The sequence below is a fragment of the Sphingobacterium sp. HSC-15S19 genome (genome assembly GCF_050433745.1).
Classification (GTDB): Bacteria; Bacteroidota; Bacteroidia; order Sphingobacteriales; family Sphingobacteriaceae; genus Sphingobacterium; species Sphingobacterium siyangense.
The window spans coordinates 1-57,671 of the sequence record NZ_JBNPWQ010000021.1; the positions used below are offsets into that span (position 1 = coordinate 1).

The following is a 57,671-nucleotide window of genomic DNA, read 5'->3' on the forward strand; positions in this document are numbered from 1 at the left end:
CAGATTGAAAAATAGGGGTCAATATCGAAATGATGAAAAAAGCTATGCTTGTACCACAGAAATCCAATCCTAAAATTTATTTAGGACACATATGAAGACAATCGATTACGGATTCTATTTATTGCAATTTTTTTAAGATTATGTGTCTGCAAAACAACCTATTTACAATGACCCTATTGGACTTAACTATATAGGCAGCATTTCAATAAACATCTTGAAGGAACGTATAGCAATAAAAAAAGGGCATCCAATAGATCGGATACCCTGATGGCATCATTAGTCGATGTTGATTTTGTAAATAGCTTCTGCTTCTTTGTCATCAAATTGGCGCATTTGTGTGATCAGTTTCTTTTTCATCAGTTTGACGACGCTTTGATAGGCAGGATCCTTGTAAACATTATGGAGTTCATTGGGGTCCTTTTGGAGGTCAAAGAGTTCCCAATTTTCAATTCGTTTATAATAGCGGATCAATTTATAACGGTCATTACGAACACCAAAATGGGGGCTCACGGCATGTTCTCCATTTTCAAAATAATGATAGAAAAGATCTTTTCGATGTTCCTCTTTGTTATTTTTCAGGACATGTACAAAAGATTCACCTTGCATGTCTTTCGGTTTTTTGATAGCAGCTAACTCCAATAGCGTGGGAGCTATATCAGCGTTGACAATTTTGGCGTTTATGGTTGATTTTGAGCGTAATAGGGCTGGGTACCGCATGACCATTGGGGTACGAAAAGATTCCTCATACATCCAACGTTTGTCGAACCAACCATGCTCACCCATATAAAAACCTTGGTCTGAAAGATAGATTACAATTGTATTTTCACTGAGTGGTTTTTGATCCAGATAATCTAGTACTTTCCCTATATTGCGGTCCATAGATTGGGCAGTATTGAGATAATCAATCATATAACGTCTGAACTTCCATTCTGCAAGTTGCTTGCCCGTCAAATTACCTTGCTTTAGTTGTTCATAAATGGGCCGGTAATAGGCGATATAGCTATCCTTTTGAGCTTGGTTCATCCGCTTGAAGTTACCGTCGGCCATCATGTCTTCGAACGAATTGAACATTTTGAGATCGTAGCCCATTTTCATGTCCTTGTCAATGGACATTTCCTGCAATGCTGCTGCCGACCTACTTTGGTAATTGTCGTAGAAAGTAGCGGGTAAGGTGAAATTTACAGTATCGTAGGTGCCGAAGTCCTTTGGATCTGGCATCCAGGTACGGTGTGTGGCTTTATGACCGATGACTAGACAAAATGGCTTATCAGCGTCTACCGTATCGAGCCAATTAATAGCTTTTTCGGTTACGATATCAGATACATACCCTTCAGCGCGTTTGCGGCCCTCTTTGCTGATAAAATCTGGATTAAAATAGGTTCCCTGCCCAACAAGAATGTCATAATAGTTGAAACCCTGCAGTTTGTCTCCTAAGTGAATTTTACCCACCCAAGCGGTATTGTAACCTACGTTTTGCAGCTGTTTCACAAAAAGATCCTGACTAAAGTCGAATTCAGAAGTTTCATTGTCTTTGAATCCATTTTTATGGCTGTATTTACCCGTTAATAATGTCGCTCTGGATGGTCCGCAGATGGAATTGTTGACGAAGGCATTTTTAAATAGTGCACCCTGATCAGCGATGCGGTCTATTTGTGGTGTTTTCCCGTATTTCGAACCATAGGCACCGATTGCTTGATAGGCATGATCATCGGAAATAATGATGATGATATTAGGCATTTTTTGTGCAGAAGCATTTTTATAGAGAAGTGTTGCGATTACGGCAAATAAAAAGATGCTGAGTTTCATTGTGTTTTTTGGTTTAAATTGAATGTATCAAGCTTTTTTAAGCTATGCTATTTGAAAATAGTGTAAATTTCACGATGGTGATAACGCTGACTAAGATAAGGATTATTATGTATTACATAAAATAATTGAGTGATTGAATTTACTTTTTCATATCATTGTCTCTATGTATTTTTGATGCAGATTAAAATAAAAACAAAGGATAGATCAGATCTTTTTTTATACTACAATTATGGGATTTAAGTTGTTATTTAAGGGTATACTTTTGAGGGCTTTAGTAGGCGCTTGGAGTCTAAAAGGGTTGTGTCAAGAGGCAAAACCACCAATAATGGGTTGGAGCAGCTGGAATAGCTTTCGGATCCATATTGATGAAAAGTTGATTCGGGAACAGGCAGATGCCATGGTCGCGACTGGCTTGCACGATGCGGGATACAGTTATGTCAATGTGGATGACGGGTATTTCGGGGGGCGTGACCAAGCGGGAAAACTTTACGAAGACCGTTCAAAATTTCCCGGTGGAATGCGGGCCCTATCCGATTATATTCATTCTAAGGGATTAAAAGCGGGATTGTATTCGGAAGGTGGAAAAAATACCTGTGGTTCTATCTGGGACAAAGACCCAAAAGGCATCGGGGTAGGGATGTATGGACATGAAGACCAAGACGCGCAGTTATTTTTTAAAGAGTGGAATTTTGATTTCATCAAAGTGGATTGGTGTGGTGGATTGGAAATGAAGCTAGATGATCGCGAACAATATACAAAAATAATAACGGCAGTGAAGGCTGTTCGCCTAGATGTAGGCTTTAATCTTTGCCGCTGGCAATTCCCGGGTGACTGGGCAATTAAACAAGTGGATTCCTGGCGTATCTCGCAAGATATACAACCAAATTTTGCTTCAGTGTTGCATATTATTGATCTCAATCGTAATCTTTATCCCTATAGCTCTCCGGGGCATTATAATGATATGGATATGCTTCAAGTGGGTAATGGAATGACTCATGAAGAGGATAAAACGCATTTCTCGATGTGGTGTATGTTGAATTCACCTTTGATGGCTGGAAACGACCTTCGGAAAATCTCGAAACAGACACTTTCTATATTGACTAACAAAGAGCTCATAGCTCTGAATCAGGATAAGGCTTTTAAACAAGCACAAGTCGTTCATAAAGCGGGTGAGGTAGAAGTCTGGAAAAAAGATCTGGCAGATCCAAAGCATAAAGCATTTGCAATTCTTAATCGGTCGGACAAAGAAACGATGTTTAAACTGGATATTAAAGCGCTGAATTTGTCTCCAAAAAATCGCGTCAGAGATTTATGGCTTCATCGCGATGAAGGAAACCTTGGTCAGAATACAAAATTCATTCTTCCTCCGCATGGAATCATTGTACTGTTGCTGTCTGAATAACAAAGTGTCAAATTGTACGATAACCAAGTAAAAGGATTAAGTGGAGATGCTTTAAAGAAAAAGCCCAATCATATGATTGGGCTTTTTTATAGTGTTGTAAATCAATCATGTTAAACAGATTATCCAATAGATTTCTTATATAAAAAGAGTCGCTGATAATGATTGTCAAGATGCTTGCGCATGGCATTTCGAAAAACCTCGGCATTGCCGACCTTCAATATATCAACTAGGCCTCGGTGTGAAATAAAGCTTTTCGATGAACTGGGACTAGTCAGTAAGCCGCTGCTATGGACATATTGAAAAACAGGTAACAGCATGTTCTGGAAATCTTTGAGAATCGTATTTCCAGTGATTTCATAAAGCTTACCGTGAAAGGCTACTTCAGTTTCAATGTCGAAAATTGTATTATCTGCATTTATAGGTTCCTTGGCAACGATCGCTTCCAGCTCCTCAATGTCTTTTTCCTGTATATGTTCAAAAAGAATATCCGCCATACCCACCTCCAGCACCATGCGCATTTCAAAAAGATCCTGTAAGGTCTTGTTTTCCATAATGGTTGGGTAAAGTGATTTGCGTAGCGGTTTTATGAGATCTGGACTTGTTAGAACGGCCCCACGATGTTTTTTTGATTCGATCAATCCGACCATACGTAACCGCAACATAGCTTCGCGAACTACTGTACGACTTACACCAAGGGTTTCGGCCAATTCAATTTCCTTAGGTAAAGCATCTCCAACCTTTAAGCCTTGGTTGACAAAAAGATTGATGATTTCTTTTTCAGCACGGTCTACTAGTGAAGAGGTATCAATTGTATTAAGATGTTCTATCAGCGAAGAATTCGGTTCCATATATATTACATATCGCGCATTAGGCGCATTAAGACAAAGATAATTAATAAAAGTGATTAATATGTTATACATAATTTGATTTAAATTTGTTTTTTACATTTAGTAATTTATATATTTGTATATATGTAATACTTAATACAAACCAATATGTATTCAAACCTAAAATTACGAACCCTTCTCACGCTGTCTGTTTTGATGGGCAATTTGCTTTTAGCCCAGGCACAAGACCATGCGGTGCGGGGAAAAATTACCGATGCAAAGACAGGGGAGTTGCTCGGCAACGTGACTGTAAAAGTCAAAGGATCCAACCAATCTTTGCAGACAAATGCTGATGGGACTTTCTCAATCAGTACCAATCCCAATACTATTTTAGTCATCACGTCTACGGGGTATAGACCATATGAAGTAAAAGTTGGACAATTAAATCAATTGGATATCAAACTCGAGTCCAAGGTTGAGCAAATGGATGAAGTTGTGGTGGTTGGATATGGAAAAATGAAAAAGGCGAATTTAACGGGGTCTGTTAGCAGCTTGGATAAAAAAGTGCTTGAAACTGGAGTTCGTTCGAACCCAGCTTCTGCTTTGGCGGGTACAATACCGGGTATTCGGGTCCAGCAAACTTCAGGAAGACCGGGAGCTGTACCCACAGTTGTGCTTCGTGGCGGAACTACCTATGGCGGCGGTGGTACCCCATTGGTCATTGTTGATGGGTTGATTAGAAATGGATTTAATGACATTAATCAAAATGATATCGAATCAATAGATGTCTTAAAAGATGCTTCTGCTACAGCTATTTATGGTGCTAGAGCTGCAAACGGTGTAATATTGATAACCACAAAAAGGGGAAAAGAAGGTGTTTCCAATATTACATTGTCGTCTAAAGTTGGTGTCAATAAATTGAACAACCCTTTTGATTTCCTGAGTGCCAAAGATTACTTAAACTGGAGTAGAAAAGGTGTTCAGGTATCGGGGCAATATCAACCGTCCCAGTTGAATCAATTGACGAGTGTGGGGCCCTTTGGTACGGGGAATAAATATAAGGATGATAAGGGAAATATCTTAGATGGCAATCTTACGAGCAATGCAGTGTGGAGTACCATGTTGCTCGATGATACCAATCGTGAATTGTTGCAACAGGGATGGCAGACTATGATTGATCCTGTAACAGGAAAAGAATTAATTTTTAAGGATTTTGACTATGCTAAATACGCACTTCGTGATGCTAGTTTGACGCAAGATTACAATATCGCATTGCAAGGTGGGAACGATAAAGGTAAATATTATGGAAGCGTGGGGAAATATAATGAGAAAGGGATGCCAATCAATACTTTTTATGATCGTACAACTTTTGTATTGAATGGTGAATATAAAGTTAAGCCTTGGCTACATTCATTATCAGGTGTGAATTTCGCGTATACAAAATGGCGTGACGCTATTAACGGAGAAGGAAACTATATGACGCGGGCATTGGGGGCTCCTCCAACAATGCGTGGTACGAACGCCAATGGTGATCTACTCGTTGGTCGAGATTATCAAGATGGGAATCCTGTGGTAAATGACGATAAGTTCATTCGTAAAAACCTAAATCAGAAGCTTACGCTTACCCAAGCTTTTACAATTAATTTTTTAGAGAACCTTAGCTTACGTGTAAGTGGTAACTGGTTTTTCAACCAATCTACTTCGGAGTCCTTTAATAGAGACTATCTAGCCAGCCCAGGAAATTATGTTCGCACAAGAAATTCCTCGGCTTCCTATGATAAAATATATAATCAAACCTATAATGCCGTTTTAAATTACAGAACTGAAATCGCGAGTTCGCATCATATCGACGCTATGTTGGGTTCTGAATTTTTTGATACTTATAACAATGGATTTACAGCGGCTGGAAGTGGGGCTCCCACAGACGACTTTATGGATCTTGGATTAACGAGTCCAGATGCCAATAAAAGAAGTATCGATTCATACCATGATCGACAACGTATCATGTCCTATTTTGGACGCGTAAACTATGACTATAAAGAAAAATACCTTTTGACATTGACTGCACGTAGAGATGGTTATTCGACATTGCTAAATAATCGATGGGGAACCTTTCCTGGAGTTTCAATCGGTTGGGCACTACATCATGAAGATTTCTTGAAGGATTATTTAGGGACTGATAAAATCGTAAATACGTTAAAATTACGCGCTAGTTATGGGGGAAATGGTAATGTCAGTGGAATCGGATCTTATACACTTCAAGGTTCATATGGCACAAACAAGTATGATGGGCAAGTGGGGTACACAATGTCTACGCTTTCAATTCCAAACCTCAAATGGGAAAGTCTGATTACAAAAGAAGTAGGACTTGAATCCAGAATCTTAAATAAGATTGATTTGAGTCTTGCCTATTATCATCGAACAACTAAAGATAAGATCGCAAGCCTATCATTACCATCTTCAGCCGGTTTTACCACAATTACGACCAACAATGGCGATATGCAGAATCAGGGAGTCGAGATTGGGGTGAATTATCAAATTCTACGGAGAAAAGACTGGGATTTGAGCTTTAACTGGAATACGGCCTACAATAAAAACAAAATCTTAAAACTACCATTTAATGGTGTTGAAAATAACAGGCAAGGCGGTTTACAGGTTTATGATCCAAAATCCAAAGAACTCGTTTGGGTAGGGGGGAATCAGGAGGGACAAGACCCGAATGTTGCTTATGCTTATGAAGCCATCGGGATCATTCGGACAAAAGAACAGTTGGATAGCTATGCCTTGCAATTGAAGGATCTGATCGGTGCGCGTACATTGGTACATCCTGATGTCTATAATGCGATGTCCAGCAGTGAGAAGAATTTATACTATCCATTAGCTTTAGGCGATGTTATGTGGAAGGATGTAAATGGGGATGGTATAATCAATTCTTATGATAGGGTGTATATGGGAAATACAGTACCGAGATGGACGGGCGGTTTTGGGGCTGCTTTACGCTGGAAGAATATTAGTTTGAGTACCCGTTTTGATTATGCATTGGGATATGTTGCTTATGATGGACCGAGAGCTTGGTTTCTTGGAATGATGCAGGGAACATTCAATACGACAACAAGTGTATTTGATACATGGACACCTGAAAATCCAAACGCAAAATATCCGACTTATTATTGGGCTGATCAATTATTTAAAAATAATACCAGTCGGGAAAGTAGTATGTTTTATAATAAGGGGAATTATCTGGCATTTAGAGAGATCAATGTGTCTTATCGATTGCCAAAATCCATTGCTAACCGATTAAAAATGGAAGATTTAAGCATCTCCGCGACAGGCCAAAACTTACACTATTGGTCAAAAAATACGTTGTTCTCCCCTGAAAGTGGAAGTGTTGGGCAAAATGGCGGTGGGTACCCTCTTCCTAAAACATTTATACTTGGGCTTCAATTAACATTTTAATTCCAAATTATGAAAAAGATATTTATATATATAGGTCTTGTAGTTTTTCTGTTTTCTTCTTGTAAAGAAATTGACCTAGACCTTAGTCCCGAGGATTACTTTGCCAGTGGGAGTTTCTGGAAAAGCAATGAGCAGGTCGCTGGAGCCATGCTGGGGCTTCATACTCAATTGCGTGGCCAACAGCAAAACCTATGGAATTTGGGTGAACTGCGTGGGGGAACCTTAAGAGATGGTACCAGTTTTACAGGAACAGCATCATTGAACTCAGCAGGGATAATTACACAGGATATTCGTGAAAGTTCTCCTGGCATATCGGGCTGGGCTGGATTGTACGCGCCAATTTTTCAGGTTAATAATTTTATTTATCAGGTAGAGAAAGCTGATTATTTGACAGATGTGCAAAAGGGCTATTATTTGGGGCAAGCCTACGGACTGCGTGCTTTTTATTATTTCTATCTGTTTAGAACCTATGGCCGGGTGCCTTTGGTGACAGAACCACAAGCCGCAATTAATACCCCGACCTCAGCGGAAGAGGCATACAAAGCGCGAACAGAAACGGAAAAAGAAACCTTAGACTTTATCAAATCGGAAGTTGATAAATCGGAAAAATCGTTTTCAGGAAATTATGAGACTAAAAATCAAAAAGCACAATGGTCTTTGGCAGCAACAAAAATGTTGAAAACAGAGGTGTACTTATGGTCGGCCAAAGTTGATATGGATGGAAAGGCCCCAGAGAATAGTCTTGCGGAATTAAAACTCGCGAAAGCCGCGATAGAAGAAGTAATTCCTAAATATACGCTCGTCAGCAATTTTGCAGAAGCCTTTAAATCTGCCAGTGTACCAGCGATGAAAGGTAATTCTGAGATGATCTTTGTACTTCGTTACCTAAATGGAGAAGCAACTTCATTTTTCAGTAATTTCATTTATGCAGCAAGTGATGATATTACTGGTTATGTAGATGATAATGGACTGGCAATTCCAAAAGATCCTCTTCAGACCGGGGCTACAGGTTTGATCCGTTATGAGTATAAAATGGATCTCTATAGATTGTATGAAAAAGCTGATACAAGGGCAAATGCAACATTTCTGAATTTTAATAAAGGAAATACATCTGCAGTAGTATTTAGAAAATTCTTGGGAACTTTGATAGACGGTGTTCGTAACTATACCGATGATTATCCTGTTTATCGCTTATCCGAAGCTTATCTATTGTTGGCGGAAATTAAGAATAAATTGGGCGAGGATCCAACTGCTGAAATCATGGCTGTGCGTAACCGCGCCTATGCTGGAAAAGCGCCTTTGTTTATAAATGGCAGTTTTGAGGCAAACGAATTAGCGATCTTCTATGAACGTACGAAAGAATTTGTGTCCGAGGGCAAGCGATGGTTCGATTTGCGACGCATGCAGGATGTCACTGGAAAGCCTTTGTTATTTCGTAAAGATTTAAACTTAGTCGGCGTATTGAACAACATTGATGGTCAGAAGCATAAAATCTTATGGCCAATAGACTTGGGGACACTTACTGCAGATCCTAAATTAAATGATCAGCAAAATCCGGGTTACAAGGGAACCTAAAAACGAATAGCCTGTCTCAACGCTATGCGAGGATCTGAGGCAGGATATTGTTAACTATTTATATAAAATACCATATGCTAGACCAAAAAATCTCAGGATTAATTGCAGCGCCATTTACTCCTTTCGATGAAAACGGAGAATTGAATCTTGAGCTGATTCCGCAATACTATGCGATGTTAAAGCGCAATCGGGTAACGGGTGCCTTTATTTGTGGCTCTACCGGAGAAGGGGTGTCGTTGACTTTTGAGGAAAAAGTTGCGGTCATGACTGCTTGGGCCAGATTAACGAAAGAGGATAATGCATTTACACTCATGATGCTTCTTGGCGGAACGAATATCAAAGAATGCCAACAATTGGCTAGGCTGGCCGAGCAAGCAGGGGTAGATGTTGTTTCATTTACTTCACCATCTTATTTCAAACCTGCTAATGTGGAACAATTGGCAAAATGTTGTGTCGAAATTGCTAGTGCAGCCCCGAATACGGCTTTCTATTATTATCATATCCCGGTATTGACCGGTGGAAACTTCCAGATGATCGACCTGTTGAAGAAAATTGATGGCGTAATACCAAATTTTAAGGGAATCAAATATACGCACGAAGATTTTATGGATTTTCTAAGCTGTCTGAATTATGCAGATCGGAAGTATGATATGTTATGGGGAAGAGATGAGAATATGCTGTCCGCTTTGGTATTGGGTAACAAAGGAGCTGTCGGAAGTACCTATAACTACGCTGCACCTTTATATCTTGAGCTTATAGAGGCTTATGACCGGGGAGATCTTGAAAAAGCTAATGCTTTGCAGCAGCAATCTATCGATATGATCACATTGTTAGGAAAGTATGGTGGTATTTCAGTAGGAAAATCGTATATGAAATTGATTGGCCTTGACTGCGGAGCATTTAGACTACCCGTAAAGAATATTTCTGCGGAGCAATTTGAACTCTTTGAGAGTGATGTGAACAAACTTAATTTTCAGACGTTTTGTGCACAGTAAAATAGATCTCCCTCTCGAGATGGGTATCATGAGTGCTTACATCGAGAGGGAAATTACAGGCTGAACTGTAGGTTCAAGAATAAATAGATATGACAAAACAACATTGGATGGGAGTTATTGTGGGAATACTGTTTACAGGTGCTGTTCATGCACAGGGTGGTCGATTGGAATGGCATAAAGGCATTACATTGCCAGCTATGCAAGATGGAAAGGGGCATATTGGTATGGCAGGACCAATAGCTGGTGTCACAGGCGATTGTCTCCTGGTTGCTGGTGGGGCGAATTTCCCGCATTTACCCCCTTGGGAAGGTGGGGCGAAAGAGATCCAAAAAGATGTTTTTATTTACGGAAAAAAAGGGGGACGACTGAGCTTAATAGCCCAGGACAGTCTTCCTATAGCGGTTGCTTATGGTGCCAGCCTAAGTCTACCCGATGGATTGCTGGTTATCGGTGGAGAGACTCCTGATGGAAAAACAGCCGCCTGTAGAATGATTAAATATGATGGCTCTACCAAGAAAATTACGGTGTCAGACTTTCCGAACCTCCCATTTCCATTGGCTAATATGGGAGCGGTAGTTCATGGAAATAAACTTTTTATTGCCGGTGGTGAAAGGCCTGATGCTGTATCGGATCAAGTGTTAAAATTGGATTTAGCACATCTTGAAAAAGGATGGGTCTGTGTGGGGAAATTACCCTATGCAGTCTCCCATTTGCAATTGTTGTCTGATAGTCAAAATGGCCTTTATCTGCTTGGTGGAAGAAAGGCTCATCCAGAGAGCCCTTCAACATTATACCATGAACTGTGGTGCTCAACCGATGGTGGTAGTACTTGGTCCAAACGGACCGACATTCCTTTCCCTGCTGCAGCAGGAACAGCTTGTGTATTGCCCGACCAAGGAATATGGTTGTTGAGTGCAGATCGGGGCAATACCTTTCATCAGGTGGAAGCGCTGATCTTTGATGCTAAAAAGGAAACAAATCCATCACGGCGACAGAAATTGATTGATGCCAAGAATAAATTGCAAATCAATCATCCCGGTTTTGGCAGAGCAGTATGGCGTTATGATCTGAAATCGGCGGAATGGAAGCGGATGGGGGATTTGCCGTCGGATGGACCTGTAACCACGACAGCTGTTGTTTGGGGCGACATGATCATCTTGCCCAGTGGCGAAATTAAGGCAGGCGTTCGTACTCCGGAGATTTTAGTAGCCACATTTTCTAAGAAATAGGATTGAAAAAATAAGATATAAAGAACTCAATATAAACCTGATAAACTTGAAATGATCTCTTCTTTACGACATAAATCTTTTTACCCATGGCTCGTTGTAGCCCTCCTTTGGGGGGTAGCTCTGCTGAATTATATGGATCGGCAGATGCTATCAACTATGCGTGAAGCCATGCAGGTCGATATTCCACAGCTGCAGCGTGCCGAGACTTTTGGTGTATTGATGGCCGTTTTTCTTTACATCTATGGTATCATGAGTCCTATAGCCGGTATCGTTGCCGATCGCAGTAATAGAAAATGGCTGATCGTAGGCAGTCTTTTTGTGTGGTCGGCCGTAACGTATGGCATGGGGATGGCGCACGATTATGCAATGCTATTGGTTTTACGGGCGATTATGGGATTTAGTGAAGCATTGTATATCCCCACAGCTCTTTCGCTGATCGCGGATTACCATACCGGAAAAAATCGATCGTTAGCGATTGGCTTACATATGACCGGACTCTATACAGGTCAGGCCTTGGGTGGTTTTGGTGCTACATTGGCCGCTTCAAAAGGATGGCATACCGCTTTTCATTGGTTTGGAATTATCGGAATATGTTATGCGGTCCTATTAGCGATCTTGCTTGTGGAGAAGAAACATGAGCCATCCCTCGAGGAGCCTGCTTCGGAAGGACGATTGTCTCTTCCCAAAAGTTTATTGTTGCTATTTTCCAATGTGGCGTTTTGGATTCTATTATTTTATTTTGCGGCTCCAAGCTTACCCGGCTGGGCCATCAAAAATTGGTTGCCAACCTTGTTTGCCGATAGCCTGAATATTCCAATGGCCAAAGCTGGTCCATTGTCGACCATCACAATCGCGATCTCATCATTTATTGGAGTTATCGTCGGCGGAATACTAAGTGACCGATGGGTACAAAAGCATATCCGCGGCCGCATTTATACCAGTGCAATTGGGCTTGGATTAACCATACCAGCTTTATTGTTTTTGGGATTAGGCCAGACCTTACCTGCGGTGGTTGGAGCCGCAGTCTGTTTTGGAATTGGATTCGGCATATTCGACGCCAACAATATGCCTATCCTATGTCAGGTTGTTCCTAAAAAATTGCGCGCAACCGCTTATGGTTTTATGAATATGGTGGGCGTGTTTGCTGGAGCAGTAATTACGCAATGGTTAGGGAAATTTAAGGATGAAGGTCATTTTGGGTTAGGCTTTGCACTATTAGGGGCAGCGGTACTGCTAGCGCTACTCTTGCAACTCCTGTTTCTCAAACCCAAAACAACGGAGAAGTAATCGCTTTTATTTCCTGAATGAATAGATGATGAAAATGAAATCCTTAATCAGCACGCTGCATACCTATATTTCAAAAAAAGGAGGTCTACTTTTAGGTTTGATGGTCTCCATCTCCATTGCAGTGGGACAACCCCGGACAAAAGTAGCTTGTATCGGTAACTCCGTAACCTTTGGTTATGGGCTCGGAAATTCTAAAGAGGACTCTTATCCGGGCCAGCTTCAGGCTTTGCTGGGTCAGCGGTTTGAAGTGAGGAATTTTGGTCATTCAGGGGCCACACTTTTACGTAAGGGGCATAGACCTTATTATAAAACGGAAGAATACAGAAAAGCCTTGGATTATAAACCTGATGTTGCCATTATACACCTGGGACTCAATGATACTGATCCGAGAAACTGGCCAAATTATAAGAACTCCTTTGCATCGGATTACGCGACTCTGATTGACTCCATACGATCCGTTAATCCCAAAGCACAAATTTACATCTGTCGATTGACTCCTATTTTTAGTGGTCATCCGCGCTTCTTATCCGGGACACGCGATTGGTATGATCAAATTCAGGTGCTTATACCGCAGATAGCAAAAAATAACCAAGTGGGACTGATCGATCTGAACAGCCCACTGCGGTATCGGATTGATCTTTTTGACGATTACTTGCATCCGAACAGGGAAGGAGCTGCATTGATTGCTGAACAGGTCGCGCATGTATTGATCCCTGTTCTCCAAGATTTGCAAGTGGCCGAAACCATCGGTTCGGATATGGTGCTCCAGCGTAATTGGGAAAATAGCATCTATGGTAAAGGTACTGCCGCCGATGTGATCACTCTTGCATTTAATAAGAAAAACTATAAGACCCAAGTCAATCCCGAAGGCTTCTGGGAAATAAAGTTGCCTAAAATGGAAGCCGGAGGACCTTATGAAATAACAGTGCGTTCGGGCAAGCAGAAAATAGTGTTGAAAAATATTCTTTTTGGCGATGTATACCTTGCTTCGGGACAATCAAATATGGCTTTTCAACTTCGTGGAGCCACAAAGGGCGAAGAGCTGATCAAAGATGCACCGCACTTAAAGAATGTGCGCCTTTTTAAATGCCGCAGCCTTGTGGAGACCAATGCTGTTGCATGGGATACCGCGACCTTAAGGAAAGTAAACGATTTGTCCTTTTTCAGCGGTGCCTGGCGGCAAGCTACCGGGGCGGAGGCCGCGCAATTCTCAGCTGTTGCTTATTCATTTGCCCAGCAGATCGCCAGCGAACAGCATATTCCCATTGGTATTATTGATCTATCGGTAGGTGGGTCTAATACCGAATCATGGATTGATCGAAAATCATTGGAAAACGACGATTTGCTTGCCTCTTATATTCACAACTGGCAAAAATCAGATTTCCTGCAGGATTTCTGCCGTGAGCGCGCCAGTCAAAATCTAGCAGTTTCAAAGGTGAAAAATCAACGCCATCCGTATCAACCAGCTTACAATTTTGAAGCGGGTGTCAGCAAATGGTTGAGCACAGGATTGAAAGGTATACTGTGGTATCAAGGTGAGAGCAATGCGCATAACATAGAACTTCACGAACGTCTTTTTAAAACATTGATTTCCTCCTGGCGGAAGAGTTTTCACCAAGATCTACCTTTTTTCTTTGTTCAGCTCACAAGTATAGATAGACCTTCATGGGGTGATTTTAGAAACTCACAACGCTTACTGGAGAAAGCCATTGCTGGTACATACATGGCCGTAACGATCGATGTAGGTGATTCTTTGGATGTACATCCCCGTGAAAAGATTGTGGTAGGCCGAAGGTTGGCAAATTTAGTGCGTAAACATGTATATGGTGTTGAATTGAATGCAGATCATCCTGATCTGGTCAGGTATGCGCTTCGCGATGATAAGCTGTTATTGACATTTGATCATTGTATAAAATTAATAACCCCAGGGAATGCGCCTGTGAAAGGTTTTCAGGTAATGGACAATAAGGGGAAAATTTCTGATGTAAATGCAAATATCCTATCGGGCAATGTCGTCCAAATCGTTAAGCCGAATTTCCAATTCACCAAAATCCTGTATGGATATGAACCTTTTAGCAGGGCAAATCTTCAAAATGAAATTGGAACGCCAGTGTCCACTTTTGATTTGACGATCAACTAAACATAAGACGATCAACTAAACATAAATAAATTGACTCAAAAACTAGAACAGATGAAACAGACAAGTATAAAAGATACCGCAAATATAATAGACACTGATTACTTGAAGGAGTTGGAAGTTTTTTATCGTGATCAGCTTTTAAAAGACACTGTACCATTTTGGTTTCCACGATCGATTGACCATGAATGTGGCGGCTATCTATTTATGCGTGATCATGATGGGGATTTGATTGATACAGATAAAGCCGTGTGGATACAGGGAAGGGCATGCTGGTTGCTGGCCACACTTTACAATACGGTTGAGCAAAAAGAGGAATGGCTGGAAGGGGCCCGGATAGGCTATGAATTTTTGAAGAAACATTGTTTTGATGCAAACGGCAAAATGTATTTTCATGTAGACCGCATCGGTAACCCAATTCGTATGCGTCGTTATTTCTTTTCGGAGACTTTTGCGGCAATCGCCTTTGCAGCCTATGCAAAAGCGACGGGAGATGCCGGTATTGCTGCGGAAGCACATGAGCTGTTTGGAATTTGTCTGGCTTATGCACAGGGAGAAAGATTGGTGGAACCAAAATACGAACAGACCAGGCCAATGAAAGGGATCGGTGTGCCGATGATTATGATCAATACCGCACAGCAAATTCGCGAAACAATTGGAGATCCACGCTGTGATTTCGTTATCAGTAATTTTATCGCGCAGATAGAACGTGATTTTGTAAAAGATGATATCCGCTGTGTGATGGAACAAGTGGGACCTGAAGGTGAAATTGTTGATCATATTGACGGGCGCACACTCAACCCCGGACATGCCATCGAAGGAGCGTGGTTTATCTTGCATGAAGCGAAATATCGGGCGAACGATCCGCATCTGATTGAACTGGGCTGTCGTATGCTCGATTATATGTGGGAGCGCGGCTGGGATAAAGAATATGGTGGTATACTGTACTTTCGGGATGTCTATGGAAAGCCGGTACAAGAATATTGGCAGGATATGAAGTTTTGGTGGCCGCAGAATGAAACTATTATAGCAACATTACTCGCTTACCTAATGACCGGAAATGAGAAATATAAAAGTTGGCATCAGCAGATCAATCAGTATGCCTATGATCATTTTCATGATAAAATCAATGGTGAATGGTATGGCTATCTGCATCGTGATGGGAAGATTGCGCAGACGGCAAAAGGTAATTTATTTAAAGGACCATTCCATCTTCCTCGTCAAGAGTGGTATTGTATGCAAATACTACAGGAATTTAATACGATTAAGGGATAACATGATGCGACAAACTGTAGCGACAACTAAGTTCCTCCAAAGGCTGATGATGATTGTCATGATGATCTTTCCGCTATATGGTATGTCCGAAACTATCAGACCTTTGCTTCCCATGCCGCAGTCTGTTACCTGGAAAACCGAGTATTACCAGCTCAAACAAGTGGTCTGCGTACGCACCAAAGGAGATGTGTCAACTACAGATAGACAGACTTTGACAGCACTGCTAAGCGATTGGGATGTAAGGCGCATAGACTTCGATAGCAAAGAAAATATAGCTATAACGATTAGTTGCAATAAAGAAATGAAACTTCCCTTGTCTTCTTTGGAAGGCTATCGCATTGTTATAGATAAAAGGGGAGTAAACATTGAAGCCCGAGCGAGTAAAGGGGTTTTCTATGCCCTGCAAACTTTGCGTCAACTGGGAGGCAGCGATGGTAAGTTGCCGTATTGCGTCATTACAGATTATCCATCTTTTCGTTGGCGTGGCTACTTGGTAGACGTGGGAAGAAATTTTCAGTCTATGCAGGTGTTGAAGGAGCAGATCGATATGATGGCGCGGTATAAGCTGAATATTTTTCACTTTCATTTCACCGAGGATATTGCTTGGCGACTGATCAGTAAAAAATATCCCGGTTTGACCGACTCTGCAAATATGGAGCGTTGGAAGGGAAAGTATTATACAGTCGACGATATGCAGCAGCTGATCCAGTATTGTCATGATCGCCATATTCAGCTCGTACCCGAAATTGATATGCCAGGGCATTCCGCAGCATTTCGCCGTTCTTTTAAAACCGATATGCAGAGCGATAGCGGCATAGCGATCATCAAAGAACTAGTGAAGGAATTTGCGACCACCTATCCCGGGCTACCTTATCTGCATATTGGGGGGGATGAGGTGAAAATTCACAACCAAACATTTTTGCCGCTGATGACAAAATGGACGGAGGACTTAGGTCTAAAAACCATCGGCTGGGAGCCTGGTGGTAATTTGCAGGCACACACAATCCGCCAGCTTTGGATGGGTGGACCACAGGCTATTACCAATGACTCACCTTTTGAAGTGATTGACTCAAAGCATTTGTATATCAATCATATGGATCCTTTGGAAACGGTGACGACCTTGTTCTATAGGGAATTAGGTGGTCAATCGTCAGAAAATGAAAAGTTAATGGGTGCGACGTTATGTTCCTGGCCCGATCGTGCAGTCCATCATGAACGTGATGTATTCCATCAGAATGCAGTTTACCCGGCTTTGCTGACTTTTGCGGAACGAAGCTGGCGAGGAGGAGGAGATTTTGAATGGCGTAGTAATATCAAAACGGATGTAAAGGGATTAGCTCAATTTGTTGAATTTGAAAAGCGTTTGCTCCAACATAAAAGATTGTATTTTAAAGATTTTATTTTTCCGTATTACGCACAAAGTGGGCAAAAATGGATGTTGTATGGGCCTGTGGAAAATAAGGGTGATCTGAGCATGGTCTTAAAAAATGAAGCGACAGGAAAATTTACCAATTTAAAAAAGATCGGTGAGTTTTATGGTGGAACTATCGTATTACGCCATTGGTGGGCTGATGTCGTAAAAGGGGCTATTGATCGGCCGCTTGAAAATAGTACCGTATATGCTGTGAGCAAAGTATGGAGTGAAAGAGGGGGAAACCAAAGTTTTTGGATCGGTTTTAACGACCTCTCCCGTTCATATGCCAGTGATTCACCAAATTTGGGAACCTGGGACGATAGAATGAGCAAAATTTGGGTGAACGGGCGTGAAGTGCTTCCACCGAATTGGCAACATGCTGGCCAAAAAGGAAATTTGGAGCTCCCATTGGTTGATGAAGGTTACAGCTACCGAAGTCCAAGCATTATTCTGCTGGAGGAAGGCTGGAATACAGTTGTGGTGAAACTTCCTGTGGGAAAATTAAATGGGAAAGATTGGCAAAATCCACTAAAATGGATGTTTACTTGCCTACCGATTGAAAGGGAGTAATAAATAACCGATCGCATTGTATTAACACAGATGCATTTTTTTAAATAGAATTAACAATAAAACTTATATAGATATGAAGAAATTAGGGACAATGTTGGTATTTGCACTGTTGGCAGGAATTTGCCACGCTCAGGAAGTGAGTGTATTTGTTTCAGGCGAAGATGGCTATAAAAGCTACCGCATACCTGCTATTGTAAAGGATAGAAGTGGACAGTTAATTGCTTTTGCAGAAGGTAGGGTGGATCATGCCGGCGATTTTGGTAATGTAGATATTGTTTATAAAATTAGTCAGGATAATGGAAAAACATGGGGCCCATTGCAAGTTGCTGTTGACAATGATAATTTGCAGGTCGGAAATCCAGCTCCGGTAGTGGATCTATTGGATCCAGCATATCCGAAAGGACGCCTGTTTCTTTTTTATAATACGGGTAATAATCATGAGGGAGAAGTCCGTAAAGGAAATGGTTTGCGAGAATGTTGGTCAATTAGTTCGACCGACGGTGGTAAGACCTGGTCTAATCCAGAAAACATAACGCTTGAGACGCATCGTCCTAATCAATCATCCGTAAATGCACAATATATTTTTAAGGAAGACTGGCGGACTTATGCAAATACGCCCGGACATGCTTTGCAATTTGATTCTGGTAAGTTTAGAGGACGTATTTATATTCCTGCTAACCATTCTGAAGGAAATCCGAAAGAAAATGGCAAGGACTATTTTGCGCATTCGTATTACTCGGACGATCATGGAAAGACATTCAAGATAGGGGCAAGCGTGAAATTTGAGGGATCAAATGAAACAATGGCCGCACAGGTTTCCAACACAGGACTGTATATGAATTCCCGTAATCAGCAAGGTAATGTAAAATCGAGAATTGTATCCTATTCCGGTGATGGTGGCGCTACTTGGGATACAACCTATTATGATAAAAACTTACCCGATCCGGTCAACCAGGGTTCAGTGCTTTCCTGGCAAAAGAAAGGAAAATATATATTGGCTGTGTGTAATGCTGCATCAACCAATAGAAGAGACAATCTAACCGTTCGATTAAGTAATGATCAGGGCAAAACATGGTATTTTAATCAGGTTGTGGCCAAAGCGCCGGAGGGTGTGAAAGGGGATTATGCCGCTTATTCCGATTTAGTACTTTTAAATAAAAATAAACTCGGCGTTTTATTTGAAAAAGAAAATTACAGCAAAATTGTCTTTTTGCCCGTAAATTTTAAGTAATCGGGCACATTGTGGTATCGATATAATATGCATTTTCTTTCATTTCTTCCTTTTGGTTAAAACAGGAAGGAATGAAAGAAAAAAATGAATCTTCGATTATTAGGCAGCTTGCTCCACAAGCTGTCAAATAACGATATAAACTTAAATAGAACCAATAATCCAAAACTAAATGAGAAAAACCAAATTTTGGCTGGTGCTGAGCCTAATCGCAACTAGCCTGTCTATTTTTGCCTGCAAAAAAGACTCTACAGCAACAAAAAATCCGATTCCGGAAGTAAGTAAGGCGAAGGCCTCGACTAAGCTATTAAATGCGACTACCGTAGCGACAACAGATTACGAATTGATCTGGTCGGATGAGTTTAATAGTAGTGGGGGATTTGATTCCACAAAATGGTCTTATGCTGACAGGGGCACTGTCGCATGGAATAAGTATATGACCTCCTTGCCGGCTTATGCATCCCAAGATGGGAGCAATCTCGTATTGCGTATGGATAATGCCGTTGTAGCCGGAGATCCTGTTGCCTATCATGCTGGAGGAGTTAAGTCGATGGGGAAATTTAGTATGACTTATGGAAAAGTTGAAGTGAGGGCTAAATTTACACAAGGAAGAGGTTCATGGCCTGCTATTTGGATGATGCCCGAACCAGCTACAGCGTACGGCGGCTGGCCTAGCTGTGGTGAAATTGACATTATGGAGCATGTCAACAACGAAAGTGTGATGTACCATACGATCCATAATGGCTCAGTTACCAATGCAAATGGTGGGAGCACAGCATCGAAATCTGCCACCTATAATACGACAGATTACAACCTATATACGATGATCTGGAGTCCGAACGACATTCGATTTTACGTCAACAATGTAATACAGTATACTTACGCAAGAGTTTCCGGTGGGGGGACACAGCAATGGCCATTTGATGTTCCTTTTTATCTGATTCTGAATCAGGCCGGTGGAGCGGGATGGCCAGGGGCGATCACAAATGCTGACTTACCCTTTAGTATGCAGGTGGATTACGTACGTGTATATAAGCTGCCTTTATTTAGTAATGGCGATTTCGAAAGCGGTGTCATCTATCCATGGACAACATGGGGCGGTGGATCATCGGTTGTTTCCACCGATGCCCGGACAGGAACCAAATGCATCCGCGAAACAGGCGGAGAGACATCCATTGAACAATACCTGACCGGTTTAACGCCAAATACGACCTATCGGTTCGGTGGCTACGCCAAAGTATCTGCAGCTGGCCAATCGGTCAGTATTGGTGTCAAAAATTATGGGGGAACTGCGGTCGATGCGACTATAGGTACGACCAGCTACTCCAATAATTCGGTAACTTTTACAACTGGAGCCAATAATACTACTGCTACGGTCTATTTCTATAAACCCTTGAGCGGTACGGTGTATGGTGATGATTTCTATTTGGAAAAATTGTAAAACACCGTAGTTAGAAGAGCAGCGGTTTAGTTCAACCGCTGCTCTTTTAGCAATACTGCGTGATGACGAGGGCCTCGGTCCTCATTGAGGATGTCGATATAAACTTCATAACTACCTAATGAAAAATGTAAGATAGTGCCAAATAAAGGCCATGAATCTTTACATTAGTTAACCGCAGTATCTCCTTATTTCTTCAATACAAGAGTATGTCCATTTTGGTAGAGTGTCATTTTGTTTTCGCTACGTTCGAAAACTATTTTTACGCCAAATTGCGGTTGGACCAGCGTATTTCTATCCTTGGGTTTCAGTTGAAATGCCGGCTGACCGACAACTTGACCCAGCACCTTGTTGCCCTCTCTCGTAATATTTATCTGAATAGGAGGCTGTTCGCTTTTGTATTCGCCGACGAGGCTTGAAATTTCTTCCTCTGTCAATTGTATTTCCGCAAGATCAGGAAGTGGAAAAGGTTTTTTATAAAGTTCGCCAAGGCTGAACTTTAATATTTCATTATTATTATAATTGTTGGCATTGCTAATGATAGCGACATTATAATTACCATCATCAAAATGACCAGCTACCGAGGAGTATCCATCTATACCACCTGTGTGGCCAAAGCCTATATGTTCATAGAATGGTAATTGGAATAAACCCAATCCATAGCCCTGATCTATTTTTTTCATCTCTTCCAGGCTTGCAGCATTGATTATTTTATGGCTAAATAAACCATTGAAAAATTTGCCCAGATCTGCCGGAGTTGACCAAACGGCTCCGGCTCCAAGCGGAACAGAATTGTCCGTGTGTAGTTCAAGGGTCCATTCGTGAGTGAATCGATAAGATTCGCTAACATCCCTGCTGTTATTTTGTGGACGGCCAAAGGTTGTCTCTTGCAAGTTTAATGGCTTACAGATGTATTCTTTCAATAAAAAAGCATAGTCTTTTTTCCAAACTTTGTCTAAGATATAGGTAAGTAGGATGTAGTTTGAATTACTATATGCATGTTTACTGCTGGGAGCAAAGTCGGCTCCGCCTTTGACGATGCGTTCAACAAGTTCTTTCTCTGTCTGTGGTTTAGTATTCCATGTCAAATAATCGTTGTCATCCGTGATATTGTGTAATCCGCTGCTATGATTTAACAATTGGCGAACGGTGATTTTTCCAGCGTCTGGAATATCTTTAAAGAATGCAGATATTGGTTCGTCTAACTTCAGTTTTCCGAGCTCAACTGTTTTTAGTACAAGTGTTGCTGTGAAAGTTTTGGAGATTGAACCTATTCCATAACGCGTATTTATGTTCGCTTTTTTTTTCTGCGCTACATCTGCATATCCAATTGCCTTTTGATAGAGTAATTGATCGCCTTTGCTGATTGCAATACTGCCCATCCAGACATTATTTTTATCAATGACGGACATCAGGCTATCCATGCGAACAGCTGTGAATTCCTGGGCTTTGAGAATGGGGCTTGATAGGGTTCCTAAGAGGAACAATAACACTGTGGTTCTTTTCATAATTTATGGGGAATAGATTTTTTGAGTTTCAAAATTAACGTGGAGGAATAGTAAAGTCCACTGATGATGAATAGAAATGCTGGAATGAAATAATTGCCCAATTGTTCGTAACGCAGGGCTTCTTCATGCTGTAAAATAAGTTTGCCGAATATGAAAAACTTGTTGGGCGCATAGAAGAATCCGACTCCCTGAGGATCAATAAATTTGGCCACGACTAGAAATACGGCGATGAGCATAAGGGTATAGATGATATAATAAATCATGTTTACGATCCCTTGTGTGAGCATGATAGGTACCCGTAATAAGGATACGGATTTGCGAGGAGATTCTATTGACGGGGTAATGGACGTTGACAAAATCATTTCTTTGATAAAAGTCTCTGGTAACCCGAGTTTATCTAAGATTTCTTGGAGCTGACTAGGCATGGCGTCATGGATTAACTGTGGGGGAAGCTGCTGTTGCAATGCCTCAAATATGTGGCTATTGATTTCACATAATATATCCTGTCTTTGCTCCAAGGCTAATTTTTTTACAAGAGCCGTTGCTTTTGACATGTAGTCTTGATATAGCAGAGCTGAGGATCTATTTGTAAAGGGTATCTGGTTATAATGCATGCGTCAAAGTGGTTAAATGTTGGTTTAAGCTTGTCCAGTACGTTCTCATCTCTAAGAAAGTACTTTGGCCTTCCTTTGTTATTTTGTAATATTTTCTTGGAATCCCAGTTTCCTGAGGCACCCAGTTCGATTCGACCAGGCCTTCGTTTTTTAAACGGATCAATAAGGGGTATAAAGTTCCTTCAGCAATATCAATGGCGGTTTTCTTCTTGACCTCCTGGATAAGATCATAGCCATAGTATTCCTGATCATAGGCAAGAATACCTAATACAACAAAAGAAAGACTTCCTTTTTTTAGCTGTGAAATCCATTTGTCAATAAATTCTTTGTTCATGGAAGTAAATATATAACAAAATACATAGTAATACAATGTATTGTTTTAAATTTTTAATATACCTTTCAATGAAGGAAAGTGTCCTAATTAAAAAAAGATGGGGGAAGTGGATTTGATGTTACTTCGATTGATTTTTTGCTAAAAAAAAACACTTGAAGTGGGGAACTTCAAGTGTTTAACCTAACCAATTATTAACCTAAATTTATGAAAAGTATACTTTCTCAAGTATAATAAACTATGTTCAATATCTGTGCCATTCTATTTGTTAGTTTTATAATATTTTTCTTTGTGTTATTTTTGTTACGTATTATCTCCGGATTTGGTTGATGTTATATCTTATTTGGTAATATTTTTATATTTTTAAAGATATTCAACAGCCTAAAAAAGTACTGAGTTAATTTTCTATACTATTTTTGACTACTTTATTACCCAAATTGTCCTTTTGTGTATATAAAAGAAAACAGCGGCTGTCCGAAAATAGGCTAATTGTAGCTATGGAGCGTAATATTTGAAGAGGTCTTTCCACTCATCATCCAAATTACCTTTGTATACGTTTTGTTTGGCACGACGATACCAATATTCTGCATTCCACTGATCGCCTTCTTTGCGATGTAAATAAGCATGAACATGTGCTGCGTCAGTTCCGTCTAATTGATCGATCAGGTCATGCGCGGTTTTCCAATTTCCTTTCAGATCATGCCAAAGTGACTTTTGTACCGCTGTCCAATGCTGAAGCGGAGCTTCAAGAGATTGAAATTCTTCTATTGTCATATTTTATTCTGTTATTTCTTTGCTCCAGATTTCATAAATATCGTCTCCTTTCGAACTTTTTCCTTTATGATGCCATGCGCCATTCAGGATTTCACCATCAAAGGCGAGTTCTTGCCCAACTCTATTATTGTCTCTCGAAAAGAACCGTATTTTTTCGGAGTACCGATTATTATTGTACTGATAGTCACCTCCGCCTGTACCATAGAAACCCTTTTGAGCAGGATTAATCGCTAGCCATTGAAAATATCCATCAACCAATATTTTGATTGTTTTACGATCTGCTTTGGGAATATCTTGCATTTTGCCTTCTTGCTGGCGACCTGTGATCCGCCAAAGTGCGTCAAGGTCTTGTGGAACTTTTTTCTGCTTGATATAGAGATGGTAGCTATTGGCAGTTTTGAGGCGAAGGGAGTCTGCTTCAATCCGGTAAGGTAATTGGGTTGTTTTGCCAATGGCAGCCGAATCCTGTGAGTTATACTCGACAGCGATAGTGATCAGATTATGCTGCTTATCAAGTGCGCCGCCCCAGGTAAGCTGAAAACGTTTTCTGACGTCATCGTAACTTATAAATGAAATATAATGGTCTTTAACGAGCATTAAATGTTTATTGATGCCATCCTGATACAGGTAGGCCCCGTCGTGAAGTTGCTGCTGTGCCTGGATTTTAGAAAAATAGATTCCAAAAAATAGAAAGAATAGGAGGGTACAATTTTTCATAACGGGTCTAAACTTGTTTCCCCTAAAGATACAAAATAAAACAGCGACACGAATGACGAACATTGGATTTAATCGAATCAAAAAAAGCTGACCAGGCGATGCCTTGCCTCCAAAAAGTTAGACACTTTTCTTGGCAGTTCAGCGAACGGTCAGCTTTTTTGATTCGGAGTTAAATGTATCTATTTAAATTTACTTGCCAATGCAGCTAGCTTGCTGGCCATATCCGTTTGTGGTTCGGCCTGCTTTTTAAAATCATTTTTTTTGTTTTTGGGTAGCGCAGGCTTCTCATCTGTTTTCATTGACAATGCAATGCGACTACGTTTTTCGTCTACTTCTGTTACCGTTACCATGACGTGTTGCTGTACTTTGACGACTTCATGGGGATCTGATATATAGCGATTAGATAATTGGCTTAGGTGTACCAGGCCATCTTGATGTACGCCAATATCAACAAAGGCACCGAAATTCGTAATATTGGTCACGATTCCCGGCAGTTTCATGCCAACCCGTAAGTCGCCAATGCTGTTGACCCCATCCGTGAATGAAAATGCTTCGAATTTTTCCCTTGGATCTAATCCGGGTTTTGCTAATTCATTTAGAATATCGTTTAATGTCGGTAGTCCTACTTCCTCCGAAATGTAATTTTTTAGGGGAATAGATTTCCTGAGGTCAGCATCTGTCAATAGGTCCTCCACTTTTTTTCCCAAGTCTTTGGCCATTTGTTCCACCAATGCATAACGTTCGGGGTGTACTGCAGAGGAATCCAATGGATTTACCGCATGGCGAATGCGAAGGAATCCTGCGGCTTGTTCAAATGCTTTATCACCAAGGCGAGGAACTTTTTTCAGTTCACGTCTCGATGCAAATGGACCATTCTCATTTCTGTATTTGATGATCTGTTGGGCCAAAGATGGACCTAGACCCGAAACATAGGATAAGATTTGTTTGGAGGCAGTATTCAGTTCAACACCGACCGCATTTACACAGCTGATAACGGTGTCGTCCAGAGAAGTTTGGAGTTTATTTTGATCAACGTCATGTTGATATTGTCCGACACCGATCGATTTTGGATCGATCTTAACCAGCTCAGCCAAGGGATCCATCAATCGTCTACCAATAGATACTGCACCACGTACCGTAACATCTTGATCTGGAAATTCTTCACGAGCAGTTTCGGAAGCCGAATAAATAGAGGCTCCACTTTCATTGACCATAACGATGGTAACGTTATTTAATCCGAGTTTCCGTACAAATTCCTCCGTTTCTCGACCCGCTGTTCCATTGCCGATTGCGATGGCTTGGATATCGTATTTCGAGACTAAATACTGAATTGTTTTTTTTGCTTCTGCCAGTCCATTGGCACCCGTATGTGGAAAGATAGCCGTATTTTCTTTGAGCTGTCCCTGCTCATCCAGAACAACCGTTTTACAGCCTGTACGAAATCCTGGGTCGATTGCAAGCAGCCTTTTCTGCCCTAGTGGAGCGGCTAGAAGTAATTGACGAACATTGTCGGCAAAAACTTTGATGGCTTCTTCATCGGCTTTTTGGCGTGTTAATACACGAATTTCAGTCTCCATGGAAGGTTTTAACAGACGCTTATAGCTATCGACCAAGGCGAGTTTTACCTGAGCTGCGGCATCGTTGGCACCCTTAACATAGATGGATTCGATACGGGGTAGAATTTCTTCTTCATTGATCGCTATATCTAAGTAGAGCAGCTCTTCTTTTTCCCCACGGCGCATCGCAAGCACACGATGGGAAGGTGCATCTTTCAAAGATTCAGACCATTCGTAATAATCTTTATATTTTAGGGCGGCGTCTTCTTTTCCAGGAACTACCTTTGAAACAAATGCACTTTTTTCGAGGAATATCGCTCTCGACTTGGCTCTCACTGTCGCATCTTCGGCAATGACCTCTGCAATGATATCGCGGGCACCTGCTAGTGCCTCCTCTGTATTTTTTACGCCTTTTTCTTCATCTATTAAACTGTCCGCAAGGGCGAGGAAATCGCCCGTTTCTTGCGCCAAAATAAGATCCGCTAAAGGTTGCAGACCTTTTTCACGTGCCACACTGGCGCGGGTTTTACGCTTAGGTTTGTAAGGCAAATAGATATCTTCAAGACTGGCCATGGTTTCGGCATTCAAAAGCTGCTGCTCAAGCTCCGCTGTCAATTTCCCCTGATCGTTGATAGATTTAAGAACAGCTTCTTTACGTTTATCTAAATCGCGCAGCTGCTGGAAACGATCTCTGATATTGGTGATTTGAACTTCGTCCAAACTACCAGTCATTTCCTTACGGTAGCGTGAGATAAACGGAACGGTAGCGCCTTCGTCTAATAGTGCTATAGTCGTGCGAACCTGTTTTTCGCTAATAGAAAGCTCGTTAGCAATAGTAATTTCGTGTGTTGATAAGCTCATTGTCGGTTTAATCTTAAAAAGTAGAGCTGTTGAATCACCATTCAACAGCTCTAAGTATATCTAATTATAAACTAAAGTAGTAAAATTAAGCAGGTTTATTGGTATTGTCCTGCTCAGGAACTTTTTTATCTTCTACCTCGTTGTTTTTAGTTTCTGCAAAATGATCGTTATACCCGTACGTGATGTGGGATGGCTCTTCGCCGTAATCGGGTTGTTTATGCGGATTATGTTCGACGACACCGGCAGGTGTTGTGAATTCATATTTTTTCTTAGGCTGCTCTGTTTCTGAACCTTCTACGGTTTCCTGTGGCTTAGCCTCTTCTTCGTGTGCTACTTGAGCCTTCTCCTCAGCTAAACGCACATCATTAGGAACAGCTTCTTCTTTTACTTCTGTTTTAACGTCTATGTCTTTCTCGAAATTATTGATTTGATCTGAAATTTCACGTTTGATACCTTCTGATGCATCTTTGAACTCACGTATTCCTCTTCCTAAACCTCTCGCCAATTCAGGAAGTTTTTTGCCTCCAAAAAGTAACAAGATTGCAAACACAATTAAGATCATCTCTTGTGTTCCGATGTTTAGAAATGCTATTACTGGATTGTACATACTCTTTTTCCTCTTCTTTTGATTACTAACTAGATGCTAAGGTACATTTATATTTCTATAGTTCTTAGACCCAAAAGTAAATTTAAGATAATTTTAAGGTATTTGAAACATAAAAATTACTTAACAAAGTGCGGTTATTTGATGGGTGTAAATTGTTATATTTTTGCTAAATATTTTTTAATATGACGATAGGGTAGCAATATCTTCGTATTTTTGTGGCTATTTTTTTAGGGAAATCGATTATGTTGGGAAAATTTAAAACATTTAAACCGTATTACAAAAGTACGATGGTATTGGCGGGGCCAGTGGTGATCTCACAATTGGGACATACACTGGTGCATACCGCAGATAGTGTGATTGTTGGACATTTTGCAGGAACCATTCCATTGGCCGCAGTTTCGTTGGTACATGCTGTTTTTATGGTTGTTATGGTCATCGGGTTGGGAATTGCTTATGGCATCACGCCGTTGATTGCACAGGAGAATGGCCGTGATAATAAAAAAGAATGTGCCATATTGTTGTCCAATAGCTTTTGGTTAAATATTCTCGCAGGACTCTTGTTGTTCGCTTTAGTTTACTTTGGTTCGATGTTGGCTATCGATCACCTCAACCAAGATCCGGCTGTGGTGAAGGAGGCAAAGCCTTATTTACTTATTCTGAGTTTATCGATGCTTCCGTTGATGGTATTTAGCACATTTAAACAATTTGCCGAAGGCCTTGGCTTTACAAAGCAAGCCATGAATGTAACTATTTGGGGAAATGTACTGAACATTATTTTGGCGATCATCTTTGTCAAAGGGATGTTTGGCATTAGCCCTATGGGGGTGAAGGGAGTCGGATACAGTACATTGATCGACCGTGTGTTAATGATGTCTGTGATGATGACCTATGTATTGCGATCGCAGAAATTTAAAGGATATATTCAATATTTTAAGGTGACATTGGTAGATCGGCAACGATTGCTTAAGATCGTGCGCATCGGAGCACCCGTGGCTATGCAATATGTATTTGAAATTGGGGCTTTTGCAGGGGCTTCCCTATTAGCCGGTACGATAAGTGCTACAGCGCAAGCTTCTCATCAAGTAGCCATCCAGCTGGCCGCGATGACGTATATGATGGCGAGTGGTATCGCTGCTGCTGCAACAATCAAGGTGGGGAATAGTTATGGTAATAGAAACCTTTTTCGCCTCGAACGATTTGCCATCACTTCGTATCAATTGGTGTTGATCTTTATGGTGATTACAGCGTCTTTGTTCGCGTTGTTGAATAATTATTTACCTTATATCTTTACCTCAGATCATGCTGTGGTGATTATTGCTTCCCAGCTGTTGATTATTGCGGGACTTTTCCAATTGTTTGATGGTACGCAAGTTGTCGGTCTGGGGGTGTTACGTGGTATGGGGGATGTGAATATTCCAACCCTAATCACATTTATTGCTTATTGGATTATAGGGCTACCAAGTGGCTACCTCATGGGAGTGGTATTTAACTGGGGTATTAAGGGGATTTGGTATGGGCTGACATTAGGCTTGTTAACCTCTTCGCTTTTACTTTATCTGCGGTTTCAATTGGTGATCAAGAAGAAGAAAATACAATTCGAACAAAGTATGTTTAAGTAACAAAAAATATATTTTAAATAATAAAAATGCCCCAAATAAGTGTCTAACTTTTTGGGGCATGTCTATTAAGAGCCTTTTTTTATTTATCAATTTTGATGGCTAGATTACTCTATTGCTATCCCAATTTTCCAGGTAGTCCGCCACACGTTTTAAGAAGGTACCTCCGAGGGCACCATCGATTGCACGGTGGTCGTAAGAAAGTGAAAGATACATCATATGTCTAATACCAATCATATCACCATACTCTGTTTCTATGACTGCTGGTTTTTTCGTAATTGTACCTACAGCCAAGATTGCAGCTTGCGGTTGGTTAATGATAGGAGTTCCCATAATATTGCCAAAAGCGCCGATATTGGTGAATGTAAATGTGCCATCTTGTGTGTCGTCAGGTTTTAATTTATTTGCCCGTGACCGTTGTGCGAGGTCGTTGACACTTTTACTCAAACCTACTAAGCTTAATTGATCTGCATTTTTGATAACAGGAACGATGAGATTGCCATTAGGCAATGCTGCCGCCATACCAATATTGATGTTTTTCTTCTTGATGATATTGTAACCGTCGATCGAGATATTGACCAATGGAAAATCTTTGAGCGCCTTGCTAATCGCCTCGATAAACAAAGGGGTGAACGTAATGTTTTCTCCCTCGCGTTTTTTATAGGCATCTTTAACTTTATTGCGCCACAAAACTAAATTGGTTACATCTGCCTCAACAAAAGAACATACATGGGGAGAGGTTTGTACACTTTTGACCATATGGTCTGCAATCAACCTTCGCATGCGGTCCATTTCAATGATTTCATCACTGCCATTGGCAACAGTGTGAACATGCGATGGAGCAGTGGAGATTATTTTCGGAGATTCTGTAGCCGTGTTCGTGTGCTCTGCCGGAATAGACTTTGGTGTTTTTGCCGATGAATCTCGATGTGTTACATACGTTAAAATATCTTCCTTTGTCACTCTTCCCTCTGCTCCAGTACCCTGGATACGGTCAAGTTCATCTTGGGACAATCCTTCGTGACGTGCGATATTCTTTACTAAAGGTGAATAGAAACGAAGGGTATTCTCGTAGGGAGAAGACGAAGTTTCAGCCGCTACATTTGGCAGCTGGTCTACACCAGGGATATTCAACTCTATGATCTCTTCGGGAGCTGTCGCTGAAGGAGCTGTATTTTCTTGTGCTTGAATCGCAGGTTCTTCATTTTCGCCCTCAATTTCTATAATTGCAACGACTTCACCAACTTGGACAGTCTGGTCTACGGTATAGCAATGCTCTTTTAAAACACCTTTTACAGGGGAAGGTACCTCTGAATCAACTTTGTCCGTTGCGATTTCCAATAAAGTGTCATCTTCATCAATCAGGTCACCAGGTTGTTTTAACCATTTTGTGATTGTTGCCTCGGATACACTTTCTCCCATTTTTGGGAGCAAGAGTTTATATAAAGCCATATTTTTTAGCAATCTCGTTATAGAAAAACGAAGTTAAATAAATTGTGGTTTACTTTCAACAATTTAAAATATTATTCCTTAAATAAGGTATTCTTTGAAATATTATTTTACTTTATTGTGTGTCTTGTTCTTTTTCTTTTACCAGCAACTTCCACAAAAGTAATAAAGCATTCATACGGGTACGTTCGATGTTGATCAGTCTTTCGTTATTAAACTGAAACTTCTTGGTTAAAACTTCTTTTTTTCCCGCAACAGCTACCCAGATCGTGCCAACTGGTTTCTCAACTGTTCCACCACCTGGCCCCGCTATCCCAGTTGTCGCAATAGCATAATCCGACGAAAATGCCTTTTTTGAACCGGAAGCCATTTCGATAGCAGTCTGCTCACTTACTGCGCCATATTGGATCAGTGTTGCTTCTTTGACGTTCAACAATTGTTGTTTTAAAGCGTTGGAGTAGGGGATAGTACCACCAAGGAATATAACGCTGCTTCCTGCTACTGCGGTTATTGAAGCGGCAAGGCTACCACCTGTACAGCTTTCTGCGGTAGTCAATGTAGCACCTCGGCGGCTAAGCTCTTTAATTAAATAAGGTTCGATGCTGGTATCATAATCTGCAATGACATATTGTTGTAAACGATGGAGTAGCTTTGTTTTAAAAAGGGCAACCTGGAGCATAATGTCAGATTTATTCCTGCTTTTACCAGAGAGTCTCAATCGGATAAAGGCCAAGGTTGGTAGATAGGCCAATTTTATGCTTGAAGGAAGTTCTGATTCGATATCCTTTATTTCTTCTGCCAAATAGGATTCTCCGATTCCGCCGACCAAAATTGTCTCATGACAGATAAATAAGTCAGGATCCTGTTTGGCTAATAAAGGCAGCACATGTTTTTCCATCAGAAATTTCATCTCAAATGGCACTCCAGGCATAAAAATAAACTTCTTTTGGTTCTGGTGTACCAGCATGCCGGGTGCAGTGCCATAGTCGTTAAATAGGACTTCACAATTTGCCAAAACATCGGCCTGCTGCAGATTGATGTCGAGCATTTTTAGATTGCGCGATTCAAATATGTTGGTCACGTGCCGAAGTACATGCTCATCCCGTATCAAGGTGGTTCCAAAATACGCTGCGGCAGTTTTTTTTGTCACATCATCTTTCGTCGGGCCCAGACCTCCGGTGATTAAAATAAGATCTGCTCGAGCTGAGGCCTCTTTCAATGTCGTTGAAATAGCCTCTTCGGTATCAGGGATCGATGTCATTTGAACGATATCGACTTCGAATTGGAGCAGTTGCTTGGCAATCCAGCCTGAATTGGTATCAATGATCTGACCGATGAGGATCTCATCGCCTATGGTAATAATCTCTGCTTTCATCTTTAAAATAATTATGCGATCACCTCCCTACTTTGAAAAATGCATCTGTGGGGATAGTGTTGGATTTTCTCAATCTTTTGGTGTTAAAATGTCCATGCGCTAGCGCCTAAAAAATGAAAATTCAATACCAGAAGATTCAGGATATAAACTTACATAAAATTGCGACTCAACGAAATGTTAAAAATGTATTTGATGGAAGAAGTTTTTTGAAAAGAAGCTGATGGTTCTGCTGACCAATACAGGTATAGCATTTCAAAAAAAAAGCAGTTATTTTAAAAATAACTGCCTCCTGAACTGGCTCTTTTTGTGAGCTTAAGATCTTGTAAGATCGATGCCTTTGCACGAATGGTGACGTTATAGCTTCGGAACCGCCCAAAAGGCATCCAGCCAAATGACATATCCCAACAATGTAGATCCCGATAGATATTGAAAGAGGTCATGACCACTTCCTTCTGTTTGAAATCGTATCCCGATTGAAAGGTTACCTTCCATTTGGGTGTAACACTGAAATCACCATGTAAATTTAAGGTACTTGTGATTTGACTTTCCATTCTCCGCGTACTGGAGTTGAACGATTTTGCCATATTGAAACTGAACGATGCCGCAAGGTTCCATGGGATATTAAAGTCCACAAATGCGTTTGGATCTGAGCTAATTCGAGCCAAGGCCTGTGCTTGCTCAGGAGTCATACCTGCTCCAGACATTTCTTTTCTTAAAGAATCGATATTGTTATTACGGGATTTTGCAGCCTTAGGATTCAGACTATAGTCAAAGGAAAGACCAAAGTTTGTCAGGCGAGCAAGGCTACCGTCTTTAATGGCATAGCGATTGACGCGGACACCATTTTCATTGACCGAATAGGGATCAAATGTACCGTTGAAGTTTACATTCATCTTTTGGTCGAAAAAAGCTGTACGGCCAGAGAAAGTAATTGGGGACAACTTTAGCGAGTCGGCAACAAAGTTGTAATTTCCGCTGAACGTCAAACCTTGAAGAATAGGGATTTTCTTCATGCCTCCATCCGTGGTATCGGATTTACTTTTGACTTTTGCTTCGATGTTATTGTCAATGGAAAAGCCTATCCCTGCAGATTTTCCTGCAGAAGGAGATCCGTAGACACCCTGACTAAAGATTGAGTATACATTTCTGTTCCCATATTGATCGTTATAATGCTGATAGAAACCATATCTTGGATCCGAAAAATCGGGTCTATAGTTCAGGTTGATCGACGGTGTAACGACGTGTCTGATCTGCTTAAGGTTACCTATTTTAGGGAAATAATTACCATAAACCTTGGTCGAAAGTCCGGTCGAAACAGAGTAATCGTATGCACGATTGAATCCCTGAACGGTATCGATACGTTGTTTATAACCTGCGGCAGTATTGTCGATGCTTTGTCGTGTACTTTGTAAATACCAACGCTCGGTATAGTTTACACTGGTGTTGAACTGAAAATATTTAAAAGCATTGAGTGATAAACTGATTGGAATATTATGTTGGAAACCATTTTGGAATTTCTTGAACCCCCCTGGTTTAAATAACAATGTATCAATGGTGCTTACCGAGTTTTGTGCTTGGAAACTATAACCGACATTGATGCGTTGATACCATTTTTGTTCACCGACACGGTCTTTACTGTCAAATGGATTGAAAGAGGATACGTTTAAGCTGATATTTGGTAAACTCATCTGTATACTGCGCGTAGCCATATCCTGATTATGCGTTAAGCTGGCCGTGAGGTTTACCTTGCCATCGGCAAATACTTTTCCATAACTGATGGACGAGCCCATCCGGTTACGTGCAAGGTTTTCATAGGTGTTTTGTGTACTTCCCGTTCCGGTATTTTGAAAGAAAGAACTTGTACCAAAGTTAACACTTGCAGAGAAAGATGTTCCTGGATTGGCTTCCTGGCGTTGGGTATGGTTCCAAGTGACATTAAAATCCTTATTGGAGCCATAATTAGATGTTCCTTCAATACCCGTTTTGGTATTGGCATAACGGATATTAAAACCACCGTTAAATTTATAGTTGACGGTATAGCGCGTATTGATGGACGCTTCCCATGAACCTTTAGAATACAAGGAACCTCTAATCTCACTGTCCCAATAATCGTTGAAGGCCAAATACCAACCGATATCCCGCATCGAGAATCCTCTGGTATAATCTTCCCCAAAAGATGGGAAGAGAAATCCAGATGCTCTTTTATCTGGTTTTGGGAAAAACGCAAATGGAAATGCCACCGGCATGGGGACACCCATTACCACAAGATAAGCCGGACCGGAAATAATCTGATTTTTAGTGACAATTCCTTTGGTGATATGAATGCCAAAATGGGTATGCGGATAGGGTAGATTACAGGTACTATATAATCCCTTGTATATCGACATTTCGTCGTAGATATTCTTTCGCACAATATTGGCCTGGATAAATCCACCATCAACTTCGGTCATAATACCGTAGGTGTTTCCCTCTTGTTTTTCGTAATCGTAATAGAGTGAGTCTACCGTTTTCGGTGATTCACCATTTCCCATGATGACGATAGGACGCCCTACATATTTACCACTTTTGTCATAGATCCCAGAAGCAAAAATCTTTTTCTTGTTTCGGTCAAGACGGATATAATCGGCAGAAAGTTCAAAATCTTGATATTTTACCTTTGCTCCGCGATAAAGGTGACTTATATTCTTGGCAACTTCAGATTTCTGCGAGTCAACCGCAATAATACTCACTTCAGCCTGCAAACCACTTCCTTTTTTCTTGGTCGTATCGCTTACAGATTTGGTCGTATCTGCAGTTTTGGATTTACTCGTGTCTTGCGATTTATTGGTCGCCGAAATAGGATCTTTATCTTGAAGTCCGTTCTGTTTTAAAGGAATATTACTTTGAGCAAAGCTAGAATTGCCCATTGCAAGAATGATAAATAGTGTTAAAATGTTGATTAACGACTTCAAAATTAAAGACAAATGTTATTTTTGTGAAATAATGTTAAACTTCGAGAGACAAAATTAGTCAAAAAAGCAATAGAAAATATGTTAAATATCGTTATCTATTAAAGAAATAATATAGACTCATTTTGATTCGTTTATAGTAGAGCAAATAATTATTCAATGAAATCAGATTTAAGAATTAGAAAATGGTGTAGCGTTGTGTTTGCTACTTTGGGATTTTTTTTATTGAATTCTTTCAAATTAAACAATGGGCAGGTAGAGCCTCCGGACTACCAAATAAGAACGATTGTAATTGATGCTGGCCATGGTGGAAAAGATACAGGGGCGGCCGGACGGCGATCGTTGGAGAAAAATGTAGCCCTTGAAGTTGCTTTGAAATTAGGAAAGCAGATTCAGAAGGATATTCCAGGTATCAAGATCATCTACACAAGAACGACCGACGAATTTGTTGAGCTTTACAAACGTATTCGTTTGGCGAATGCCAATAAAGCCGATTTATTTATTTCAATACACTGCAATTCCAGTGGTGCTAGTGCACATGGTACCGAAACTTTGGTCTCTGGTTCGCATCGTTTGGGACAGCAAGATGCTGCCGTTCGCGAAAATGCTTCCTTGTTACTGGAATCAAACTATAAAGAAAATTATCAGGGATTTGATCCAAAAGACCCTGAAAGTGCGATCATCTTTTCCTTGATGAAAAACCGATTCCGTGAAAAAAGTATTCGCCTGGCACAGATGATCGAAGGTGAGTATGTGAAAGCGGGCCGATATAGTAGAGGATTTTGGGAGAAAGGGTTAGCTGTGCTAGCAGAAGCAGGTATGCCAGCTGTATTGACGGAAATTGGCTTTATTAGTAATAGAGAAGAAGAGAGCTATCTCCTGTCTGATGAAGGGCAACAGGAGGTTGTTGATAATTTGGTTTCGGCTCTGAAAATTTATAAAAATTCTGTAGAACGCTAAACAGATTTGCTTTTATGCTGTTTTAAACTTAAATTAATGATCATTACTAAATAGGTTATTTGTGAAAATTTCAAACGAGACAAAAGTCGGCATATTAGCAACAGTTGCAATAGTTTTATTATTTATTGGATATAGCTTTCTAAAAGGAAATGATGTTTTTAGCAGCGATAATACTTTTTACACGACCTATACGACTGTAGATGGCCTAACTCCCTCCAAGCCTGTCCTGGTCAATGGCTATCAGATTGGGCGTGTTTCAAAAATGATTTTACAGGCAGATGGGAAGATCAAAACGGAGTTTAAGATCCATTCTCATTACGATATACCAAAAAATACAGTAGCGAGAATTTCAAGCACAGATTTGTTGGGAAGTAAGGCTATTGTTTTCGAAATGGGCAACAGTAAGGAATTGGCAAAGGATGGCGATTTTTTAACTTCAGGTGTTCAACCGAATATAATGGATAAGGTTGAACCCATTCAAAAACGGATCGAAACAATTACCATTAAACTGGATTCAACGCTATCGGTCGTCAATACTGTCTTAGACAAACAGTTTCAGGACGACTTTAAAAGAAGCATTCATAGTATTTCCACTTCTTTAAAAAATGTGGAAGGCATCACCAAAGATGTCGAAGGTCTAGTGGGGGATGAAAAGGGAAGACTGAATAGAATCATGGCTAATCTGGAATCTATCACTTCCAATTTTTCACAAAATGGTGAGAAAATCAATGCGATTATGTCTAATCTGAATAATATTACCGATAAGGCCGCCCGATTGGATTTTGAACACACCATGAACAAAGTAAATGCTGCAGTCAATGATTTTCAGGAGATCACTGGAAAAATTAATAGTGGTAAGGGATCTATCGGTTTATTGCTCAATGACGAAGCTTTATACAATAATCTTAATAATGCTTCAAAGGAAATGGATAATTTGATGAAGGACGTTAAAGAGAAACCTGGGAAATATATCAAACTTTCCATCTTTGGAAAAAAAGGTGAAAAGTAGATTTCAGCAATCAAATCGGATAATATACATAAAAGGCCTGCATATAGCAGGCTTTTTTCTTTTCATAGGATTGCCTTTGGACGTTGGAATTTGTCGACGGTCCTATACCCTAAATTTGCTCCCTTGGTTTATGTTTTACCGAACAGTACTTTCCTGTAACCGAGCTTATACGATGTTCTAAATTAGCACCGTTTTAACTGCCTTTTTACAGGGTATTAACACCGGGTTAATAGGGGTATACCCGGGCTAACCCCCTGTTATACCCCTGTTAACCCCCTGTAAAACCCCCGTAAAACTATAACTTGATATTAATCGTTGGTTAATAGGAGCATGATACGGTCATATAAGGTGAAATAGAAACGCCACTCATCGAGTGGCGTTTCTATTCTGCTAAATTCAGCACTTTACGAGCGACTTTATTAGTCGCGAAAGTAGGTGATCTTCCGATCCGATTTCACCGTACTTTCTATAAGGTTTCTTTAAGCCAGGTAAAGAATTCTCTTTGCCAAACCTGTGCGTTTTGTCCGGACAGTACCCAGTGATTTTCATCCGGTAGGTAGACCAGACGGCTCTTAATTTTTTTGAGCTGAGCCAATTGGAATGCAGCCAGTCCTTGTCCGATTGGGACGCGATAATCTCTTCCACCCTGAAAAATCAAAATTGGTGTGTGCCAATTATTTGCTTTTTCAATCGGGTTGAATGCGGTATAGGATTTCTCATTTTTGCTATCCCAGTACGCTCCGCCCAGTTCGTGGTTGGCGAAAAAGAGTTCTTCTGTGGTGCCATACCAGCTTCTCATGTCGAATAAACCATTGTGCGCAATGAACGTTTTGAAACGGTTTTGATGCACTCCAGCTAGTTGATAAACAGAGTATCCACCATAACTAGCTCCAATCGCCGCGCGGCGTGTTGTATCTACATAAGACTCTTTGGAGATATCGTCTATGGCGGCCAAGTAATCCCGGATTGGCTGACCACCCCAGTCTTGGGAAATAGCTTCATTCCATTTTACCCCCCAGCCAGGCATACCCCTACGGTTTGGAGCGATGACAATATAACCTTGTGATGCAATCAATTGTAAATTCCAACGGAACGAATAAAATTGCGTCAGTGCGGATTGAGGGCCGCCTTCACAGTAAAGTATCGTTGGATATTTTTTTGCAGGGTCAAAGTTTGGCGGATAGATTACCCATGAAAAAAGATCTGCTCCATCGGATGCCTTTGTAATACGCTTCTCAATTTTGTTTTCGCTGATGCTTGCGTATTTTGCATCATTAACTTTGGTGACCGGAGTTAAAGATTTGGTTTTTAGATCAAAGCTAAAGATTTCTGTTGCACGGGTAAACTTTGTCGAGCTAACGATTAATTTGTCTGCTACTTGACCTACAATCCCGGTGATGTCAAAATCACCTTCCGAAATTTGACGTATTTTTGGTAAACTTTTAGCTTTGATATTGGTCGGTACTTCAAGTTCAAATAATTGAACGGTACCTTTCGTAGCAGCTGTAAAATAGATTTTTCGATTGTCACTGCTCCAGATAAAACTATTGACCGTACCATCCCAATGTGCTGTTAGATTTAAACGAATTGAGCTGTTTTTGTCAAATAGCATGATGTCATTTTTGTCCGATTCATAACCATCGGTTTTCATGCTGAGCCAAGTTAGGCTTTTCCCATCGGGAGAATAGGTTGGGGCTGTGTCATACCCATTCATACCTTCTGTCAGGTTGGAAGTCGTTCCGCTGGCGATATCATAGCGATAAATATCGGTATTGGTACTGACGGCATAGTCTGTTCCGAATTTCTTTTTACAGACATACAGCACTGCTTTGCTATCTGGAGACCAGGCAAGATCTTCGGCGCCACCAAATGGTGCCTGAGGGCTATAAAAGGCTTGGTCCTTCAATAGGTCTACCGGCTCACCAACTTTACCATCAATAAAACTCGCCACAAAAGGATGACTGAACTTACCATCATTGAAGGTATCCCAGTGCCTATAATCTAAGTTGTCATAGATATAAGCGTCTGACTTTGGCAATTCGGGATATTTATCTGTGCTGTGGTATTTTTTTACAAGAACGGACTGACTGAAGAGTATTTGTTTTCCATCAGGAGAAAATTTGACATTTTCTAAGGCGATATCACCATTTGTCAATTGAAGTGCTTCACCCTTAGATAGGTTCTTCTTCCATAACTGCCCTTTTAGTAAATAAATTACGTCGCCATTTGGTGCGATCTGAACGACTGTTTCACCGCCTTTTTGATCGGTGAACTGATGGTTGGTGCCATTGGTCAGTGAAATCGTATATAGATTTTTTTCACTTGAATTGCTTTCCAAATTATAATTGGAAACACCATATACCAATGTTTTGCCATCTGCAGAAAGTCCTTCGGCCGAAACACGACCAAGATCCCAGAGTGTACTTGGGTTGATCGGTTGTGGCGATTCCGACACTAATTTAAAATTGCTTTTTCCACCTTTGCTTTCTTGCGCATTGCTGAGGTTACACGCCATAATCGCTAATGTAAGTATTGTAAGTTTTTTCATCTGTTTAAACATATCTATGCCGCTGAAAAATTTCTTCGCAAGTTACAGAATTTGGTCATAAATGCTAAGTCAAGTAAAAAAATAGCCATCTCTTTTAGTTAGAAATGGCTTATGAGAATTGCAAATCCCTTATTTTTTAAGTAATATTTGAATCAAGACCCAGTAAAGTCGCAGATGTTGTCTATTGATCCACATGGCTATTGTCAAATTGATACCAGTTTATTTTTGTTGAAACGCGCATCAAAATCGCCAAAATGATAAAGATGCCAATTGTTCCAGCGATAAGGGAATAATCCCGAAGTTGCATAAGGATATAGATGAAGAGATAAAATAAAGCCAAAATTGAACTCAGCAACAGCGCCGATTTCTGATCTTTGGTAATTGATTTAATGAAACTGCCAATCAGCATAACTGTAGCCACGGAAGCGGTTAAGTAAGCTAGATTAAATCCAATATGCTCGGATAGCGCGAGTAACAATGTGTAAAAAAGAACCATCGCTGCTCCAATCAGGATATATTGGATGATATGGATCCTTTTTTTCTTGATCACCTCGGTGAATAGGAGCGAAGTAAAGGTCAGAATGATGACTAAAATACCATATTTGGCAACTCGTGTTGTTTTTTGATAGTTATTGATATCTGGTAAGAAGTTAATTGTAATCATGTCCGTATTATCCAATAGGTTATTTGCAGAGGCAACTGTATTGGTGGCGGTTTGTGCTGCCTTTTGTTCATTGTCCTCATTTCCATTTGCGAGCTTGTTATCGAACTGATAGATTGGACGTGCATCGCCAGTCCATTGTTGTGGCAGCTTTCTATTGAACGAAGGGATTTCCCATGAAGCCGAAAAATTTGATGTTTCGGTATTACGTTTGCTCGGTAAAAATGCACCAGTGAAACTTGGATTAGCCCAGTTGCCCTTTGCCTGGATGTTTGTCTGATCACTAAGAGGGAGGAAATTCAATGATTTGGATCCTTTTAGATTTAGTTTTATCTTGAAACGATTGTCCGTTTTCTGCGGATCCAAAGATACCGGACAGACTAAATTTTGAGTAAATAATTTGAGATTATTAAAGTCTGGATCGAAAGTTAACTCGTTTCCATCCCAATTCAAGGATGGGCGCTTGCCTAAGCCTTTAAAATCCTGGATACCGAAAATAAGCTTGCTGCCTTTCCAGTCAATTTGCTCATGAGGGATCTCGAGTTTTTCTAGGGATATTTTGTCAAAAGAACCTTCTAATGTTATGTTGCTGTTGTAAACTACCGCATTATAAATACCTCTAGAGAGATGTTGTGGTGTTACATCTGTTGTGATATTGGAAGTTTTGGGTAAGACAAATATCCATTTCAGCTCTTCTCTAAGGTTAGATTTTTCGGCTTTTTCGGTAGACAGTGGGATAGTCTCGCGATAGGGGATGGCGAGAACAGGGCTTGAAATAACCTGATCCTTTCCCCAATTTAATGTAATTCCATCGGATACTTCCTGTTCGCGGTTTTTCCGCTCTTCAATCAAATCGCTGATTAAGGCTAGCGGAATAAGTAGTATGAGGGAAAGAAAGAAAATGACAAATAGCTTTAGGACAGTAGAATTACTGATTTTCTCAAAAAATGAGGATTGCTCTGTCGGAGGTAAATTGTTGTAGTTCATGGTTTTAGCGGTTTAAGTTTAGCTGAATGTTTTTGCTGTATAAGGCAATTTGAAGCTCCGTTAATTGCCAGTGAAGGATTTCTTTAAATTCTAAATGATGAAAACTTTGGAGCGATCGCCCCTTTTGAAAATGTTTTTTGTAATAACCGAAGTATTCAGGAAATAAGGTGCCGCCAATAAAAATCATTGCCATGAGATACAGGCTTATCTTTCCATTACCAAGCAAAAGGAATTGCATGGCAATTTCATCTTGTATCTCTGTTCCGGTTTCAGTCAGGATATGAAAGACATCGTGATTTTCCAGTTTGGGCATGACATCGAAACCTTTACTTTCATAAAAGAGCCCCAAATTATGGCCGATGCTTCCAATGGGGTAGGTCATGAAATCTGCTTTAGAGATTCCCCAGGCTTTTTTGTTCCATTTAAAGATGTTTGCATACACTTTGGAGGACCAATTGTAGAGGTGCAGCATCAGTTTCAGTCTAATTCCTTTCATTTAATTATGTTTTAAAAGTACTTTGGTTTTCAAAGTAAATAGATAAAAAAATTATTTGTATTGTTGTTTTATTAAATTTTCAAGTGCAATAAGATGGTTTTCAAAGGCTTTAAGTCCTTTTGTCGTTCTTTTGTATCTGGTGTTCGGCTTCCGGTCAACAAAGCTTTTTTCGACAATAATGTATTCCTCTTTTTCCAATGTTTTTAGGTTGGAAGCAAGGTTACCATCGGTTACATCCAACAATTCTTTCAATGAATTAAAATCATATTCTTCATTGGCAGCGAGAACACTCATAATTTGGAGGCGAACTCTGTTTTCAAATATTTTGTCATATAAGGAAAGATCTAATTTCACGATTCGTACTTTTTGTAAACGATAAAACCATAGATGATGTGTAGCACACCAAATCCCAATCCCCACAATAGTAATCCGTTGTCCGGGAAACATATACCAATCAAACCCAGACAGATTTCCAGTATACCCAAGCCTTTTGCTTCGGCAAAGGTATAGATACTACCCGCAGTCAGTGCCAGTCCATAAAAGATCAGCAGCATAGCAGCAATCAGCTGGTAGTAGCCTTGGACAAAAAACAACAAGGATATCATGCCACCTGTTAGTAAAGGGATTGAAACTGCAAATAAAAGAGATTTGCTTGTAATGTTCCAAATCGACTGCTTATTTTTTCTCGCCTTTTTACGTGCCATTAGCCAGCCGGTCACTAGGGATGATAACAGGACGATCAGCGCAATCATTAAAAACAGTAGGGGCTCATTCAGATTTTTGCCCAATAGTAGAGCGGTACTTTCGGGTTGATGTATAATATAGTATCCCAATAGCGTTCCGACCAAAGCATAACAGCCCATGAGTACACCTGATAATCCGCTTATTGAAACAAATTTGGACGATTTTTCCATTAATGATCTGATCTGCCCAAGTTCTCTAAATAAATCTTTCTGTTCCATAAAAGTACTTTGATATTCAAAGTAAATGAATAATAATGAATTATGCAAGGGGTTGGGAGAATATTGAAAAAAAATAAAAAAAAGAGTAGAAAATACTTGCAGGATATAGGTTTGGTTTCTATCTTTGTGGCATCAAAAGAAATCCTAATGCGGAAGTGGCGTAATTGGTAGCCGCACCAGACTTAGGATCTGGCGCCGCAAGGCGTGGGGGTTCGAGTCCCTTCTTCCGCACTTGATGTCCTCCCGAACTTAAAACCTCGGGAGGATTTTTTTATGAATGCGATATAGCTAAAAAGAGTATGAATATTTCACACGAGAATGTAGATGCAATCAATGCGGTAGTCAACGTCGCATTAGCACCTGAAGATTATAATCCTCAAGTCGACAAAGAGATTAAAGCGCAAGCTAAAAAAGCAAAATTACCAGGGTTCCGTCCAGGTCAAGTTCCAGTGGGACATATCAGACGTACTTATGGTAAATCTATTTTATTTGATGAGATCAATAAATTAGTGAATGAGAAAATCACCAATTATATTGCTGAAAATAAATTAGAAGTTTTAGGTCAACCACTTCCTTTGGAAGATGATGCACAATACAGCTGGGATTATAAAGACAATTTCAACTTCAAATATGAAATTGGTCTTGCTCCTGCTTTTGAATTACCTTTTACTGCTGAGACTGAATTTACTTCGTACGAAATCAAAGCTGATGAAGAGACATTGGCAGATCGTATCAAGAACTTGCGTCGTAGCTATGGAAAAATGACTAATCCAGAAGTATCTGAAGAAGGTGATGTATTGTATGCAACATTGAAACAAGATAAAGAGGAAGGTCTAGAAAAAACAACTTCTATCCGCACAGATATCGTAGAAGATGCTAAGATCAAAAAATCATTAGTTGGTCTTAAAAAAGACGATGTTGTTAAGATTGATGTTAAAAAAGCGTTCAAAACTGAAGATTTAGCACGTATCTTAGGTATCACTGAGGAAGAAGCAACTGCTTTAGACGTCACTAAATTTGAATTGACTGTTAAGAATATCAACCGCTTAGAAGAAGCTGATCTTAACCAAGAATTTTTCGATAAATTATTCGCGGAAGGTGAAGTAACAGAAGAAGCTCAATTCACAGAAAAAGTGAAAGAAGAAGTTGAGAATTTATTCAAACAAAATTCAGATCAAAGATTACGTAATGATATGTATACTTTTGGTATGGAGAAGGTTGATGTATCTTTCCCTGAAGAATTCTTGAAAAGATGGTTGAAAGCAACTAACCCAAGCATTTCTGAAGAAGAATTGAACGAAGGTTTTGCTGATTTCTTGAATAACTTGAAATGGACAATCATCGAAAATCGCGTTGTTACTGAAAATGGTCTTGAAGTTAAATATGATGAAGTTATCAATTTAGCAAAAGAACGTATCTACGCGCAAATTAAGATGTACAACATCAACGAAGAACCTTCTGATGAGCAGTTGAACCAATTTGCAATTCAATTGTTGCAAGACAGAGAACAAGGTAATCGTTTGTTCGAAGAAGCTAAAGCTTTAAAAGTATTTGATCACTTGAAAGGTTTAGTGAAATTGAATGCTAGTGATATTGAATTCAAAGAATTCGAGAAATTAGCATAAGCGATTTTTAAAATAAAAAGAAAGTCCCTCCAATCTATTTGGAGGGACTTTTTTATTTTCAGCGCAGTGTGGTCGCAGCTTTTACACTATTCTTTTTTTTGTTGTTCATATCATCCAAAGATCGCCTGTGTCGGCCGTTATATGGAGCTGAAAAAAAGCTCTGCTGGTGGAATCGAGACGGACTCCCAGAATAGGGACAATGCGGTTGGAATAGGAGTTGGGCTGCCAGAATTGAAAGAGGTCTGCTTGAGTTGGAATGGTCCACTTGAGTTGAACGAGCTCAGCCAGAATTGAAAAAAGACCTGTTGAAATAGCCAAGGGTCTAAACGAAAACGTTAATTGACTTTGCTTTTCTTTGTTTCAGCAGGAGTTGTCGTAGTCGTCTTCTTGCCAAAAGGGAATAGCCTTTTCAAGAACTCCGAGAAGGTGTTGAATTCCTGCCGATAGAGTAATCCGAAAGCACTAATATATTCGCCGTCATTGGGGCTAAGAAGAAAGTTACGTGTATTTAGGCGATTGGAAGCACGTAGGACCAAACGTCCGTCTTTTCTTAAATAAAACATAGCCTCGGCATCGGTTGAGACCCGATCTGAAAATACATTCAAATCCGTTAGAGCCTGACTTCTACGGTCGGAGATACCTCCTGTCAAAACAAGCCTGTCGTTGAATAGACGCAGTGAGGCAGATGCATCATTTAAAGATTTGATATTAATATCAAAGAAATTGATGTTTAGCGATTGGGCTATGATGTTGTTGATTTGGTTGAATGCTATTTCTGTGCCTGCGGATAGCAAGGTGTTATTTACTTCTTTACCGAAGTCTGTCTGTGTACCAGGTGTAAAACTTCGTCTCACGATTAGGCTAAGCGCTTGTTGATTGACATTGTTGGCATCTGAAAAGTATCCTTGCAGTTCATCCTTAACCCCGGGGTTTTGTGGAAAGTTGATATCAAACGTGATTTCCGGCTGACTTAACTGCCCTTTTAGGATCATGTCGGCCTGTGCCAATACACGCTCGGGATTTTCTTCCCGGCCTGCTGCATTATACAAAGGCGCTAAGCTTGTTCTTTGTTGATAGATGGCATTGATATTGATATTCGCTTCGGTTGGGTTTCCTGCCCATCGCACTGTTCCGCCCTCTTTGAGATCAAAAATCTTGTTGATATAGTCTTGGGCAGTGAAATTGAATTTTCCACTGTTTATGATAAAATCCCCAAACATTTCAAAATCCCCCAATGAAGATATCCGCATGTTGAGATTGCTATTTCCCCTTCCTGATAATTCGCCCATACTGGAGAATAGATTTATTTCTGCATTCGGGTTGATCAAGAGGTCCATATTCATCGTCAGACCGTTGAAATCTCGTTTTTTAGTGTTTTTCTTCGTTTTGGTCGAGTCTTTCTCAATAAAGTAGATAAAGTCGGTATCTGAGATTGTACTGGCACTATTGAAGGGAATATTGATAATCGTATTTTCTTCGGATTTAGCACGGATATTGATGTTCATGGCCGAAGTTAGTCCTTTAAACTGAAAGGTGCCTGAAGCGTAAGCAGTGCCATAATATACATTATTGTCCTTTATTGTGGTATTTAATACCATGAAATTCTTGGTTTCGGCAGTTACATCGATATCGGGATCACTCAATTTGTTGAGATCTACAACGCCATCAATGGTTGCTACATTGTTTTTGGGATCGTATACTTTTAGCCCTGTGAGAAAAATTCGGTTATTGGTAACCGCAATTTCGTCGGAAAGGCGGTATGGCGTTTTTAGGTAATTGATGACCATCGAAGCGTTATCCAATTTTCCAGAACCCGTAATTTTGGGATTCAGGATGTCTCCTTCAATAGCAAGATCTGCAGTGACCTTGCCCTGCATATTGGATACTAAGCTTCGTAAAAATGGCTGAAAAACAAATACATCTGTATTTTCCAGTTTAGCTTTCAGATTAAGCTTATTGTTTTCGCTTAGGTGGTTATAGGAACCTTGTAACTGAATTAATTTATTTCCTTCCTCTATCTTGCTGTCTAGTTTAACCAATTGATTTTCGGGATCGTAGTTGGCATTCAGTGCTAATGAGCCGATCGGAATATTGTTATACAGGATAGGAGATGTTTTTATATTGGCGACAATAAAGGGTGCTTTGAATACGGAATTAACTTCAATATTTCCATTTAAATTTCCGGAGAGATTGATGCCATGGGGTTTGGTGATCCCATTTAGGGATGTAAGATTAAAGTCCTGAAATTTGAGATTGATCTGATCACTGACTTCGTTGGACAGGATGCCATCGATATGAACTTTTTGTTCGTCGTGACTCAGTGTTAGTTTTTCAAAGTACCATTTTCCTTTCGATATTTTCAATTGTGCATCATTATTGACAAGCCATCGCTCTCTATTGATTAAGATATTCGATGGATAGAAATTGATATAGGCAGGTTTGGCATGGGCAAAGCGTATGACGCCATTAAGATCCAGACTATTGCTTGCTTCAAGTTCCGACATTTTGATGTTGAATTGTAAACTATCGTTTGCCAAGGTGTTTGAAATATTGACGTTTTTAATATAGGTACTGTCGGTAAAATTTATGCGATCGATGGAGGTCTGCAATTCCATATTCTTCAAGTTGGCATTTTGATCGACAATCAGGTGAGTTAGCCGAATGCCATTGTACTTGAATTCGGGTGCGTAAAAATTAAAACTGGCCGTTTGTTTTTCACTTTCAAATTTTGCATTGAGCGTTGCACCGCTGTCTAACGCAATGTCCTTTCGAAAGAATGTTGCGATCGGCTTAAAAGAAGTTATATTAATATTCAGGTCAAAGTCCTGGCGATTAAAAATGTTGTTTTCAAACCCGATTGCCGGAGCGTAGCGCATGGCTAAAGCTTTAAAATAAGGAACAATTGTATTGAGGTCTATTCTTCCTTTGAGATCAATGTGTCCGATAGCCGACTGCAAGGTTAGGGAGCGTGCATTTTCATCTCCTTCGGCAAGGAAATTGATGTTGCGGATGACGAATTGGCCCTTAGAGGAAGTGAAATTGACACTGTCTGATTTAAATTCGCCGGTAATATTATTGATGTTGTCCCCAATTAAACTGGTGTGGAATTTCGTGTTAATAATGTTGATGGAATCCCCTTGAAAGAAGTTGAGTTTTTTTAGATTGGCTCGTTGGATATCAGCATCCAGGTGATAGTTGGGTTTGACAGACCAATCGATATCTGTGGTAAACTGTAGTTTTAAATTTGGATCATATATTTGCCCTGAAGCAAGAATTAACTGTTTCTCTGTATTTCCTTCAATTTGTATACGTTGATAACTGTAATTCTTGTAATTGAAATTACTAAGATCTCCTTTTATCTTTAGGCTCATTTTCTTAGGATCGGTACCTGTTCCGTCAACCTGTAAATTGAAGCCTGTTGCTCCCAGATCTTTTAATTTTGTTATCGTACCTACATCGAATTTTTTAGATTGAAAATTGCCCGCATATTTTATTTCCTTCTGGATATCCAGTAAGGCATCAGCCTCAACATTACCGATCGCAGTCGTGAAAACTCCCTTTGTCTTAAATTTATTGTATAATCCATTTAGGCTGCCTTTGAATGAAAATTTGTCGAAGATCTGGACAATTTCAGGGAGTTTGAAATTTTTTAGATTTCCGAGATCTGTAATAACTGCATTTAAGTCTTTGTGCTCAGAAGAAATTGCTATGCTGGGAACAATAAATTTAGTTTTGTCGATATCTGGTAGACCGATAATCTGGAGGTCGCCTGCTAAACTAGTTTTTTTTCCAATTGTTAAATCGACCTGTGATGCGTTGATGGAAGATACAGTTCCTTCTAGATTTGCCCGCTTGATATTGACGTCAAATTTGACTTGGTGCATAGGCGAGGAAAAGAAAGCAATATCCTCGGAGTGAATACGGGAGTCCCGTGCAAGAAGTTTTACATGAACTTTATTGATGAAGTCCGAAAAATCGTCAAAGTTGTTGTAGCTAAGTTTGATGTAATTTTTGAATGTAGAACGGTTGGTGGCTAGCATAAGCTCACTGAGCTCGATACTTGTATTGCTTACCTTCGTTTGGGCAAGAAGGCCCTTGATCTCTAAACCCTTCTTTTCGCGAAGATTGAATGTCTTGATGTTCGCTGAAATTTGATTAGAATCGATTTTTATCTTATCAAAATGGGCGTTAAGTTTGGAAATCCCTAAATCTCCAAAATCGACGACTTTATTGTAATGTTTACGTCTATGGTTAACATAGTTAAACGCATTGTTCTTAATAACAAGTTCCTTTAAATCGAAGATGATTTTTTTTGAACTTTTCTTTTTCTTTTTCTTAGGTGGGTTGAAATAACGAATTAAAAATGAGATGTTTGAGCTGTCCTGAAATTGCTCAAAAGTAGCTTGGGTACCCTCAATGGTTAGTTTGTTGATCACAATCTTGTTCAGTTCAATGAACTGAGAAAGGTTGACGTTGGCTTCTAACCTTCCTGATTTTAATATTTCTTTTCCCTGTGGACTATAGAGTTGAAAATCTTCTACTACAATAGATTTAAAAGGTTTGAAATAGATACTTTTGAGGCTTATTTTGGTGTTTAGTTCGTTGGATAAATAGTCGACAGCTTTTTGGGCAACATAATTTTGTACCGGTTTCAACTGTAGGGATAACGCCAATGCAAGCAGTATAATGAATATACTACCAAGGACTATTGACACTATTTTAATTATTTTTTTGATACTTTTGTATTAAAATTTATTACCTCAAGCTATGGCTATTATTTTAGGGATTGAATCCTCTTGTGATGAAACCTCCGCTTCTATCTGTATTAACGGTGAAATACGTTCAAATGTTATTGCAACTCAGGCAATCCACGCAAAATATGGTGGAGTGATTCCCGAGCTCGCTTCACGTGCTCATCAACAAAATATTATTCCAACGGTGGAAGAAGCCATTCGCCAAGCAAAAGTAAGCAAAAATCAAATAGATGCAGTGAGTTTTACGCGGGGACCTGGATTATTAGGTGCACTTTTGGTGGGAACATCTTTTGCCAAATCATTTGCACTCGCACAGAATATCCCTTTAATTGATATAAACCATATGCAGGCGCATATTCTGGCTCATTTTATTGAGGATCCGAAGCCTAGTTTTCCGTTTTTATGTCTTACTGTTTCTGGTGGTCATACGCAAATTGTGTTGGTAAAGGATTATTTTGAAATGGAACTTTTGGGAGAAACATTGGATGACGCTGCAGGGGAGGCTTTTGATAAAACAGCTAAAATCCTGAATCTTCCTTATCCTGGTGGACCGCTTATTGATAAATTTGCAAAAGAAGGTAATCCGGCAGCTTATCGGCTTCCTGAACCCCAGATCCCTGGTTTAAATTTCAGCTTTTCAGGATTGAAAACCGCGATATTATATTTGGTTCAAGATCAATTGAAACAGAACCCGGATTTTCTGACCCACAATATGGCCGACTTATGTGCTAGTGTACAATCGCGTATTGTATCCATCCTGTTGAATAAACTAAAGAAAGCGGCAAAGGAGACAGGGGTAAAGGATATTGCCATCGCAGGCGGCGTTTCGGCTAATTCTGGCCTGAGACAAAGCTTAATTGAAATGGGTGAGAAATACAATTGGAGGGTGTTTATTCCAAAATTTGAATACTGCACCGACAATGCCGCGATGATTGCTATTGCAGGTTATCACAAATTTTTAAAGAAAGATTTCGTAGGACAGGACGTCGCTCCTATGGCTAGGATGCATCTGTAGTTAATACGGGTATTTGAGTTTCCCCGGGCACTATCCTTTTGTACTGGGGAAACTTAAAATGGTTTATTTTATAAGGGGGAACTGTACCCATAGGCCTGTGCCGTAGAGGTAAATAAGTTTTTCTTTGGCTGGTAAAAGTTCAGTTCATAACCCTCAGCACCCCAAAAGATACTGATAAAACTAATTCCTTGCTCAGAACGTAATACTGTTAGTATCTGAAAAGCCTCGTTGTCAAACTGACCGCCATCATCAACACGCCAAGTGCTGATATCATCGTATAAAGCCGGGAAATCCAAATTGATCAGCTGTTCATCCTTTGCGTAGGAAAATACAGCTAAAGCAGAGTCTTGTTGATTTTCAAACACAGTAAGATTAAACTCGGACTGATCACTGAGGATGGCAACTGTTGTACTTTTATTAATCTTCCTATTGTATTTCTTCTCAAGCTGCTCCCTAATTTCTGGAGAAGTTTCTTTTTGAATTTTTGTAAACTTCTCAATTTTATACTGGTCTATAAAAGCTTTATTGACAAGCATACCAAATTCGCCAGATTTAATCGCATCGCTAATTTTAAATAATGAACCTTCGCTATTTGCGAAGTTCTGAGCGGTCTGTCTTCCGTTACTCTCTTTATTATCCATTTTATTTTGAACAAATTCAAGCGGACTGACCTGATTTTCCACAATGACATAATTATATTTTTCGGGACCCTCCATTGCTTGATCCATAGGAAGAGCGATTAGTGAGTCCTTTTGCTGGTTTAAAAAACCAAAATATGGCGAAATTGTCTCTTCCTTATTTTCATGCTTAATTGCAGTCTTGGATTGATTTTGATTGTTACCACAAGCATATAATGTAAGTAGAAAAATAGCTGAAAAAAGTGACTTCATAAGTATTTTGAATTTTTTTGTGAAATATAAGGCTTTCCCTCATCATAATGAAAAGATTTAAACTTTAATGTTATGATGAACTCTAAATTGAATATCTACCGCAAAGAATGGCTGGACGTTATTTTTGCGGGTCGCAACAAAATGTACGGTGCTTATGAGTTGCGAAATCTCTCTGATAAAGCAACAAATGTGGGTTTGGGAATTGTTGTTTCTTTTGCAGTTTTGCTGATCGCAGGATCCTATGCATATAATAAATATTTTAAGCAAACTGTTCCGGCCGTGATTTATACGGTACAAGATATTGGGCCCGACATGCTGGAAGAAATTCAAAAGAAGGTAGAGGAAAAAGAGGAGGTTCCTGAAGAACCTGTCATGATGCAGGAGAAAGCCCCGCAGCAGGTTGCCCAAGATGTGTCCAAATTTGATTTGGTTAGAATGCCCGATATAAAAGTGGCCAAAGCAAATCAAGTTACGGAAGAACTTGTGAGTCAGGATGAGTTGAAAAATCCCAATACAATGACCTCAAGGATCACATTGAAGGCAAGTCCATCGGGTACATATATTGCGCGTGGTGAATTTGGTTCTTCAAAAAGGGATGGTGATATTACAGGTTCTAAAGATGGTTCATTATCCGGAGGTGGAACTGATGATAATTCTAACAATACATTTACATCAGTAGAAATTATGCCAACACCTGTAGGGGGACTACCTGCGTTTATGAAGTGGATCGCCGAGAATTATAACTTTCCACAACAGGCTTTGGATCAAGGGGTATCTGGTGTTATAGAGGTTTCTTTTGTCGTTGAAAAAGATGGGTCACTAACAGATATTGCTGTTAAACGTGATATGAAATTTGGTACGGGAGATGCTGCGATAAACTTATTGAAGAAAGCGAAAAAATGGAAACCTGGAGTACAAAATGGACTTAAAGTGCGTGTAGCGTATACATTACCGATCCGTTTAAGTGCTGTCTCACAATAAATGCTTCTTAACTTTATTTAACAGATCATCAATTAAACTTTCGATAGCCGAGAAGACTCTTACTGATAAATAAGTTGAAAAAGGGTACTTATTAAAAAGAATGATTGTTGGTTTTATAAAAAATAAAGAAATGAAAAAGTTGATGTTAAGTTTGGCGTTATCTGGATTGATGTTAGCCGGTTTCGCTCAAGAAAAAAAAGATGTTAAACCAGAAATGAAAGAAATGCAAACTTCCGTGCATAAACATAAAATGGGAAGAATGCACGATGGTTTTAAAAATAAAACTCCAGAGGAAGTTGCTAAGATGAAAACTGATCGCATGGATCAAAAATTGAAATTTACAGATAAACAGCGTAAAGATATCTATGCCTTTAATTTGAAGCAAGCAAAAGACCATCAAAAAATGGCTGCCGAACATCAGGAACATCGATCAAAAATGAAAAAGCAACGTGTGGCAGAACATGAAAAAATGATGGGAATGTTAACTCCAGAGCAACAAAAAACGTTAAAGGATTCCTACGCTGAAAATCGTAAAATGCACAAAGAACATTGGAAAAAAGACAGACAGCTAAAAAGAAAGGACTTTAAAAAAGGTGAAGTAACTAAAACAAATGATGCAGAGGTAAAAGCATCATAAAAATTAAACAAGGATAGTTTTCATATTAAATATTGGTGAGTGTTAGTAGAGGAGGGAACCATTGGTTCCCTCTTTCTTATTATGTAAGCTCATCCTTATTACCTAAGTTCGTCATTTATTCGAAGTGTTTTGTCTAGCTCAAGGTTACATGATTGCAAAATGCTTCGGTACTCCCATTAGGATACGCTTATTTGATAAACCTTCTTGTTATTGAATTACTATCCATCAGCTTGGTGATCAGAAAACTTAAGCTAAAACCTAGGAGCGCTATGGAGAGGATTTTCAGTGTGGCTGGAAGATTAGGAATAGTCAAGAAGATGTCTGTCAATGCTTGAACAATGATAAAATGCGCTAAGTAAATACCAAACGTGGCTGATGAAAGGCGTTTTATCCATTTAGATTCGGGTATCTTCAGTTTTTGAACGACAAGAAAAATAGAAATGGTCATCAACGCTACGTTGATATTACAGAAATACCAAATAACCTCGAGATTGGCATAATTTCCTGGATAGTACTTTTGAGTCGCCAAGAAGCCAAAAAATGTGGCATTCGTTTGATCGTCTAATGCCACTTTTTTGTTATTCTTTATTTTTTTGATGTTCTTTCCATTGTTTAGAGAAAGATTTGTCTGCCAATTTGGGTAGTTCCCGTTGATCTCCCCAGGTTTTCTGAAAGAGTTTTTTGAGGAAGAAATTTTTGAATTTCCCGCCAAAAAAATCAATTAGTTTTCTTCGCATTATCCCATAGGTGAACCACTGCCATACTTTTTGTTCCGTTTTTGTTGCCAGACCCTGATCGACTGAATCTTTTCTGTTGACGAGAAGCATGCGCTGTATGTCAATACCAACAGGGCAGACCTCAGTACATTTTCCACAGAGCGTGGAAGCGTAGCTTAGGTGTTTAAATTCCTTCATACCATTCAAATGTGGCGATATGAGCGATCCAATTGGTCCCTGATATGTCGTTTCATAGGTATGTCCACCGATGTTCTGGTAGATTGGACATACATTCAAACAGGCGCCACAACGGATGCAGTACAAACCCTGACGTTGTTCTTTTTGCGCTAAGAGCTTGCTGCGGCCATTGTCAAGCAGTATAACATACATTTCTTCGGGGCCATCTGATTCATAAGGCTGTTTTGGCCCAGTGAGTAGCGTGTTGTATACTGTTAGATTTTGACCCGTGCCATGTGTGGATAGGAGTGGCCAAAAGACTTCTAAATCTTGTACGTTAGGAATGATTTTTTCTATTCCAACGACGGCAATATGTGTTTTGGGGAAGGTCGATGTCAATCGGGCATTTCCTTCATTTTCGGTAATTGCTATACTTCCAGTTTCTGCAATTAAGAAATTGGCTCCGGTAATCCCAATTTCTGCCGATAGGTAGCGATCTCGAAGTAATTCACGGGCCTTCATTGTAAGTTGCTCCGCAGATGCATCTAGCGGTGTGTCAAATTTCTCGTGAAAAAGCTTGGCAATATCTTCCAGGCTCAAATGCATGGCCGGCGTAACAAAATGATAAGGTTTTTGATCCAGCAGCTGAATGATATACTCGCCAAGATCAGTTTCTATGGCTTCAATATTTTTGGAGGCCAGAAAATGATTAAGCTCGATCTCTTCTGTCGCCATCGATTTTGACTTTACAACAGATTTTGCTTTTTTACGCGCAATGATCGAATAGATTTCGTCCAAGGCTTCCGTAGCATCATTGGCCCAGATTACTTTTCCGCCCCGAGCCGTGAAGTTTGCTTCAAATTGCAACAAATAGCGATCGAGATTTTCCATGACCTTCCATTTGATCAGGCTCGCTTTTATCTTGCTATTTTCAAGGTCCGCAAATTTGCTCTTGCCTTTTTCGAAAGCCATGCTGTATTTGTCGATATTGTAATTGATAATATCGCGGTGTTTGGTGTCAAATGCTTTTTGCGCACTTTCCTTAATAAACGTATTAGCGGTACTCTCTGCCATCTAATCTGCTAATTTTTCACAAAAAAAAGTTGGTAAAAATTACCAACTTTTAAATATACTGTTAATAAATTGTTTCTCGAAAATCGAGTTAAATAATTTATGCTTTTATCGCAATATTTAAGCTTAGCTCGTCCAGCTGCTCCTGGTGAATGGTTGACGGTGCGTCAATCATAACATCTCTTCCCGAGTTGTTTTTTGGGAAGGCAATGACGTCGCGGATAGAATCTAAACCTGCCAATAAGGATACTAGACGGTCAAAACCAAAAGCCAATCCGCCATGTGGGGGAGCTCCGAAAGTAAAGGCCTCCATAAGGAATCCAAATTGTTTTTTTGCTTCTTCAGGACTGAATCCTAAATGTTTGAACATGAGCGATTGAAGCTCTCTGTCATGGATACGGATTGATCCGCCACCTACTTCTACACCGTTTAAAACAAAGTCATAGGCATTTGCCCTTACTTCTCCGGGATTGGTATCTAAAAGCGGTATATCTTCCGGTTTTGGTGAAGTGAATGGGTGGTGCATTGCATGGAAACGGCCACTTTCTTCGTCCCATTCCAATAGAGGGAAATCAACGACCCATAATGGAGCAAAGGTTTCTTTGTTGCGGAAACCAAGTTGTGACGCAACTTCAAGGCGTAATTCATTGAGTTGTTTGCGAACTTTGTCTGTTCCACCAGCCATAATTAACAATAAGTCGCCAGGTTTCGCGTGGAACGCTTCCGCAATTGTGGACAGTTGTTCTGGCGTGAAAAATTTATCAACGGACGACTTCACTGAACCATCTTCATTCACACGCGCATATACCAAGCCCGTAGCACCAATCTGAGGACGTTTGATAAAATCGGTCAAAGCATCCAGTTGTTTTCTGGTATAATGTGCACAATTTTCCGCATTGATACCAACCACTAACTCTGCTGCATCAAATACAGGGAAACCTTTTCCTTTGGCAACCTCGTTTAGTTCAACAAACTGCATTCCGAAACGGATATCCGGTTTGTCTGATCCGTAAAGGCGCATCGCATCTGCGTAAGTCATACGCGGAACATTGCCTAAGTCGATACCTTTGATTGTTTTGAAGATATGTTTTGCAAGTCCTTCAAAGATATTTAATACATCTTCCTGTTCTACAAAAGACATTTCACAGTCTATTTGCGTGAATTCTGGTTGGCGGTCTGCACGCAAATCTTCATCACGAAAACATTTTACAATTTGAAAATAGCGATCAAATCCTGAAACCATCAATAATTGTTTGAAGGTCTGTGGGGATTGTGGTAACGCATAAAATTCTCCAGGATTCATACGGGAAGGTACGACAAAGTCGCGTGCTCCCTCCGGAGTTGATTTAATCAGGTATGGAGTTTCTACTTCCAGGAAGTTTTGGGAGTCAAGATAACGGCGTACCTCTTGTGAGGTCTTATGACGTAAAATAAGGTTTTCACGTACGGGGTTACGACGCAAATCTAGGTATCTGAACTTCATTCTGATGTCATCACCACCATCTGTTTCATCTTCTATTGTAAAAGGGGGTAATTTAGCGGCATTTAATATTTCAAGATTTGAAACCTTGATTTCAATGTCTCCAGTGGAGATTTTAGCATTTTTATTAGAGCGTTCGATAACTTCTCCGGTTACCTTGATGACATATTCTCTTCCGAGCTCACGGGCACTTGCGCGCAAGGAAGCATCATCATCTGCATTGAACGTTAATTGTGTGATACCATATCGGTCTCTAACATCGATGAAAGTCATACCGCCCAAATCGCGCGATTTTTGAACCCATCCACTTAGGGTAACCGTTTTCCCTAAGTCAGCTAGTGTTAATTCTCCACAAGTGTGTGTTCTGTGCATATCGTTATGAAAATTATATTTGACGCAAAATTATTGGTTTTACTCGACAATAACGAATTCTGTTCAGGTTATTTGAGTAGCATTCTCCCACTTTCTTCCACATCTTTTGTTTCTGTTTTTATTGTCTCCCACTTTGCCCCCTTTTGGTAGAAAAATTGGGTAAAATTAAATTTCTAAAGAGGAAATTTTTACAATTCATTTCTGATTTTTATAAAAAAAAGAGCGAAAAATCGCGTCTAGTGTAATAGTTTGTTTTGCTGATAAATTGGGGTTTAACTGCTTGTAAATAAGGTTTTATGTAGGTTTTATTCCAAGAGTACTTCTGTTTGTTGTAGCTATTTTTCGATGTGGAAAACTTTTTTATGTGATAAAGTGGGGGAAAGTGGGAGAAAGTGTATACTTTTACATTTAAATTAGAATAGGATAATTGACGACATGACTCAGTTGATCGGAGAATTCGAATGCAAGTTAGACGCCAAAGGAAGAATGGTGTTGCCAGCTGCGCTCAAGAGGCAAATGCCTCATGTAGAGCGGGATGGCCTTGTAGTGAATCGCGGTTTTGAGAAACATCTGGTATTTTATCCAAGAGAAGAGTGGGATTTGATGACGGCTAAGCTGGCGAAATTGAATCAATTCGATCCTAAAGTACGGGCGTTTGTTCGTGCTTTTACGCGTGGCGCTACGGAATTAACGTTGGATGCTGCGGGGCGTGTTTTGTTACCAAAAAGTTTGTTGGAATTTGCGGGCATAAGCACTGAATTGGTTTTGGCTTGTCAGTTTAATAAGATTGAGGTTTGGTCAAAAGAAGGATATGAGGAATTGATGGGTGATGGCGGAGTAGAGGATATATCATCTTTGGCGGCAGAGGTAATGGGGGATATTAATTTTGGACTATAAGCGTATGGAGAATGTATATCATGTTCCGGTAATGTTGCAAGAATGCATGGATGCTTTGGCTATTAAGCCGGATGGTATCTACGTGGATGTAACTTTTGGTGGTGGTGGTCATTCTCGGGAGATTTTGAAGAGATTGGGGCCAAAAGGGAAGCTGTTTGCTTTTGATCAGGATCCCGATGCATTGGAGAATGCAATTGACGATCCTCGTTTTACATTGATACATCAAAACTTTAGGTTTTTAAAGAATAGCCTTCGATTGGAAGGAGTGCGTTCTGTAGATGGTATTTTGGCAGATTTAGGTGTTTCCTCGCATCAATTTGATGCGGCTGATCGTGGGTTTTCTATTCGCTTTGACGCGGATCTGGATATGCGTATGGATCAAGTTGGTGATTTAGATGCGAAGTCGCTTTTGGCGACTTATTCGGAGGAGGATCTTCA

At 40.0% G+C, this 57,671-nt stretch carries 42 protein-coding genes and 1 tRNA gene (1 of these 43 running past the window's edge); 21 read left to right on the forward strand and 22 right to left on the reverse strand.

The features are described 5' to 3' along the window. Positions 1 to 276 precede the first annotated feature (276 nt). A complete protein-coding gene (locus L1283_RS17170) occupies positions 277 to 1,806 on the reverse strand; it encodes a sulfatase family protein (protein ID WP_286852129.1) in 1,530 nt (509 codons plus the stop codon). Between the two features lie 325 nt (positions 1,807 to 2,131). On the opposite strand from L1283_RS17170, the gene L1283_RS17175 reads away from it, so the two are divergent. Beyond that, positions 2,132 to 3,208, forward strand: a complete 1,077-nt coding sequence (locus tag L1283_RS17175) for a glycoside hydrolase family 27 protein (protein ID WP_232475685.1) — start codon at positions 2,132 to 2,134, stop codon at positions 3,206 to 3,208. 119 nt (positions 3,209 to 3,327) lie between these two features. On the opposite strand, the gene L1283_RS17180 is transcribed toward L1283_RS17175, so the two are convergent. After that, on the reverse strand, positions 3,328 to 4,056 hold the full coding sequence (locus tag L1283_RS17180) for a FadR/GntR family transcriptional regulator (RefSeq protein ID WP_075991250.1): 729 nt from the start codon (positions 4,054 to 4,056) through the stop codon (positions 3,328 to 3,330). 147 nt (positions 4,057 to 4,203) lie between these two features. Here L1283_RS17180 and L1283_RS17185 point away from each other — a divergent pair, with 147 nt between their 5' ends. From L1283_RS17185 to L1283_RS17230, 10 genes are all read left to right on the forward strand, one after another. Continuing rightward, the gene (locus tag L1283_RS17185) at positions 4,204 to 7,491 is read left to right on the forward strand and encodes a SusC/RagA family TonB-linked outer membrane protein (RefSeq protein ID WP_088160383.1); all 3,288 of its coding nucleotides are present in this window, start codon (positions 4,204 to 4,206) and stop codon (positions 7,489 to 7,491) included. 9 nt (positions 7,492 to 7,500) lie between these two features. Then, positions 7,501 to 9,066: a RagB/SusD family nutrient uptake outer membrane protein gene (locus L1283_RS17190; protein WP_088160384.1), complete on the forward strand. Its 1,566-nt coding sequence runs from the start codon at positions 7,501 to 7,503 to the stop codon at positions 9,064 to 9,066. Positions 9,067 to 9,140: 74 nt separating this feature from the next. Beyond that, entirely contained in the window at positions 9,141 to 10,061 is a 921-nt protein-coding gene (locus L1283_RS17195) for a dihydrodipicolinate synthase family protein (RefSeq protein WP_286735933.1), read from the forward strand. An 89-nt stretch (positions 10,062 to 10,150) separates the two neighbouring features. Beyond that, positions 10,151 to 11,290, forward strand: a complete 1,140-nt coding sequence (locus tag L1283_RS17200) for a hypothetical protein (RefSeq protein ID WP_088160386.1) — start codon at positions 10,151 to 10,153, stop codon at positions 11,288 to 11,290. Positions 11,291 to 11,341: 51 nt separating this feature from the next. Then, a complete protein-coding gene (locus L1283_RS17205; protein ID WP_145328188.1) occupies positions 11,342 to 12,577 on the forward strand; it encodes an MFS transporter in 1,236 nt (411 codons plus the stop codon). Positions 12,578 to 12,611: 34 nt separating this feature from the next. After that, positions 12,612 to 14,717, forward strand: a complete 2,106-nt coding sequence (locus L1283_RS17210) for a GDSL-type esterase/lipase family protein (protein WP_429626362.1) — start codon at positions 12,612 to 12,614, stop codon at positions 14,715 to 14,717. A gap of 51 nt (positions 14,718 to 14,768) precedes the next feature. Then, positions 14,769 to 15,989, forward strand: coding sequence for an AGE family epimerase/isomerase (locus L1283_RS17215; protein WP_088160389.1), 1,221 nt, complete (start codon positions 14,769 to 14,771; stop codon positions 15,987 to 15,989). Between the two features lies 1 nt (position 15,990). Then, positions 15,991 to 17,973 (forward strand): family 20 glycosylhydrolase, encoded by a 1,983-nt coding sequence (locus L1283_RS17220; protein ID WP_429626363.1) that lies wholly within the window; start codon positions 15,991 to 15,993, stop codon positions 17,971 to 17,973. 73 nt (positions 17,974 to 18,046) lie between these two features. Continuing rightward, positions 18,047 to 19,204, forward strand: a complete 1,158-nt coding sequence (locus L1283_RS17225) for a sialidase family protein (RefSeq protein ID WP_088160390.1) — start codon at positions 18,047 to 18,049, stop codon at positions 19,202 to 19,204. Between the two features lie 169 nt (positions 19,205 to 19,373). Further along, positions 19,374 to 20,642, forward strand: coding sequence for a family 16 glycosylhydrolase (locus tag L1283_RS17230; protein WP_248933052.1), 1,269 nt, complete (start codon positions 19,374 to 19,376; stop codon positions 20,640 to 20,642). A 185-nt stretch (positions 20,643 to 20,827) separates the two neighbouring features. Here the strand turns inward: L1283_RS17230 and L1283_RS17235 are convergent, their stop codons facing one another. From L1283_RS17235 to L1283_RS17265, 7 genes are all read right to left on the reverse strand, one after another. Then, positions 20,828 to 22,147 carry a serine hydrolase domain-containing protein gene (locus L1283_RS17235; protein ID WP_088160393.1) on the reverse strand — a complete coding sequence of 440 codons (1,320 nt, stop codon included), beginning with the start codon at positions 22,145 to 22,147 and terminating at the stop codon, positions 20,828 to 20,830. Continuing rightward, positions 22,144 to 22,701 carry a hypothetical protein gene (locus L1283_RS17240; protein ID WP_157698373.1) on the reverse strand — a complete coding sequence of 186 codons (558 nt, stop codon included), beginning with the start codon at positions 22,699 to 22,701 and terminating at the stop codon, positions 22,144 to 22,146. Before L1283_RS17240 ends, L1283_RS17235 begins: the two co-directional genes overlap by 4 nt. Before the next feature lie 49 nt (positions 22,702 to 22,750). Then, positions 22,751 to 23,095 carry a PadR family transcriptional regulator gene (locus tag L1283_RS17245; protein WP_070564875.1) on the reverse strand — a complete coding sequence of 115 codons (345 nt, stop codon included), beginning with the start codon at positions 23,093 to 23,095 and terminating at the stop codon, positions 22,751 to 22,753. Positions 23,096 to 23,587: 492 nt separating this feature from the next. Beyond that, positions 23,588 to 23,866 (reverse strand): hypothetical protein, encoded by a 279-nt coding sequence (locus L1283_RS17250; protein ID WP_088160395.1) that lies wholly within the window; start codon positions 23,864 to 23,866, stop codon positions 23,588 to 23,590. 3 nt (positions 23,867 to 23,869) lie between these two features. Further along, positions 23,870 to 24,583, reverse strand: coding sequence for a hypothetical protein (locus L1283_RS17255; RefSeq protein WP_088160396.1), 714 nt, complete (start codon positions 24,581 to 24,583; stop codon positions 23,870 to 23,872). Between the two features lie 179 nt (positions 24,584 to 24,762). After that, complete coding sequence (locus L1283_RS17260) at positions 24,763 to 27,000, reverse strand: Tex family protein (protein ID WP_088160397.1); 2,238 nt, start codon at positions 26,998 to 27,000, stop codon at positions 24,763 to 24,765. Positions 27,001 to 27,085: 85 nt separating this feature from the next. Next, positions 27,086 to 27,607, reverse strand: a complete 522-nt coding sequence (locus L1283_RS17265) for a Sec-independent protein translocase subunit TatA/TatB (protein ID WP_088160398.1) — start codon at positions 27,605 to 27,607, stop codon at positions 27,086 to 27,088. Positions 27,608 to 27,849: 242 nt separating this feature from the next. Here L1283_RS17265 and L1283_RS17270 point away from each other — a divergent pair, with 242 nt between their 5' ends. Next, on the forward strand, positions 27,850 to 29,226 hold the full coding sequence (locus tag L1283_RS17270; RefSeq protein ID WP_088160399.1) for an MATE family efflux transporter: 1,377 nt from the start codon (positions 27,850 to 27,852) through the stop codon (positions 29,224 to 29,226). Between the two features lie 99 nt (positions 29,227 to 29,325). On the opposite strand, the gene L1283_RS17275 is transcribed toward L1283_RS17270, so the two are convergent. From L1283_RS17275 to L1283_RS17285, 3 genes are all read right to left on the reverse strand, one after another. After that, complete coding sequence (locus L1283_RS17275) at positions 29,326 to 30,675, reverse strand: dihydrolipoamide acetyltransferase family protein (RefSeq protein ID WP_088160400.1); 1,350 nt, start codon at positions 30,673 to 30,675, stop codon at positions 29,326 to 29,328. A gap of 112 nt (positions 30,676 to 30,787) precedes the next feature. After that, the gene (locus L1283_RS17280; protein ID WP_088160401.1) at positions 30,788 to 32,047 is read right to left on the reverse strand and encodes a competence/damage-inducible protein A; all 1,260 of its coding nucleotides are present in this window, start codon (positions 32,045 to 32,047) and stop codon (positions 30,788 to 30,790) included. A gap of 272 nt (positions 32,048 to 32,319) precedes the next feature. Then, positions 32,320 to 34,953, reverse strand: a complete 2,634-nt coding sequence (locus L1283_RS17285; protein ID WP_232475686.1) for a putative LPS assembly protein LptD — start codon at positions 34,951 to 34,953, stop codon at positions 32,320 to 32,322. A gap of 201 nt (positions 34,954 to 35,154) precedes the next feature. Here L1283_RS17285 and L1283_RS17290 point away from each other — a divergent pair, with 201 nt between their 5' ends. Further along, a complete protein-coding gene (locus L1283_RS17290) occupies positions 35,155 to 35,955 on the forward strand; it encodes an N-acetylmuramoyl-L-alanine amidase family protein (RefSeq protein WP_075991265.1) in 801 nt (266 codons plus the stop codon). 61 nt (positions 35,956 to 36,016) lie between these two features. Beyond that, entirely contained in the window at positions 36,017 to 36,964 is a 948-nt protein-coding gene (locus tag L1283_RS17295; protein WP_088160402.1) for an MlaD family protein, read from the forward strand. A 466-nt stretch (positions 36,965 to 37,430) separates the two neighbouring features. Here L1283_RS17295 and L1283_RS17300 read toward each other — a convergent pair whose 3' ends face one another. From L1283_RS17300 to L1283_RS17320, 5 genes are all read right to left on the reverse strand, one after another. Next, a complete protein-coding gene (locus L1283_RS17300) occupies positions 37,431 to 39,512 on the reverse strand; it encodes a S9 family peptidase (protein ID WP_088163459.1) in 2,082 nt (693 codons plus the stop codon). Between the two features lie 181 nt (positions 39,513 to 39,693). Beyond that, positions 39,694 to 41,160 (reverse strand): cell envelope integrity protein CreD, encoded by a 1,467-nt coding sequence (gene creD / locus L1283_RS17305; RefSeq protein WP_088160403.1) that lies wholly within the window; start codon positions 41,158 to 41,160, stop codon positions 39,694 to 39,696. A gap of 4 nt (positions 41,161 to 41,164) precedes the next feature. Then, positions 41,165 to 41,656, reverse strand: a complete 492-nt coding sequence (locus tag L1283_RS17310; protein ID WP_088160404.1) for a hypothetical protein — start codon at positions 41,654 to 41,656, stop codon at positions 41,165 to 41,167. 51 nt (positions 41,657 to 41,707) lie between these two features. Next, positions 41,708 to 42,010: a winged helix-turn-helix domain-containing protein gene (locus L1283_RS17315; RefSeq protein WP_075991269.1), complete on the reverse strand. Its 303-nt coding sequence runs from the start codon at positions 42,008 to 42,010 to the stop codon at positions 41,708 to 41,710. Continuing rightward, positions 42,007 to 42,618 carry a hypothetical protein gene (locus tag L1283_RS17320; RefSeq protein ID WP_088160405.1) on the reverse strand — a complete coding sequence of 204 codons (612 nt, stop codon included), beginning with the start codon at positions 42,616 to 42,618 and terminating at the stop codon, positions 42,007 to 42,009. Before L1283_RS17320 ends, L1283_RS17315 begins: the two co-directional genes overlap by 4 nt. A gap of 149 nt (positions 42,619 to 42,767) precedes the next feature. Here L1283_RS17320 and L1283_RS17325 point away from each other — a divergent pair. Beyond that, positions 42,768 to 42,849, forward strand: a tRNA-Leu gene (locus tag L1283_RS17325). A 68-nt stretch (positions 42,850 to 42,917) separates the two neighbouring features. Further along, positions 42,918 to 44,243, forward strand: a complete 1,326-nt coding sequence (locus L1283_RS17330) for a trigger factor (protein ID WP_088160406.1) — start codon at positions 42,918 to 42,920, stop codon at positions 44,241 to 44,243. Between the two features lie 335 nt (positions 44,244 to 44,578). Here the strand turns inward: L1283_RS17330 and L1283_RS17335 are convergent, their stop codons facing one another. Further along, positions 44,579 to 48,958, reverse strand: coding sequence for a translocation/assembly module TamB domain-containing protein (locus L1283_RS17335; protein WP_157698374.1), 4,380 nt, complete (start codon positions 48,956 to 48,958; stop codon positions 44,579 to 44,581). Between the two features lie 52 nt (positions 48,959 to 49,010). Here L1283_RS17335 and tsaD point away from each other — a divergent pair, with 52 nt between their 5' ends. Then, positions 49,011 to 50,012: a tRNA (adenosine(37)-N6)-threonylcarbamoyltransferase complex transferase subunit TsaD gene (gene tsaD / locus L1283_RS17340; RefSeq protein WP_088160409.1), complete on the forward strand. Its 1,002-nt coding sequence runs from the start codon at positions 49,011 to 49,013 to the stop codon at positions 50,010 to 50,012. 68 nt (positions 50,013 to 50,080) lie between these two features. Here the strand turns inward: tsaD and L1283_RS17345 are convergent, their stop codons facing one another. Further along, a complete protein-coding gene (locus L1283_RS17345; protein ID WP_088160410.1) occupies positions 50,081 to 50,902 on the reverse strand; it encodes a hypothetical protein in 822 nt (273 codons plus the stop codon). A 72-nt stretch (positions 50,903 to 50,974) separates the two neighbouring features. Here L1283_RS17345 and L1283_RS17350 point away from each other — a divergent pair, with 72 nt between their 5' ends. Continuing rightward, positions 50,975 to 51,883: an energy transducer TonB gene (locus tag L1283_RS17350; protein WP_088160411.1), complete on the forward strand. Its 909-nt coding sequence runs from the start codon at positions 50,975 to 50,977 to the stop codon at positions 51,881 to 51,883. 100 nt (positions 51,884 to 51,983) lie between these two features. Further along, positions 51,984 to 52,520 carry a hypothetical protein gene (locus L1283_RS17355; RefSeq protein ID WP_088160412.1) on the forward strand — a complete coding sequence of 179 codons (537 nt, stop codon included), beginning with the start codon at positions 51,984 to 51,986 and terminating at the stop codon, positions 52,518 to 52,520. A 187-nt stretch (positions 52,521 to 52,707) separates the two neighbouring features. On the opposite strand, the gene L1283_RS17360 is transcribed toward L1283_RS17355, so the two are convergent. From L1283_RS17360 to aspS, 3 genes are all read right to left on the reverse strand, one after another. Continuing rightward, positions 52,708 to 53,091: an acyltransferase family protein gene (locus L1283_RS17360; RefSeq protein WP_088160413.1), complete on the reverse strand. Its 384-nt coding sequence runs from the start codon at positions 53,089 to 53,091 to the stop codon at positions 52,708 to 52,710. 7 nt (positions 53,092 to 53,098) lie between these two features. Beyond that, the gene (locus tag L1283_RS17365; RefSeq protein ID WP_248933071.1) at positions 53,099 to 54,487 is read right to left on the reverse strand and encodes a LutB/LldF family L-lactate oxidation iron-sulfur protein; all 1,389 of its coding nucleotides are present in this window, start codon (positions 54,485 to 54,487) and stop codon (positions 53,099 to 53,101) included. Positions 54,488 to 54,584: 97 nt separating this feature from the next. After that, the gene (gene aspS / locus L1283_RS17370; RefSeq protein WP_075991279.1) at positions 54,585 to 56,336 is read right to left on the reverse strand and encodes an aspartate--tRNA ligase; all 1,752 of its coding nucleotides are present in this window, start codon (positions 56,334 to 56,336) and stop codon (positions 54,585 to 54,587) included. A gap of 435 nt (positions 56,337 to 56,771) precedes the next feature. Between aspS and mraZ the strand changes: the two genes are divergently transcribed. Both mraZ and rsmH read left to right on the forward strand, forming a co-directional pair. Beyond that, positions 56,772 to 57,233, forward strand: coding sequence for a division/cell wall cluster transcriptional repressor MraZ (gene mraZ, locus L1283_RS17375; RefSeq protein ID WP_070564930.1), 462 nt, complete (start codon positions 56,772 to 56,774; stop codon positions 57,231 to 57,233). Positions 57,234 to 57,237: 4 nt separating this feature from the next. Beyond that, a protein-coding gene (gene rsmH, locus L1283_RS17380; RefSeq protein ID WP_145328209.1) for a 16S rRNA (cytosine(1402)-N(4))-methyltransferase RsmH crosses the window boundary here: on the forward strand, positions 57,238 to 57,671 show its beginning. 481 nt of this gene lie beyond the right edge of the window; the window shows 434 of its 915 coding nt (coding positions 1-434); the start codon lies at positions 57,238 to 57,240; its stop codon lies beyond the right edge, outside the window.

Excerpts from the sequence above, each read along its gene's own strand:
- L1283_RS17200 (WP_088160386.1), top strand. The coding sequence starts at position 10,151 with ATGACAAAACAACATTGGATGGGAGTTATTGTGGGAATACTGTTTACA.
- L1283_RS17185 (WP_088160383.1), top strand. The coding sequence starts at position 4,204 with ATGTATTCAAACCTAAAATTACGAACCCTTCTCACGCTGTCTGTTTTG.
- L1283_RS17275 (WP_088160400.1), bottom strand. The coding sequence starts at position 30,675 with ATGGCTTTATATAAACTCTTGCTCCCAAAAATGGGAGAAAGTGTATCC.
- L1283_RS17250 (WP_088160395.1), bottom strand. The coding sequence starts at position 23,866 with ATGACAATAGAAGAATTTCAATCTCTTGAAGCTCCGCTTCAGCATTGG.
- tsaD (WP_088160409.1), top strand. The coding sequence starts at position 49,011 with ATGGCTATTATTTTAGGGATTGAATCCTCTTGTGATGAAACCTCCGCT.
- L1283_RS17205 (WP_145328188.1), top strand. The coding sequence starts at position 11,342 with ATGATCTCTTCTTTACGACATAAATCTTTTTACCCATGGCTCGTTGTA.
- L1283_RS17300 (WP_088163459.1), bottom strand. The coding sequence starts at position 39,512 with ATGAAAAAACTTACAATACTTACATTAGCGATTATGGCGTGTAACCTC.
- L1283_RS17350 (WP_088160411.1), top strand. The coding sequence starts at position 50,975 with ATGATGAACTCTAAATTGAATATCTACCGCAAAGAATGGCTGGACGTT.
- L1283_RS17260 (WP_088160397.1), bottom strand. The coding sequence starts at position 27,000 with ATGAGCTTATCAACACACGAAATTACTATTGCTAACGAGCTTTCTATT.
- L1283_RS17230 (WP_248933052.1), top strand. The coding sequence starts at position 19,374 with ATGAGAAAAACCAAATTTTGGCTGGTGCTGAGCCTAATCGCAACTAGC.
- L1283_RS17240 (WP_157698373.1), bottom strand. The coding sequence starts at position 22,701 with ATGTCAAAAGCAACGGCTCTTGTAAAAAAATTAGCCTTGGAGCAAAGA.
- L1283_RS17330 (WP_088160406.1), top strand. The coding sequence starts at position 42,918 with ATGAATATTTCACACGAGAATGTAGATGCAATCAATGCGGTAGTCAAC.
- mraZ (WP_070564930.1), top strand. The coding sequence starts at position 56,772 with ATGACTCAGTTGATCGGAGAATTCGAATGCAAGTTAGACGCCAAAGGA.
- L1283_RS17290 (WP_075991265.1), top strand. The coding sequence starts at position 35,155 with ATGAAATCAGATTTAAGAATTAGAAAATGGTGTAGCGTTGTGTTTGCT.
- L1283_RS17365 (WP_248933071.1), bottom strand. The coding sequence starts at position 54,487 with ATGGCAGAGAGTACCGCTAATACGTTTATTAAGGAAAGTGCGCAAAAA.
- L1283_RS17355 (WP_088160412.1), top strand. The coding sequence starts at position 51,984 with ATGATTGTTGGTTTTATAAAAAATAAAGAAATGAAAAAGTTGATGTTA.
- L1283_RS17225 (WP_088160390.1), top strand. The coding sequence starts at position 18,047 with ATGAAGAAATTAGGGACAATGTTGGTATTTGCACTGTTGGCAGGAATT.
- L1283_RS17170 (WP_286852129.1), bottom strand. The coding sequence starts at position 1,806 with ATGAAACTCAGCATCTTTTTATTTGCCGTAATCGCAACACTTCTCTAT.
- L1283_RS17270 (WP_088160399.1), top strand. The coding sequence starts at position 27,850 with ATGTTGGGAAAATTTAAAACATTTAAACCGTATTACAAAAGTACGATG.
- L1283_RS17345 (WP_088160410.1), bottom strand. The coding sequence starts at position 50,902 with ATGAAGTCACTTTTTTCAGCTATTTTTCTACTTACATTATATGCTTGT.
- L1283_RS17285 (WP_232475686.1), bottom strand. The coding sequence starts at position 34,953 with ATGGGCAATTCTAGCTTTGCTCAAAGTAATATTCCTTTAAAACAGAAC.
- L1283_RS17220 (WP_429626363.1), top strand. The coding sequence starts at position 15,991 with ATGATGCGACAAACTGTAGCGACAACTAAGTTCCTCCAAAGGCTGATG.
- L1283_RS17215 (WP_088160389.1), top strand. The coding sequence starts at position 14,769 with ATGAAACAGACAAGTATAAAAGATACCGCAAATATAATAGACACTGAT.
- L1283_RS17280 (WP_088160401.1), bottom strand. The coding sequence starts at position 32,047 with ATGAAAGCAGAGATTATTACCATAGGCGATGAGATCCTCATCGGTCAG.
- L1283_RS17195 (WP_286735933.1), top strand. The coding sequence starts at position 9,141 with ATGCTAGACCAAAAAATCTCAGGATTAATTGCAGCGCCATTTACTCCT.
- L1283_RS17320 (WP_088160405.1), bottom strand. The coding sequence starts at position 42,618 with ATGGAACAGAAAGATTTATTTAGAGAACTTGGGCAGATCAGATCATTA.
- L1283_RS17310 (WP_088160404.1), bottom strand. The coding sequence starts at position 41,656 with ATGAAAGGAATTAGACTGAAACTGATGCTGCACCTCTACAATTGGTCC.
- L1283_RS17235 (WP_088160393.1), bottom strand. The coding sequence starts at position 22,147 with ATGAAAAGAACCACAGTGTTATTGTTCCTCTTAGGAACCCTATCAAGC.
- aspS (WP_075991279.1), bottom strand. The coding sequence starts at position 56,336 with ATGCACAGAACACACACTTGTGGAGAATTAACACTAGCTGACTTAGGG.
- L1283_RS17190 (WP_088160384.1), top strand. The coding sequence starts at position 7,501 with ATGAAAAAGATATTTATATATATAGGTCTTGTAGTTTTTCTGTTTTCT.
- L1283_RS17245 (WP_070564875.1), bottom strand. The coding sequence starts at position 23,095 with ATGAACAAAGAATTTATTGACAAATGGATTTCACAGCTAAAAAAAGGA.
- L1283_RS17210 (WP_429626362.1), top strand. The coding sequence starts at position 12,612 with ATGAAATCCTTAATCAGCACGCTGCATACCTATATTTCAAAAAAAGGA.
- creD (WP_088160403.1), bottom strand. The coding sequence starts at position 41,160 with ATGAACTACAACAATTTACCTCCGACAGAGCAATCCTCATTTTTTGAG.
- L1283_RS17255 (WP_088160396.1), bottom strand. The coding sequence starts at position 24,583 with ATGAAAAATTGTACCCTCCTATTCTTTCTATTTTTTGGAATCTATTTT.
- L1283_RS17265 (WP_088160398.1), bottom strand. The coding sequence starts at position 27,607 with ATGTACAATCCAGTAATAGCATTTCTAAACATCGGAACACAAGAGATG.
- L1283_RS17175 (WP_232475685.1), top strand. The coding sequence starts at position 2,132 with ATGGGTTGGAGCAGCTGGAATAGCTTTCGGATCCATATTGATGAAAAG.
- L1283_RS17180 (WP_075991250.1), bottom strand. The coding sequence starts at position 4,056 with ATGGAACCGAATTCTTCGCTGATAGAACATCTTAATACAATTGATACC.